The sequence below is a fragment of the Oricola nitratireducens genome (assembly GCF_014904745.1).
Taxonomy (GTDB): domain Bacteria; phylum Pseudomonadota; class Alphaproteobacteria; order Rhizobiales; family Rhizobiaceae; genus Oricola; species Oricola nitratireducens.
The window spans coordinates 1-41,750 of sequence record NZ_JACZCS010000046.1 but is presented as its reverse complement, the minus strand read 5'-3'; the positions used below and the strand labels follow the sequence as shown (position 1 = coordinate 41,750).

General features: G+C 64.5%; 38 protein-coding genes and 1 tRNA gene. 20 read left to right on the top strand and 19 right to left on the bottom strand.

What is annotated here, in order from left to right:
- Positions 1–16 precede the first annotated feature (16 nt).
- Together IG169_RS19870 and IG169_RS19865 are read left to right on the top strand one after the other, a co-directional pair.
- Entirely contained in the window at positions 17–145 is a 129-nt protein-coding gene (locus IG169_RS19870) for a thioredoxin family protein (protein ID WP_343225681.1), read from the top strand.
- Positions 142–1,062, top strand: a complete 921-nt coding sequence (locus IG169_RS19865; protein WP_193178007.1) for an MBL fold metallo-hydrolase — start codon at positions 142–144, stop codon at positions 1,060–1,062. Before IG169_RS19870 ends, IG169_RS19865 begins: the two co-directional genes overlap by 4 nt.
- 94 nt (positions 1,063–1,156) lie before the next feature.
- Here the strand turns inward: IG169_RS19865 and IG169_RS19860 are convergent.
- Positions 1,157–1,241, bottom strand: a tRNA-Leu gene (locus tag IG169_RS19860).
- A 169-nt stretch (positions 1,242–1,410) separates the two neighbouring features.
- Here IG169_RS19860 and IG169_RS19855 point away from each other — a divergent pair.
- Complete coding sequence (locus IG169_RS19855; protein ID WP_193178006.1) at positions 1,411–2,289, top strand: PfkB family carbohydrate kinase; 879 nt, start codon at positions 1,411–1,413, stop codon at positions 2,287–2,289.
- Here the strand turns inward: IG169_RS19855 and IG169_RS19850 are convergent.
- Complete coding sequence (locus IG169_RS19850; RefSeq protein WP_193178005.1) at positions 2,286–3,227, bottom strand: nucleoside hydrolase; 942 nt, start codon at positions 3,225–3,227, stop codon at positions 2,286–2,288. The genes IG169_RS19855 and IG169_RS19850 overlap by 4 nt on opposite strands.
- Positions 3,228–3,344: 117 nt before the next feature.
- Here IG169_RS19850 and IG169_RS19845 point away from each other — a divergent pair, with 117 nt between their 5' ends.
- The 7 genes from IG169_RS19845 to IG169_RS19815 all read left to right on the top strand — a co-directional run bounded on the left by IG169_RS19845 (position 3,345) and on the right by IG169_RS19815 (position 11,909).
- The gene (locus IG169_RS19845) at positions 3,345–3,767 is read left to right on the top strand and encodes an Hsp20 family protein (protein ID WP_193178004.1); all 423 of its coding nucleotides are present in this window, start codon (positions 3,345–3,347) and stop codon (positions 3,765–3,767) included.
- 111 nt (positions 3,768–3,878) lie between these two features.
- A complete protein-coding gene (locus tag IG169_RS19840) occupies positions 3,879–5,099 on the top strand; it encodes an ABC transporter substrate-binding protein (protein WP_193178003.1) in 1,221 nt (406 codons plus the stop codon).
- A 30-nt stretch (positions 5,100–5,129) separates the two neighbouring features.
- The gene (locus IG169_RS19835) at positions 5,130–6,809 is read left to right on the top strand and encodes an ABC transporter permease family protein (RefSeq protein ID WP_193178002.1); all 1,680 of its coding nucleotides are present in this window, start codon (positions 5,130–5,132) and stop codon (positions 6,807–6,809) included.
- A gap of 18 nt (positions 6,810–6,827) precedes the next feature.
- Positions 6,828–7,475 carry an ATP-binding cassette domain-containing protein gene (locus IG169_RS19830; protein WP_193178001.1) on the top strand — a complete coding sequence of 216 codons (648 nt, stop codon included), beginning with the start codon at positions 6,828–6,830 and terminating at the stop codon, positions 7,473–7,475.
- Positions 7,476–7,490: 15 nt separating this feature from the next.
- Positions 7,491–9,956 carry an ATP-dependent helicase HrpB gene (gene hrpB / locus IG169_RS19825; RefSeq protein ID WP_193178010.1) on the top strand — a complete coding sequence of 822 codons (2,466 nt, stop codon included), beginning with the start codon at positions 7,491–7,493 and terminating at the stop codon, positions 9,954–9,956.
- A gap of 57 nt (positions 9,957–10,013) precedes the next feature.
- Positions 10,014–11,315, top strand: coding sequence for an ActS/PrrB/RegB family redox-sensitive histidine kinase (locus IG169_RS19820; RefSeq protein WP_193178000.1), 1,302 nt, complete (start codon positions 10,014–10,016; stop codon positions 11,313–11,315).
- 45 nt (positions 11,316–11,360) lie between these two features.
- Positions 11,361–11,909 carry an ActR/PrrA/RegA family redox response regulator transcription factor gene (locus IG169_RS19815; protein WP_193177999.1) on the top strand — a complete coding sequence of 183 codons (549 nt, stop codon included), beginning with the start codon at positions 11,361–11,363 and terminating at the stop codon, positions 11,907–11,909.
- A gap of 6 nt (positions 11,910–11,915) precedes the next feature.
- Here the strand turns inward: IG169_RS19815 and IG169_RS19810 are convergent, their stop codons facing one another.
- On the bottom strand, positions 11,916–12,398 hold the full coding sequence (locus IG169_RS19810; RefSeq protein WP_193177998.1) for an MmcB family DNA repair protein: 483 nt from the start codon (positions 12,396–12,398) through the stop codon (positions 11,916–11,918).
- Between the two features lie 204 nt (positions 12,399–12,602).
- Here IG169_RS19810 and IG169_RS19805 point away from each other — a divergent pair, with 204 nt between their 5' ends.
- A complete protein-coding gene (locus tag IG169_RS19805; RefSeq protein WP_193177997.1) occupies positions 12,603–13,214 on the top strand; it encodes a L,D-transpeptidase in 612 nt (203 codons plus the stop codon).
- Between the two features lie 69 nt (positions 13,215–13,283).
- On the opposite strand, the gene IG169_RS19800 is transcribed toward IG169_RS19805, so the two are convergent.
- From IG169_RS19800 to mutS, 6 genes are all read right to left on the bottom strand, one after another.
- Positions 13,284–13,853: a NifU family protein gene (locus IG169_RS19800; RefSeq protein WP_193177996.1), complete on the bottom strand. Its 570-nt coding sequence runs from the start codon at positions 13,851–13,853 to the stop codon at positions 13,284–13,286.
- Positions 13,854–13,950: 97 nt separating this feature from the next.
- Positions 13,951–14,442 carry a universal stress protein gene (locus tag IG169_RS19795; RefSeq protein WP_193177995.1) on the bottom strand — a complete coding sequence of 164 codons (492 nt, stop codon included), beginning with the start codon at positions 14,440–14,442 and terminating at the stop codon, positions 13,951–13,953.
- A gap of 64 nt (positions 14,443–14,506) precedes the next feature.
- Positions 14,507–15,571: a tryptophan--tRNA ligase gene (gene trpS / locus IG169_RS19790; protein WP_193177994.1), complete on the bottom strand. Its 1,065-nt coding sequence runs from the start codon at positions 15,569–15,571 to the stop codon at positions 14,507–14,509.
- A gap of 110 nt (positions 15,572–15,681) precedes the next feature.
- Positions 15,682–17,262 carry a murein biosynthesis integral membrane protein MurJ gene (murJ, locus tag IG169_RS19785; protein WP_193177993.1) on the bottom strand — a complete coding sequence of 527 codons (1,581 nt, stop codon included), beginning with the start codon at positions 17,260–17,262 and terminating at the stop codon, positions 15,682–15,684.
- A gap of 3 nt (positions 17,263–17,265) precedes the next feature.
- Positions 17,266–20,094 (bottom strand): [protein-PII] uridylyltransferase, encoded by a 2,829-nt coding sequence (locus tag IG169_RS19780; protein ID WP_193177992.1) that lies wholly within the window; start codon positions 20,092–20,094, stop codon positions 17,266–17,268.
- Between the two features lie 74 nt (positions 20,095–20,168).
- Positions 20,169–22,862: a DNA mismatch repair protein MutS gene (mutS, locus tag IG169_RS19775; protein WP_193177991.1), complete on the bottom strand. Its 2,694-nt coding sequence runs from the start codon at positions 22,860–22,862 to the stop codon at positions 20,169–20,171.
- Positions 22,863–22,982: 120 nt separating this feature from the next.
- Between mutS and IG169_RS19770 the strand changes: the two genes are divergently transcribed.
- Complete coding sequence (locus IG169_RS19770) at positions 22,983–25,283, top strand: NADP-dependent malic enzyme (protein WP_193177990.1); 2,301 nt, start codon at positions 22,983–22,985, stop codon at positions 25,281–25,283.
- Between the two features lie 6 nt (positions 25,284–25,289).
- Here IG169_RS19770 and olsB read toward each other — a convergent pair whose 3' ends face one another.
- Positions 25,290–26,192, bottom strand: coding sequence for a l-ornithine N(alpha)-acyltransferase (olsB, locus tag IG169_RS19765; RefSeq protein ID WP_193177989.1), 903 nt, complete (start codon positions 26,190–26,192; stop codon positions 25,290–25,292).
- Positions 26,193–26,502: 310 nt separating this feature from the next.
- On the opposite strand from olsB, the gene IG169_RS19760 reads away from it, so the two are divergent.
- Complete coding sequence (locus IG169_RS19760; RefSeq protein ID WP_193177988.1) at positions 26,503–27,570, top strand: acyltransferase family protein; 1,068 nt, start codon at positions 26,503–26,505, stop codon at positions 27,568–27,570.
- A gap of 14 nt (positions 27,571–27,584) precedes the next feature.
- Here the strand turns inward: IG169_RS19760 and IG169_RS19755 are convergent, their stop codons facing one another.
- The 9 genes from IG169_RS19755 to sppA form a co-directional block, all read right to left on the bottom strand.
- Positions 27,585–29,267: an ATP-binding protein gene (locus tag IG169_RS19755; RefSeq protein ID WP_193177987.1), complete on the bottom strand. Its 1,683-nt coding sequence runs from the start codon at positions 29,265–29,267 to the stop codon at positions 27,585–27,587.
- An 89-nt stretch (positions 29,268–29,356) separates the two neighbouring features.
- The gene (acuI, locus tag IG169_RS19750) at positions 29,357–30,352 is read right to left on the bottom strand and encodes an acrylyl-CoA reductase (NADPH) (RefSeq protein WP_193177986.1); all 996 of its coding nucleotides are present in this window, start codon (positions 30,350–30,352) and stop codon (positions 29,357–29,359) included.
- Positions 30,353–30,390: 38 nt separating this feature from the next.
- Entirely contained in the window at positions 30,391–30,876 is a 486-nt protein-coding gene (lspA, locus tag IG169_RS19745) for a signal peptidase II (RefSeq protein WP_193177985.1), read from the bottom strand.
- Positions 30,873–31,721: a TrmH family RNA methyltransferase gene (locus IG169_RS19740; RefSeq protein WP_193177984.1), complete on the bottom strand. Its 849-nt coding sequence runs from the start codon at positions 31,719–31,721 to the stop codon at positions 30,873–30,875. The genes lspA and IG169_RS19740 overlap by 4 nt, the downstream gene beginning before the upstream one ends.
- Positions 31,718–32,809: an RsmD family RNA methyltransferase gene (locus tag IG169_RS19735; protein WP_193177983.1), complete on the bottom strand. Its 1,092-nt coding sequence runs from the start codon at positions 32,807–32,809 to the stop codon at positions 31,718–31,720. Before IG169_RS19735 ends, IG169_RS19740 begins: the two co-directional genes overlap by 4 nt.
- A gap of 228 nt (positions 32,810–33,037) precedes the next feature.
- Positions 33,038–33,991, bottom strand: a complete 954-nt coding sequence (gene lhpI / locus IG169_RS19730) for a bifunctional Delta(1)-pyrroline-2-carboxylate/Delta(1)-piperideine-2-carboxylate reductase (protein WP_193177982.1) — start codon at positions 33,989–33,991, stop codon at positions 33,038–33,040.
- 13 nt (positions 33,992–34,004) lie between these two features.
- Complete coding sequence (locus tag IG169_RS19725) at positions 34,005–34,349, bottom strand: lipopolysaccharide assembly protein LapA domain-containing protein (protein WP_193177981.1); 345 nt, start codon at positions 34,347–34,349, stop codon at positions 34,005–34,007.
- A gap of 53 nt (positions 34,350–34,402) precedes the next feature.
- Positions 34,403–34,681 (bottom strand): integration host factor subunit beta, encoded by a 279-nt coding sequence (locus IG169_RS19720; RefSeq protein WP_193177980.1) that lies wholly within the window; start codon positions 34,679–34,681, stop codon positions 34,403–34,405.
- A gap of 34 nt (positions 34,682–34,715) precedes the next feature.
- Complete coding sequence (gene sppA, locus IG169_RS19715) at positions 34,716–35,669, bottom strand: signal peptide peptidase SppA (RefSeq protein WP_193177979.1); 954 nt, start codon at positions 35,667–35,669, stop codon at positions 34,716–34,718.
- A 140-nt stretch (positions 35,670–35,809) separates the two neighbouring features.
- Here sppA and lptC point away from each other — a divergent pair, with 140 nt between their 5' ends.
- The 7 genes from lptC to IG169_RS19680 all read left to right on the top strand — a co-directional run bounded on the left by lptC (position 35,810) and on the right by IG169_RS19680 (position 41,734).
- The gene (gene lptC, locus IG169_RS19710; protein WP_193177978.1) at positions 35,810–36,517 is read left to right on the top strand and encodes an LPS export ABC transporter periplasmic protein LptC; all 708 of its coding nucleotides are present in this window, start codon (positions 35,810–35,812) and stop codon (positions 36,515–36,517) included.
- Between the two features lie 14 nt (positions 36,518–36,531).
- The gene (locus IG169_RS19705; RefSeq protein WP_193177977.1) at positions 36,532–37,098 is read left to right on the top strand and encodes an LptA/OstA family protein; all 567 of its coding nucleotides are present in this window, start codon (positions 36,532–36,534) and stop codon (positions 37,096–37,098) included.
- 85 nt (positions 37,099–37,183) lie between these two features.
- Positions 37,184–37,924, top strand: coding sequence for an LPS export ABC transporter ATP-binding protein (lptB, locus tag IG169_RS19700; RefSeq protein WP_246717471.1), 741 nt, complete (start codon positions 37,184–37,186; stop codon positions 37,922–37,924).
- A 136-nt stretch (positions 37,925–38,060) separates the two neighbouring features.
- Positions 38,061–39,605 carry an RNA polymerase factor sigma-54 gene (gene rpoN / locus IG169_RS19695; protein ID WP_193177976.1) on the top strand — a complete coding sequence of 515 codons (1,545 nt, stop codon included), beginning with the start codon at positions 38,061–38,063 and terminating at the stop codon, positions 39,603–39,605.
- A gap of 126 nt (positions 39,606–39,731) precedes the next feature.
- Complete coding sequence (gene hpf / locus IG169_RS19690; protein WP_193177975.1) at positions 39,732–40,313, top strand: ribosome hibernation-promoting factor, HPF/YfiA family; 582 nt, start codon at positions 39,732–39,734, stop codon at positions 40,311–40,313.
- Between the two features lie 66 nt (positions 40,314–40,379).
- Complete coding sequence (gene ptsN / locus IG169_RS19685) at positions 40,380–40,844, top strand: PTS IIA-like nitrogen regulatory protein PtsN (RefSeq protein ID WP_193177974.1); 465 nt, start codon at positions 40,380–40,382, stop codon at positions 40,842–40,844.
- 131 nt (positions 40,845–40,975) lie between these two features.
- The gene (locus tag IG169_RS19680; protein ID WP_193177973.1) at positions 40,976–41,734 is read left to right on the top strand and encodes an SDR family NAD(P)-dependent oxidoreductase; all 759 of its coding nucleotides are present in this window, start codon (positions 40,976–40,978) and stop codon (positions 41,732–41,734) included.
- Positions 41,735–41,750 lie beyond the last annotated feature (16 nt).

Sequence of the window (41,750 nt, the reverse complement as noted above, 5' to 3'; positions counted from 1 at the left end):
CGTCGACGTCGAGAAGGTGACGGATTACGCCGAAATCGCGATGGCCGGCGTCGTTTCGACGCCGGGCATCTCCATCGACGGCAAGCTCGTTCATGCCGGCGGACTGCCAGACGCCGCGGCGCTGGAAGGCTGGCTCGCGGCATGACCCTCCTTCGAACAGGAATAGCGGCTGCGGCGGTTCTCGCAACCAGCATGGCCGCATCGGCGGGCAGTCTCGAAATCCAGCCGGTCACCGACGGGGTCTATGCGCTCGTCGGCGACATGGAGCAGCGCTCGCCGCAGAACTTCGCCAACAACGCCACCTTCGGCGTCGTTGTCACCGGCGACGGTATTGTCCTGGTCGACCCCGGTGGCAGCTGGAAGGGCGCCGAGGAAATCGACGCGGCGATCCGCTCGATTTCGGACGAGCCGGTCAAATACGTCATCGATACGGGCGGCCAGGACCACCGCTGGCTCGGCAACGGCTACTGGAAGGCGAAAGGCGCGACCATCATCGCATCCGCCGATGCCGTCGCCGACCAGAGCGACCGCCAGTCGATGCAGTTCACCATGCTGGAGACACTCATCGGCGATGCGCTTGCCGGCACGGAGCCGGTCTATGCCGATACCGTTTTCGACGATGAATACGCTTTCTCGCTGGGCGGACTGGATTTCAAGGTCGTCCATCCGGGCGCCGCGCACACACCCGGAGACAGCTATGTCTGGGTCGCCGCGCGCGACACCGTGTTTGCTGGCGACATCGTTTTCGTCGAACGCATTCTCGGCGTCGGCCCGCAGTCGCTGTCCGGCCCGTGGCTGGAAGCCTTCGACAGCTTCGCCGCCCTGGAGCCGGAGCATGTCGTGCCCGGTCACGGCCACGCGACGACCCTCGCTCGCGCGAAGGCCGACACGTATGACTACCTCGCCAATCTGCGCGCCCGCATCGCCGAACACATCGATGCCGGCGGTGACATGATCGGTTCGGTCGAGGTCGACCAGTCGGCCTTTGCCCATCTGACGCAATTCGACGCGCTGTCGCGGCGCAACGCCCAGCAGGTCTTCTCCGAAATGGAATGGGAATAGGAGCTACTAGGTGTTTCGCCGCCGCTACCGGGAGGCAGGACGCCGGGTCCGGTGATTCCGCCAAGGACGGTCAGGGAATGCAGCGAAAAAGAAATGGTGCCCAGAAGAGGACTCGAACCTCCACGCCTTGCGGCACACGGACCTGAACCGTGCGCGTCTACCAATTCCGCCATCTGGGCACGGTTTGGCTAGGCGGCATCGTTTAAGGGGCTGCGCGGGCCAAGTCAACGGCATTGCAGCGCTTCGGCCAAGAATTTGCTGCGAAATTTCCGGTGCGGCGCGCGGTTGGCATCGGGGCCGGAAAACCACTAGCTTGACGGCCGCGAATCCGACCGGAGGAGAGTGCCCGTGATCGTCGTTCCGGGATCGATAAATCTCGACCTGATCGCCCGTGTCGAGCGCCTGCCGGCGCCGGGCGAAACCGTGCGCGGCCCGTCCTTTGTCACCGCGCCCGGCGGCAAGGGCGCCAACCAGGCGCTTGCCGCACGCCGCGCCGGCGCCGAGGTGGCGATGATCGGTGCGGTTGGCGCCGATGCCCAGGCGGACGGCGCGCTGGAACTGTTGCGCGGCGGCGGCGTCGATCTCTCCCGTGTGAAAACCGTCGCTGACATTTCCACCGGCGTCGCCCTGATCATGGTCGATCACCTGAAGGGCGAAAACGTCATTGCCGTCGTCGCCGGCGCGAACGGCCGTGTCGCGCCAGCCGACGTGACGGCCCGGAAACCGGAGACCGGCGACATCGTCCTCCTGCAAATGGAAATCCCCGCGGAAACCGTGTCGGCGGCGCTGCGCCACGCCGGCGCGACGTCCGTCCTCAACATCGCGCCCTATACGGACGATGTGCCGGCGCTGGCGCCGCTCGCCGACATCGTCGTCGCCAACGAGACCGAATTCGACCTGATGGCCGCGGCGATGCGGCTGCCCGGAGATGATCGCGCGGCGCGCATGCGGGCCTTCGTGGAAAAATCGGGCAACGCGCTCGTCGTCACGCTCGGGCCGGACGGCGCGGTCGCGCTGACGGGCGACGGCGAGTTCCGCGCCGCCGCCCCGGTGATCGAGACGGTCGATACGGTGGGTGCGGGCGACACCTTCTGTGGCTATCTTGCCGCGGGATTGGCGGAGGGCATGGCCTGGCCGGACGCGCTCGATCTTGCCGTGCGCGCCGGCGCGGCCACGTGTCTCAAGCCCGGCGCCCAGCCGGCGATTCCGTACCGAAGCGAACTCTAAAGCCGCGCGATCCGCTCGGTCAGAAGCCCAAAGAAGCCGTTGGCGTCGACATCGCGCAGTACATGTGCGTTCTTCGCCCGGCCGGTGACGCCCCACCAGTCGACCACGGTCATGCCCATGGTCAGTTCCGACCCGGTCTCGATTTCGACATTGCAATCGCGGCCGGAAAACAGGTCCGGCTTCAAGAGCCAGGCGATGACGCAGGGATCGTGCAGCGGTCCGCCGTCGGTGCCGTATTTATCCTCGTCGAACCGTTCGAAGAAATCGATCAGCTCGGCCGCGGCCGTCGTCACCTTCGTGCCCTGCGCCCGCATCGCGTCGATGCGCTCGTGCGTCGTCAGCGCCTTGTGGGTGCAGTCGAGCGGGATCATCGTGATGGGGACGCCCGACTTGAACACGGTCGCCGCGGCATGCGGATCGACATAGATGTTGAATTCGGCCGCCGGCGTCGTGTTGCCGCCCTCGAAGAATCCGCCGCCCATCATCACGATCTCGCGGATCTTTGGCGCGATGTCGGGCGCCTTGACCAGCGCCAGCGCGATATTGGTCAGCGGCCCGAGCGTGCACAGCGCCACCTCGCCGGAAGCGCGCTCGCGCAGCGTCTCGACGATGAAGTCGACGCCGTGTTGCGCTTGCAGCGGCATCGCCGGTTCCGGCAGGTCGGGGCCGTCGAGGCCGCTCTTGCCGTGCACATATTCCGCCGTCACGAGGTCGCGCACGAGTGGCCGCGAAGCACCGGCGAAGACCCTCGTCTCCGGCTTGCCGGCCAATTCGCAGATCTTGCGGGCGTTTTTCTCGGTCAGCGGCAGCGGCACGTTGCCCGCCACCGTAGTGATCCCGATGACCTCGAACTCCTCGCTCGCAAGCGCCAGCAGGATGGCGAGCGCGTCGTCCTGCCCGGGGTCGGTGTCGATGATGATGGCGCGTCTGTCGGACATGGCACTCCTGCCGGCTGGTTGCTTGCAATCGTTTGACCGACGGACCATATCAAGGGCGCCGGCGAATGCCACCAACGGGTTCGCCGCAAGTGTCGCTTTGCAAGGAAGGACATGGACATGTCGCGCGTCCCGACGTTTTCGAGCCCGTTGCTTGTCGGTTTCGAGACCATTGAGAAATCGCTCGAGCGCATCGCCAAGAGCGCCGACGGCTATCCCCCCTACAACATCGAACGGCTGGTCAAGGACGGCAACGAGGTCCTGCGCATCACGCTCGCCGTCGCGGGTTTTTCGATCGACGATCTCGATATATCCACCGAGGATTCGCAGCTCGTCATCCGTGGCCGGCAGACCGAGGACGAGGAACCGCGCGAGTTTCTTCACCGCGGCATCGCCGCGCGCCAGTTCCAGAAGGCTTTTGTGCTCGCCGATGGCATGCGCGTTCTGGGCGCCGAGCTGAAGAACGGCCTGCTCGCCGTCGATCTCGATCGCCCGCAGCCCGAAAAGCTGGTCAAGAAGATCGCCATCGCCCAGCGCGACTGACGCGCTCCTTTCACCGGAATGTGACAAAGCGTGTAGGGCGAGCGCGATTGACCTCGCCGCGCGCCCTTCTATGGTCTCCCGCATCCGCATGTGTCTTCGAGGGGACCCTTCATGAAAACCGTCCTGGCCGCGCTCGCCGCGTTCGCTCTGTCCACCACTCTTGCCACCGCCGCCGAGGTCAATCCGGCGGATTGGGACGCCGTGCTCAAGGACGCGAAGGGCGAAACCGTCTACTGGAATGCCTGGGGCGGCTCGCAGAACATCAACGCCTATATCGGCTGGGTCGGCGAGGAACTGCAGCAACGCTTCGGCGTCAAGCTGGTGCATGTGAAGCTCGACGACACGGCCAATGCGGTGGCCACCGTCGTCACCGAGAAAGCCGCCGGCAAGGATACGGGCGGTACCATCGACCTGATCTGGATCAACGGCGAAAATTTCGCCTCCATGAAGCGCCAGGGCCTGCTCTACGAACCGGGCTGGGCGACGCAATTGCCGAACTGGCGCTATGTCGATGCCGAAACGAAGCCGACGGTCACCACCGACTTCACCATTCCAACCGATGGCATGGAATCGCCCTGGGGCATGGCGAAGCTGGTTTTCTTCTACGACAGCGCCCGCACCGATGCCTCCGGCCTGCCGGATTCCGCCGACGAACTGCTCGCTTGGGCAAAACAACAGCCCGGTCGCTTCTCCTATCCGCAGCCGCCGGATTTCATCGGCTCGACCTTCCTGAAGCAGGTCCTGTCGGAAAAGATCGCCGATCCGGCGAAGTTGCTTGAGCCGGTCAAGCCTGACGAATTCGCCGGCCTGACGAAGCCGCTCTTCGATTATCTCGACCAATTGCATCCCTATCTGTGGCGCAGCGCCAAGGCCTTTCCGAAGGACTATCCCTCGATGAGCCAGTTGCTCGCAGACGGTGAACTCGACATCACCTTCGCCTTCAACCCGGCCGAGGCGTCGAGCGCGATTGCCAACGACCTGCTGCCGGACAAGGTGCGGTCCTTCACCTTCTCCGGTGGCACGCTCTCGAACACGCATTTCGTTGCCATCCCCTACAACGCCGCCGCCAAGGCCGGCGCGCTCGTGACCGCCAATTTCCTGCTCTCGCCGGAAGCCCAGGCGCGCAAGCAGGATCCGGGCATCTGGGGCGACCCGACCGTTCTGGCGATGGACCGGCTCTCCGATAAGGACCGTGCCCGCTTCGAGAAACTTGATCTCGGCATCGCGACGCTGAAGCCCGATGAACTCGGCCCGACGCTGCCCGAACCGCATCCCTCCTGGATGGCGATGATCGAGGAGGAATGGGCCGCGCGCTACGGCGTCGCCAACTAGGCGCCCGGCGGCGTACCGTCGGGCCCGTCCGTGCTCCGTTTCGCGCCCCTTCTGGCGATCGCCGTCCTTGCCCTGCCGGTGATCGCCGGTCTTGCCGGGACGCTGGCGCCGGCATTCGGCTACCTGCCGGCGCTCGGCGGCAGCGAAATCTCGCTTGAGCCGTTCCGCATCGTTCTTGGTCAGCCGGGCTTGCTGCGGTCCTGTCTGATTGCGCTGGCGAGCGGCGTCGTCACGGCCGCGATCTCCACCGCGCTGGTCGCGCTTTTCGTCGGCGGCTGGTCGGAGACGCGGACCTTCCGCCTCATCCAGTCGCTCGTTTCGCCGCTGCTCGCCGTCCCGCATGCGGCGGCCGCCTTCGGTCTTGCTTTCATGATCGCGCCATCCGGCTTTCTCGCCCGGCTTGTTTCGCCTTGGGCGACCGGCTGGACGCGCCCGCCCGACTGGCTGATCGTCAACGATTCGCTCGGCCTGTCCCTGATGGCCGGGCTGATCGTCAAGGAGGTGCCGTTTCTCCTCCTGATCACGCTTGCCGCCTTGCCGCAGGTGCCGCTTGCCGCCTCGAACCGGCTCGCCGGCTCGCTCGGCTACGGCCGAGTCGCCGGCTTCCTGTTCACCACGTGGCCGGCGATCTATCGCCAGATCCGGCTCGCCGTCTCTGCCGTGATTGCCTTTGCCAGTTCCGCCGTCGACGTCGCCGTCATCCTCGGCCCGACCACTCCGGCCTCCCTGCCGGTCCGCCTCGTCCAGTGGATGAACGATCCCGAGCTCACCGCGCGTTTCATGGCGTCGGCGGGCGCGGTCCTGCAGCTTGGCGTCACGCTCGCCGCGCTTCTGATCTGGTTCGGCCTCGAAAAACTCTGCGCCATGGCGACGATGCGCCTATGCGAACGTGGCCCGCGTTTTCGGGCCGATGCCGGCATCCGCATGGTCGCGCTTCTCGCCATGGCGACGACGGCGATCGCGATCTTCGGCGGGCTTGGCCTGCTGGCGCTCTGGTCGGTCTCGGGCCTCTGGCAATTCCCGCATGTGCTGCCCGCGTCCCTGTCGCTGCGCGGCTGGCAGCAGACCCTGCCGGGCATCGGCGATCCCCTGACGACGACGGTCACGGTCGGTCTTGCCGCAACCGTGCTCTCGGCGCTGATCGTCGTCGCCAGCCTCGCGCGCGAACAGGAAACCGGGCGCAGCGGCGGCAACCGCGCTCTGCTCTTCATCTACCTGCCGCTGCTCGTGCCGCAGGCGGGCTTCGTCTTCGGGCTGAAACTGTTCCTCGTTCACGGCGGCGTCGGCGCCAACTGGGCGGCGCTGGTCTTCGTCCATCTCGTCTTCGTCCTGCCCTATGTCTTCCTGTCGCTGTCGGCGCCCTGGCGTGCCTTCGACCGGCGTTACGAGGCGATCGCCGCCGGCCTCGGCAAGGGACGCGGAACGACCTTTCTCGCCATCCGCCTGCCGATGCTGTCGCGCGCCATTCTCGCGGCGATGGCCGTCGGCTTCGCGGTTTCCGTCGGCCAGTATCTGCCGACGGTGCTGATCGGCGCCGGACGGCTGGTGACGATCACCACCGAGGCCGTCGCGCTCGGAGCCGGCGGCAACCGGCGCATCATCGGCATCTATGCCTTCCTGCAGATGCTGCTGCCCTTCCTTGGCTTCGCTCTTGCGGCGCTCGTCCCGGCGTTGCTTTTCCGCAACCGCCGCGCCATGAAGATCGCCTGAATTGACCCGGAGCCCCGCTTGCCTGACGACACCACCGCCGGCCTTCGCCTTGACGCCGTCCGCATCCGTCTCGGCGGGCAGGAACTGCTGTCCGTCGATCGCCTCGTGCGTCCCGGCGAGACGCTGACGGTCATGGGCCCCTCCGGCTCCGGCAAGTCGACCCTGCTCGCCTATATCGGCGGCTTTCTCGATCCCGCCTTTTCCGGCGAGGGCAGGGTGATCTGCGGCGGCCGCGACATCGCCCACCTTCCGGCACAGGAGCGCCATGCCGGCATCCTGTTCCAGGATCCGCTGCTCTTTCCGCACATGTCGGTCGGCGGCAATCTGGTTTTTGCGATCCCGCGCGCCGTCGCGGGCAGCGCCGCGCGCCGCAAACGTGCCGAGGCGGCGCTTGCCGATGTCGGGCTGGAAGGATTCTTCGACCGCGATCCCGACACGCTGTCCGGTGGCCAGAAGGCGCGCGTCGCGTTGGCCCGCGTGCTTCTCGCCGAGCCGAACTTCCTGCTCCTCGACGAGCCGTTTTCGAAACTCGACATGCAGTTGCGCGACCAGATCCGCGGCCTCGTCTTCGAGCGCGCGAAACGGTCCCGCCTGCCGGTCATCCTCGTTACCCATGACGCGGCCGACGCAGCGGCGGCCGGCGGCGACGTGATCGAGGTCGGTTGAGGCTTGCCGATGGCGCTGACCACCATGCCCGACCTGCCGGTCACCGAGGTTCTCGACGATCTTCGCACCGCCCTCGCCAGGCGGCCGAACGCCGTTCTCGTCGCGCCACCCGGCGCCGGCAAGACGACGCTTGTTCCGCTGGCGCTGCTCGATGCGTCTTGGCTCTCAGGACAAAAGATCGTCGTCCTCGAACCGCGCCGCCTCGCCGCCCGCGCCGCCGCGCGCCGCATGGCGCAATTGCTGGGCGAGACCGTCGGCGAAACCGTCGGCTACCGCATGCGCCTCGATACGAAGGTCGGCCCGAGGACCCGCATCGAGGTCGTCACCGAGGGTGTGTTCCAGCGCATGATCACCGGCGATCCGGAACTGGCCGGTATTGGCGCGATCCTGTTCGACGAGTTCCACGAACGCAGCCTGGATGCCGATTTCGGCCTCGCGCTTGCGCTCGACGTGCAGGAAGGTCTGCGTGAGGACCTGCGCATCCTCATCATGTCGGCGACGCTCGACGGCGCGCGCGTCGCGTCCCTGCTTGGTGATGCGCTGGTGATCGAGAGCGAGGGCCGGGCCTTTCCGGTCGAGATCCGCTACGAGGACCGGCCCGGCACCGAAACCGCCGAGCAGGCGGTCGTCCGGGTCGTCCGCAGGGCGCTCGCCACCGAGACGGGCAGCTTGCTCGTCTTCCTGCCCGGGCAGGGCGAAATTCGCCGCGTCGCCGCCGCGCTCGCCGACCGTCTGCCGGCGGATGCCTTTCTCGCGCCGCTTTACGGCATGATGGATATCGCCGACCAGGATCGCGCCATCCAGCCGCCTGCGCCCGGCACCCGCAAGATCGTGCTGGCGACGGCGATTGCCGAGACCTCGATCACCATCGATGGCGTGCGCGTCGTCATCGATTCCGGCCTTGCCCGCCGCCCGGTCTTCGATCCGGGCTCCGGCCTGACCCGGCTGGAGACCGGCCGCGTCAGCCAGGCCGCCGCCACGCAGCGCGCCGGCCGCGCCGGCCGCACGGAGCCGGGCGTGGCGATCAGGCTGTGGCGCGAGGAGCAGACGCGCGCGCTCGCCGCCTTCGATCCGCCGGAAATCCTCAATGCCGACCTGACATCGCTGCTGCTCGATTGCCTCGCCTGGGGCGTCGCCGATCCGGCCAGCCTGCGTTTCCTCGATCCGCCGCCGGCACCGGCGCTGAACGAGGCGCGCGCGCTTCTGACGATGCTCGGAGCGATCGACGGGCGCGGCGGCCTGACGCCGAAGGGCGCCGCGATGCGCGACCTGGCTCTGCCGGCGCGCCTCGGCGCCATGGTCGTCGCCGCGAAGGATCGCAACGATGCCTTCCGGCGCATGCTGCTCGCCCTGCTGGTCACCGAGCGCGGCGCCGCCGGTCCGGGCGTCGATATCGGCTACCGGTTCGATACCGCCCTGCGCGGCAAGGGCCCGCAACTGGCGCGCCTGCGTGACATGGCCAAGCGCACGGTCGCATCCATGTCCCTGCCCGCGGGCGGCGAGGAAACGGCCGTCGGCGCGATGCTGCTCGATGCTTATCCCGACAGGGTCGCGAAATCGCGCGGCGGCGCGCGGCGCGGTTCCTTCGTCATGGCGAACGGCCGCGGCGCGGCGATGGACGAGACCGAGCCGCTGGCCGGCGAGACCCATGTCGTCGTCGCCGACGTCACCGGCGTCGCGCGCGAGGGCCGCATCACCTCGGCGGCCGCCGTCGGCGAAGCCGAAATCCGGGCCATCCTCGGCGATCGCATCGAGAAGGCCGAGCAGGTCGAATTCGACAGGGAAAAGGGCGGCCTGACCGCCCGCCGCGTCGAAAGGCTTGGCGCGGTGGTCCTGTCGCGCGTGCCGGTGAAGGTCGGGCCCGGCGAGGCGGCGACGGCGGCGCTTCTTGCGGCCGTTCGCGCAAACGGCCTTGGCCTCTTGCCGTGGTCGAAGGAGGTTTCCCAATTGCGCGCCCGTCTCGCCTGGCTGCATGTCCGTCTCGGCGATCCCTGGCCGGCGATGGACGATGCCGCCCTCATCGAAAGCCTGGAGAATTGGCTCGCGCCTTTCCTGCAAGGGGCGGTCAGCCTGTCGGGCCTGAATGCCGGCACGCTGCGCGACGCGCTGTTGCTGCTTGTGCCGCCCGACCTTCAGCGCCGGATCGAGGAAAACGCGCCGTCGCGTTTCACCGCGCCGACCGGCTCCTCGATCATGCTGGATTACCCCGACGACGGCTCCGCGCCGGTCGTCGCCATCCGCGTCCAGGAGCTGTTCGGCCTCACGGCCCATCCGTCGATCGCCGGCGGCACGGTGCCGCTGACGCTTGAACTCCTGTCGCCCGCCCACCGGCCGATCCAGCGCACGCAGGACCTGCCCGGCTTTTGGGCGGGGTCGTGGGCGGCGGTGCGCGCCGACCTGAGGGGACGGTATCCCAAACATCCCTGGCCGGAGGATCCGGCCGGCGCCGAAGCGACCCGGCGCGCCAAGCCGCGGCCGTGATAACGCTGATTCGCGGTTGTCGTTTCAAAAACGAAACACGCACCGTATATACGCCATATGGAATTTGAACTCGCCCACGAGACCGGTTTCGACAATCGCCGCCTGCGCCTCTCGACAATCACGAACACGCGCTGGCTGGCGACGCTCGGCCAGCTGTCTGCCGTTCTCCTGGTTGCGCTGGGACTGCGGTTCGAACTGCCCATCGCAGCCTGCATGATCCTGATCGCGATCGCGGCGCTTCTCAACATCGCGCTCACCTGGTTTTTTCCGGCCAACAAGCGCCTGAATCCGATCGGCGTCCTTGCCGTCCTGCTCTTCGACGTGGCGCAATTGGCCGGCCTGCTGGCGCTGACCGGCGGCCTGACCAATCCGTTCTGCATCTTGCTCATCGTGCCGGTGATCGTCTCCGCGACGACGCTGCCGCCGCGCTACACGGCGCTACTCGCCGCCGTGACCCTCGCCTTTGCTTCGGCGCTCGCTTTCGTTCATCTGCCGCTGCCGTGGTATCCTGGCGTCGGGCTGCAGATCCCGCTGGTCTTCGTCGCCGGCGTGTGGGTCGCCGTCGTCTCCACGATCGTCTTCACGGCCTTCTATGTCTATCGCGTCGCCGAGGAGGCGAGGCGGCTGTCCGACGCGCTTGCGGCGACCGAACTCGTCCTGCAGCGCGAGCAGCACCTGTCGGCGCTGGACGGGCTTGCCGCCGCCGCCGCACATGAACTCGGCACGCCGCTCGCCACCATCTCGCTCGTCGCCAAGGAGATGGGGCGCGAACCCTTCGAGCCCGAAAGCCTGCGCGAGGACATCGCGCTGGTGCGCACCCAGGCCGACCGCTGCCGCGAGATCCTCAAGCGGCTGAGCACGCTTGGAACCGGCGAGGAGGACCATCTTGCGCGCATGGCGCTGCGCACCATGATCGAGGAGGTCATCGCGCCGCATCGCGAATTCGGCATCCGTATCAGCTCGCGGATCGAGGAGAATGCCGGCAACGAACCGGTCTGCCGCCGCAATCCGGGCATCATCTACGGCCTCGGCAATCTGGTCGAGAACGCCGTCGATTTCGCCAGCGAGGCCGTCGAGATCAGCGTCGCCTGGACGCCGGACACGGTGCGCATCCGCATTGTCGATGACGGTCCGGGATTCCCGCCGGAGATGCTGGAACGCATCGGCGAACCCGATCTTCCGCGCATTCCGGAAAGGCAGCGCAACGGTGGCGGCGGTCTCGGTCTCGGCATCTTCATCGCCAAGACCCTTCTGGAGCGGTCGGGCGCCACCGTGCGCTTCTCGAACGCATTTTCTTCGGGAAAAGGCGCCGATGTTGTCGTGGAATGGCCGCGCGCGGCCATGCAACTGGCGGCATGACAGGGTACGAAGAGTGTAATAAAGAGATCAAAACAGGTGAATGGGATGGAAGACTCAAGCGAACTCGGCCCGGACAAAAGCCTGCTGATCGTCGATGACGATCGGTTGTTTCTGCAGCGTCTTGCCCGCGCCATGGAGAGCCGAGGCTTTGCCGTCGCCACCGCCGAAACGATTGCCGACGGTCTGGCCGAAGTCAAAAAGGCGCCGCCGGCCTATGCCGTCGTCGACATGCGCCTTGGCGACGGCAACGGTCTCGACGTCATCGAGGCCATCCGGGTGCGCCGACCGGACGCCCGCGCCATAGTGCTGACCGGCTACGGCAATATCGCGACCGCCGTCACCGCGGTGAAGCTCGGCGCGGTCGATTATCTTGCCAAGCCCGCCGATGCCGACGAAATCTATGCCGCGCTGACGACGATGCCGGGCGAAAAGACGCCGCCGCCGGAAAATCCGATGTCGGCCGACCGGGTGCGCTGGGAGCATATCCAGCGCGTCTTCGAGATGTGCGATCGCAATGTCTCGGAAACGGCGCGTCGCCTCAACATGCACCGTCGCACCCTGCAGCGCATCCTCGCCAAGCGCGCGCCGCGTTGAATTCGCCTATTCGGGCAGTTCGATCCCGGCGAGTTCCGCCGCATAGAGCCGCTGCGCCGCCGATTGCGCGATGCGCAGCGTGACCGCCTTGCGCCGCGCCGCCGCCAGCCGGTGTTCAGGCGCTTCCCCGAGCAGTGCCGCGCCATGCTCGTCGGCGCGGATGAACCCGCAATCCTCCGGGAAAATCGCTTGCGGCACGTCGCCCAGCGTGGCGAAGAACAGCCTGTCGCAATAATCGCGATAGTCCGGCCATTTGTTGTCGGCCTTCAGGTCCTCGACCGAGGACTTGATCTCGACGATCCAGATCGACCCGTCGCGGAACAGCGCAATGATATCGGCGCGCCGCCCGCTGGCCAGCGTCAGTTCCGGCACATGCGCTGCTCCCATTTCCGTCAGCAACAATTGCACCCCGCGCCGGATTCTGAGCGCACGGACCGATTGACGGCCGTCTTCGAGCGGGTTTTTCGCGTGCAGATCGATTATCGGCATCTATCCAGTTTGCCACGATTCGCCGCCCCCGGGGGCAGCAGCCTCATTTTCCGTTTGACCGGTGTGTGATGAATGTCACATTTTTATTTTCATGGTTAATCAATGAATGGGCTCTAGATGACAGTCTTGCAAGACTGTTTTACGTAGGGTCGTCGGCGTGATTCTGGGAAGGTCGTGGCCGGCTTTTTAAAACGGGAGAATTCCATGCGGGGGTCACGCATTCTTATAGCCGCTCTGGCGGCACTGGCACTGGCAGGCTGCAGTACGTCCGGGTCGAGCCTGGTGGTAAATGCCTACACGGCAAAGGCCGATGGCGCCTACAAGCTGCCGGCAATTCCGGTTACCAAGGTCGAACGGCAATATCGCCGCCAGGTCGTGAGTTACCAGACGAAGGAAAAGCCCGGCACGATCGTCGTCGATACTGGCGCCAAGTATCTTTACTTCGTGATGGAGAACGGCAGGGCGATGCGTTACGGCATCGGCGTCGGCCGCGAAGGCTTCGAATGGTCCGGCACCGCCCGGATCGCGATGAAGCGCGAATGGCCGGTCTGGACACCGCCGCCGGCAATGATCAATCGCCAGCCGGAACTCGCGAAATATCGTGGCGGCATGCAGCCGGGCCTCAACAATCCGCTCGGCGCGCGCGCGATGTATCTCTACAACAAGCGCGGCGACACCGGTTACCGCCTGCACGGCTCGCCGGAATGGTGGTCGATCGGTAAGGCGATGTCGTCGGGTTGCATCCGCCTGATGAACCAGGACATTGTCGATCTCTACAATCGTGCCGAGGTCGGGGCCAAGGTCATCGTCATGTAGAACCGCATGACGCGGAAACAAAAAAGCCGGGCTGAAAAGCCCGGCTTTTTCTTTGTCTTGTGGTGCGTATCAGACGGCTTCGACGCCCTGCACTTCGGGGATGAAGTGACGCAGCAGGTTCTGGATGCCGTGCTTGAGCGTCGCTGTGGATGACGGGCAGCCTGCGCAGGCGCCTTTCATGTGCAGGAAGACCGTGCCGCCGCGATAGCCCCGGAAGGTGATGTCACCGCCGTCTTGGGCGACGGCCGGGCGCACGCGCGTGTCGAGCAGTTCCTTGATCGTGGCGACGATGGTTTCGTCGCTTTCGTCATAGAACTCCTCGCCCGGCGCGATTTCGTTGCCGGCGCCCTGTTCGGCCATCACCGGGGCATCCGACATGAAATGCTCCATGATTCCGGCGAGGATCGCCGGTTTCAGATGCGGCCACTCGGATGCGTCGTCCTTGGTGATGGTGACGAAGTCGTATCCGAAGAACACGCCCGTCACGCCATCGATGGCAAACAGCTTGCCGGCGAGAGGCGATTGCGCGGCCGCTTCGTCGGCATCGCGGAAATCGGCGGTGCCGCTGTCGAGGACGACCTTGCCGGGCAGGAACTTCAGCGTGGCGGGATTCGGCGTTGCTTCGGTCTGGATGAACATCGTGTCGCTCCGGCAAACAGTTTGGAATAATTCTAAATAGGCCGGTCGCTCGCCCATATCAAGCGCGAGAGATGCGCCTTTTCGCGCGAATCGCGGATTACGACAGGCTCTCGATATCCTCGTCGCTGAGATTGTACGGCACGACGGTGACGGGAATCGGGAATGCCGCGCTGCGCCCGGCGACGGACGAGACCAGCGGTCCGGGCCCTTCCTTGGCCGCGCCGGCGGCGAGAACGAGGATCGCGACGTCCTGGTCTTCCTCGATCAGCGCGTGGATCTGTTCGACCGGCACGCCTTCGCGGATGACGGTTTCCGCCTCGATACCCGCCTTTTCACGCGCATAGGCGCCGTATTTCGCGAGAACCGCCTCGGCGTTTTCGGTCGCCTCGGCGCGCATCACCTGCTCGACGCCCAGCCAGTGCTGGAAATCGCCCGGTTCGATGACGAACAGCAGGATGAGGCCGCCATTCGTCTTGAGCGCGCGGCGCGCGGCGTAAAGCACGGCCCGTTCGCATTCGGGCGTGTCGTCGATCACCGCCAGAAATTTCCGTCGGTGGCCAGCTTCGTTGATCAGTCGCTTTGTAAACATGGCCGATACATGGCACGCTGCAGTGACGGCATCAAGCGCCCAGATTGGCGCAGGCTCACGGTCGTCAGGCGAGCAGCCCGACGATCCGCTTTACGTCCGCCAGGGTCTTCTCGGCCAGCACCGAGGCGCGTTCCGCGCCATTGGCCAGCACCGAGTCGATATGGGCAGTATCGGTCATCAGGCGACGCATTTCTTCGGCGATCGGGCTGAGTTTGGTGACCGCGAGATCGGCGAGCGCCGGCTTGAAGGCGGAGAACTGCTGGCCGCCGAATTCGTTCAGCACGGCTTCCTTGGTCGTGTCGGCGAGCGCCGCGTAGATGCCGACGAGATTGTTCGCCTCCGGCCGTTCAGCGAGCCCGGCGGTCTCCGACGGCAGCGCTTCGGGATCGGTCTTGGCCTTGCGGATCTTCTTTGCGATGTCGTCGGCCGTGTCGGTCAGATTGATGCGCGACAGGTCGGATGGGTCCGATTTCGACATCTTCTTCGTTCCGTCGCGCAGGCTCATGATCCGCGTCGCGGGCCCCTCGATCAGCGGTTCGGTCAGCGGGAAGAAACCGTTGACCGTCTCGTCGCCGACCTGGACAGGCACGCCGAGGCCGAGATCGCCGATGCGCTCCGAATAGTCGTTGTTGAATTTCTGTGCGATGTCGCGCGCCAGTTCCAGATGCTGCTTCTGGTCTTCGCCGACGGGCACATGCGTACCGCGATAGACCAGGATGTCGGCGGCCATCAGGTTCGGATAGGCAAACAGGCCGACCGACGCGTTCTCGCGGTCCTTGCCGGCTTTCTCCTTGAACTGGGTCATGCGGTTTAGCCAGCCCATGCGCGCGACGCAATTGAATATCCAGGCGAGTTCGGCATGCTGGTACACGCGGCTCTGGTTGAAGACGATGTGCTTGACCGGGTCGATGCCCGCCGCGAGGAACGCCGCGGCGATCGACCGCGTGCCGTCGATCAGTTCCTGCGGCTTCGGATTGACCGTCAGCGCGTGCAGGTCGACCACACAATAGATACAGTTGTGGCTTTCCTGCAGCGCGACGAATTTGCGGATCGCGCCGAGATAGTTGCCGAGCGTGAGATTGCCCGTCGGCTGCACGCCCGAAAAGACGAGGGGTTCGAAGCTGCTCATTTCAGTGTTCCCGAAGCTGGTGGAGGGCCCCGTCGCAGAGTCTGGCTCCGGATGCGAGGATCGGTTGCGCGCGGCTTATGACAGGCAGTCGCGAAACCTTCAAGTCCGCATCACGATTCGCCGCCTTTCGCCGTCCGCTGCCGCGTCATCGAGCGTTGCAGCATCGAGCGGTCGATCGCGCCGGTGGCGATCGCCAGGCCAAAATAGATCAGCATCGAGATCGCGATCAGGCCCATCGCGATGCCGGCGCGCACGAGAATGCCGGAGGCAAGAAACGTCTCGCGCGAATAGGACCACGCGCCATAGAGCGCCAGTCCCATGATCGCGCTGCAGACGAGGATCATCGCCGTGCGCCGGATCGTCTCCGGTGACGGGCGGAAATGGTGGCGGCGCCACAGCGTGACGCCGAGAAGGATCGCGTTGACCCAACCGGCGAGGCTTGTTGCCGCGGCAATACCGACATGGCCGATGAGCGGGAACATCGCCAGGCTGCCGCCGGCGTTGACGATCAGCGAGACGAGCGAGAACCACATCGGCGTGCGCATGTCCTCGCGCGCGAAAAAGCCCGGCTGCAAAACCTTGATCAGCACGAAGGACGGCAGGCCGATCGCGAAGGCGGCAAGCGCGCCGGCCGCCGCCTGCGTAGTGTCCGCCGAGAACGCGCCGCGCTCGTAGATGACGGCGATGAACGGAACCGGCGTCAGCGCCAGCGCGACGGCCGCCGGGACGGTCAGTCCGAGGCCGAATTCGAGGCTGCGGTTCTGCAGTGTCAGCGCCGTCTTCTGCTCGTTGGCGCCGAGCGCACGCGCCAGTTCCGGCAGCAGTACGACGCCGATGGCGATGCCGATCACGCCGAGCGGCAGCTGGTAGATGCGGTCGGCATAATTCAGAAGCGCGATCGCACCGTCCTGCTGCGAGGCGATGATCTGGCCGATCACCAGGTTGATCTGGACGATTCCGCCGGTCAGCGCCGCCGGCGCGGCCAACCCGAGCAGTCGCCTGACCTGCGGAGTCAGCCGCGGCCGCTGCGGCTTGAAACGGAAGCCGAGACGGATCAGCCCGTAGACGAGCAGCCCGAGTTGCAGCAGTCCGGCCAGGACGACACCGATGGCAAGGGCGACGCCGATGCCCCGCTGGTCCCAGCCGTAGCGGAGCGCCGCCAAAAGCACGCCGATCAGCACGATGTTGAGCAGCACCGGCGCAAGCGCGGCCAGGAAATATTTACGGAACGAGTTCAGCACGCCCGACAGCATTGCAACCAGCGACATCGCCGTCAGATAGGGAAACATGATCCGCGCCAGCAGCACGGTCAGGTCGAATTTCTCCGGCGTGTCCTGGAAGGCGGGCGCGATCACCGTCGCGGCGAGAAACGGCATGAAGGCGAGCGCCGCGGCCGAGAACACGACGAGGACGAGCGTCAGGACGGAGAAGACCTCGCCGGCGAACTGCGCCGCGCTGTCCTCGCCATTCGCCTCGACTTCCTTGGCGAAGATCGGCACGAAGGCCGAGTTGAACGCGCCTTCCGCGAACAGTCTTCGGAACAGGTTCGGAAAGCGCAGAGCGGCGTAGAAGGCGTCGGCCACCGGCCCGGCGCCGAGCGCCGCCGCGATCATCGCCTCGCGCACGAAACCGAGCACGCGGCTAGCCGATGTCGCGCCGCCGACACCCAGGAACTTGCCGAACAGGCTCATGCGTCAGCCAGCCTTCTGTGATTTGGCGAGCCCGGCGCTCACCTGCACCACCGGATTTTCGTCGCCGCGTCCCATCAGCACGTCCGCCAGCACCTTGCGGATGCGCTTCTGGCGCGCCGGATCGGTGATCTTGTGGCCGGTCAGGTCGGTGACATAGAATGTGTCGACCACCTTCTCGCCGAAGGTGGTGATATGCGCGGAATGGATATCGAGCCTGAGATCGGACAGCGCGCCGGTGATCTCCGACAGGATGCCCGGCCGGTCGAGCCCTTCGACCTCGATGACCGAGAAGCGGTTCGACAGCGTGTTCTTGACGGCGGCGGCCGGCTCGATCGTGAACGCCTTCAGTCCGCGCCGCGGCTTCATCTTGTTGGCCAGCATGTCGGGCACGTATTCGCGTCCCGACAGCACATCCTCGATGACCTTGCCGATCCGTTTGGCGCGGCGGAATTCGTCGCCGTCATCGTCGAATTCGCGGTTGATCAGGATCGTGTCGAGCGCCCAACCGTTGCTGGTCGTGAATACATGCGCGCCGTCGATCTTCGCGCCGGCGCTCGAGCAGGCCGCGGCGATGATCGAAAGCAAGCGCGGATGGTCGGGGGCGAGCACCGTGATCTCCGTGATCGCCTGGAACTGGTTCGTCTTGACGTCGGTCGCCAGCTTCTTGTCCTCGGCCCGCGCCGCGCGGACGAATTCCGCGTGCCGCACCTGGTCCTCGATATCGACGGTCAGAAGATAGTTGTCGTAGTGCTGCTTCACATAAGCCCGCCGCTCGTCTTCCGGCCACGCCGACAGTTCTTCGGTGAGCGCGTCGCGCGCATGGGAAGCCCGCTGCTTGCGGTTGATTTCCGAGAAGCCGCCGGTCATCGCCAGTTCGGCCTCCGAATAGAGCGTGCGCAGCAGCTGGCCTTTCCAGCCATTCCATACGCCGGGCCCGACGGCGCGAATGTCGCACACGGTCAGGACGACCAGAAGCTTCAGCCGCTGCACGGTCTGCACCGTGGCGACGAAATCCTCGATGGTCTTGCGGTCGGAAAGGTCGCGCGACTGAGCCACCGTGCTCATGACGAGGTGGTCGCGGATGAGCCAGGCGACGGTTTCCGTTTCGGCCGCGGAAAATCCGAGCCGCGGGCACAGCTTTTCCGCGACTTCCGCCCCGGCAATCGAATGATCCTTCGGCCGTCCCTTGGCGATGTCGTGCAGGAACAGCGCGATATAAAGCATGCGGCGCAGCTCCTGCATGTCGGGCAGGATCGAGGTGGCAAGCGGGTGTTCCTCGTCGAGGATACCGCGCTCGATCTTCGACAATACGTCAACGGTGCGGATCAGGTGCTCGTCCACCGTAAAGTGGTGATACATGTTGAACTGCATCATCGCCACGACCTTGCCGAAGTCGGGGATGAAACGCCCGAGCACGCCGGCCTCGTTCATGCGCCGGAGATTGAGCGCCGGATCCTTGCGCGATGTCAGGATGTCCATGAACAGCCGGTTGGCTTCCGGATCGTTGCGCAGCGACTTGCGGATCAGCTTCAGCGAGCGGCGCGTCAGTTGCAGCGCCTCGGGGTGGAAATCAAGCCCGTCGCGGTCGGCGAACCAGAACATCCGGATGATGTTGACCGGGTCCTTCTCGAAGACGTCCTCGCCGGTGATGTTGATGCGCTTGTTTTCAATGATGAAATCGTCGGTGCCACGGATCTTGCGACCGCGCCGCTTGAACGGTAGCGTCTGCAGGAGTCGGTTGAAGGCAGGCGCCTGCTTGACCTCTTCCTCTTCCAGCGCCGCGCAGATGATGCGCGTCAGGTCTCCGACATCCTTGGCGATCAGGAAGTAGTGCTTCATGAAGCGCTCGACGTCCTTGAGCCCCGGATGGCTCTTGTATCCGAGCCGGTCGGCGAGGCTGCGCTGGACCTCGAATCCGAGCCGCTCCTCCGCCTTTCCCGTCAGGAAATGCAGGTGGCAGCGCACCGCCCAGAGGAAGTCCTCGCACTTGACGAAGAGATTGTATTCGGCCCGTGACAGCACGCCTTTCCTGACCAGGTCGGAGCGGTCGGCGATCCGGTAGAAATACTTCGCGATCCAGAACAGCGTCTGCAGGTCGCGCAGGCCGCCCTTGCCGTCCTTGATGTTCGGTTCGACGAGATAGCGGGTCTCGCCCATGCGCTTGTGGCGGGCGTCGCGTTCGGCGAGCTTCGCCTGGATGAAGCCCGACGCCGTGTTCCGGACCACCTCTTCGTCGAACCGCTTCTGCAATTCCTTGAACAGCGCTTCCTCGCCATAGAGATAGCGCATGTCGAGGATTGCCGTGCAGATCGTCGTGTCGGCCTTCGACAGCCTTACGCATTCGTCGATCGAGCGGGTCGCGTGGCCAACGGTCAGGCCAAGGTCCCACAGCATGTAGAGGATGTATTCGGCGAGCTGCTCGCCGAGCGGCGTCTGCTTGTAGGGCAGCACGAAGAGCAGGTCGATGTCCGAACCGGGCGCCAGCGTGCCGCGTCCGTAGCCGCCGACGGCAACCAGCGCCAGGCGTTCGCCCTGCGACAGATTGTTGACCCGGAAGACGCGGCTCATCGCGAAATCGTATATCGCGCGGATCATCGCATCCATGGCGTCCGACAGCCGCTGCGCGCAGGCGATGCCGCCGCCGTCCTCGAACAATTGCTTTTCGGCCTGCTTGCGATCTTCCGCGAGCACGGTCTTCAGATGCGCCAGCACTTCGGCCCGAACTTCGTGACCGCTGCCGTCGCCGCCGTGGCGGTCGGCGATCGCGATCAGCTCGGATCGCAGCGCATCGTGATCGCTGGCGGGGTAATGCGGATTTATGGTGTCCTGCATGATGTGTCGGCAGAATTTGGTCCGGTGGCTCTAACGAGCCTCATATAGAAGCGCGATGGCGTTGTCACACGGCTTCACTTCGGTTTTGCCGCCAGGGTCTTCAGCCGGTAGAGCGCCTCCAGCGCGTCGCGCGGCGTCATGTCGTCCGGAGTCAGCGCGGCGACCGCCTCTTCCAGTTCGTTGTTCTTTTCCGGTTTCGGGGCTTCGCGTTTGACCTCGGCGGAGAACAGCGGCAGGTCGTCGACGAGCTTCGCCGCCTTGCTGTCACGGCCCTGCGCTTCCAGTTGGTCCAGCACGTCGCGGGCGCGCGTTACCACGCTTTCCGGCAGGCCGGCGAGCTTGGCGACCTGAACCCCGTAGGAGCGATCCGCCGCGCCGCGGCCGACCTCGTGCAGGAAGATCACCTCGCCTTCCCACTCCTTCACCTTCATCGTCACGTTGTGCAGGCTGGCGAGCGTCTCGGCGAGCGCGGTCAGTTCGTGGAAGTGTGTCGCAAACAGCGTCCGGCAGCGGTTTTTCTGGTGCAGGTACTCGACCGTCGCCCAGGCGATGGAGAGGCCGTCGAAGGTCGACGTGCCGCGCCCGATCTCGTCGAGGATGACCAGCGAGCGGTCGCCGGCCTGGTTCAGGATCGCCGCCGTCTCCACCATCTCGACCATGAATGTCGAGCGCCCGCGCGCCAGGTCGTCGGAAGCGCCGACCCGGCTGAACAGCCGGTCGACGACGCCGACATGCGCGCTGCCCGCCGGCACGAAGGAGCCGGTCTGGGCGAGAATCGCGATCAGCGCGTTCTGGCGCAGGAATGTCGACTTGCCGCCCATGTTCGGCCCGGTCAGAAGCCAGATTACGCCCTGGTCGCCGTCACCCTCGGGCGACAGGTCGCAATCATTGGCGACGAATGGGTTGGCCGCCTGTTTGCGCAGCGCCAGTTCGACGACCGGGTGCCGCCCGGCGACGACCGCGAAGGTGCGGCTGTCATCCACCTTCGGCCTGCAATAGCCTTCCGATTCCGCCAGCCGCGCCAGCGCGATGGAAACGTCGAGAACGGCCAGCGTATGCGCTGCGTCGCGGATCGCGTCCGCTGCCGCGATCGCCGCTGCCTGCAACTGGTCGAAGATTTCCAGTTCGATCGTCAGCGCCCTGTCGGCGGCATTGGCGATGCGGCTTTCGAGATCGGCGAGTTCCGTCGTCGTGAACCGCATGGCGTTCGCCAGCGTCTGGCGATGGATGAACCGCCCCTTGGCCTCGTCCGTGCCGGTCAGCGCGTCCGAGTTCATCTGCGTCACCTCGATGAAGTATCCGAGCACGTTGTTGTATTTGATCTTCAGCGATTTGACGCCGGTCTCGTCGATGTAGCGGGTCTGCAGGTTGGCGATCACCTTGCGCGATTCATCGCGCAGCGCCCGCATCTCGTCGAGTTCGCCGTGATGGCCCGAGCGCACGAAGCCGCCGTCGCGCTTCATCAGCGGCACGTCGTCGTCGAGCGCCGCTGAAAGGCTGTTCGCGACATCCTGCGGCGCTTGCGAAAGGGAGCCCGCCGCTTCCGCGAGTTCGTCCGGCAGGTCGATCGCTGCGATCAGGTCTAAAGTTTCGGCCGCCGCGTCCAGCCCCTCGCGGATGGCGGCGAGGTCGCGCGGTCCGCCGCGGTTGAGCGACAGCCGCGACAGCGCCCGCGGCATGTCGGGCGCCGATTTCAGGATGCCGCGCAATGCGTCGGTCAGCCGTTCGTTTCCGGCCATGAAGAAGGTGACGGAATCGAGCCGCCGGTTGATCGCATCGCAATCCGTCAGCGGTGAGCGCAGCCGTTCGGCGAGCAGCCGCGCGCCGCCGCCGGTCACCGTGCGGTCGATGGATTTCAACAGGCTGCCCTGGCGCGATCCGGAAAGCGTGCGTTCGATTTCGAGGTTCGCCCGCGTCGCCGGGTCGATGAACAGCGTCGAGCCGGCATCCTCGCGCTCCGGCCGCTGCAAGGCGGGGCGCTCGGAAATCTGTGTGCGTTCGACATAGGCGATCGCGCCGGCCGCAGCCGACAGTTCAGCGCGGGAAAATGCGCCGAAACCGTCCAGGGTTTGCACGCCGTAAAAGCGCGTCAGCCGGTCCTGCGCCGTCGCGCTGTCGAAGAAGCTCGCCGGCAGAGGCGTCACCGCCAAGCCGAGATGATCGAAAACCGGCCTGAGCTTCTCGTCCTCGAACACCGTCTCGGCGACGGTGATCTCGCGCGGGCCGATGCGCAGGATGTCGGACAGCAGCCGCTCCGGCGCCGTCGCGGCGATGCGGAACTGGCCGGTCGAGATGTCGATCCAGGCGAGCGCCATGTCGCCGCCGCCCGATTTCGTCCGCCCGATCGCCATGAACGAACTGCTCTCGGACGGATCGAGCAGCTTTTCCTCGGTTATCGTCCCCGGGGTCACGAGCCGCGTCACGTCGCGTCTGACGACCGACTTGGATCCGCGTTTCTTCGCTTCGGCCGGGTCTTCGAGCTGTTCGCAGACCGCGACCCGGAAACCCTGGCCGATCAGCTTTTGCAGGTAGTCGTCGGCGGCATGCACCGGCACGCCGCACATCGGGATATCCTCGTCGAGATGCTTGCCGCGTTTCGTCAGCGTGATCCCGAGGGCCCGCGAGGCGATTTCGGCGTCCTCGAAGAAAAGTTCGTAGAAATCGCCCATCCGGTAGAACAGGAGCGAATCCGGATTCGCGTCCTTGATCTCCAGATATTGCGCCATCATTGGCGTCGGCGCGGCGGCCTGTGCGGTCTTTGTCAGCATGAATCCTGCGTTGGCCCGGGATTTTCTCAGTCATAGTCGCGTTTACAGGCCGGGCAAATAGCCTTACGACAAGCTCCCCATCTTGTTTGGACAATCAATAATAAATCGACGGAAACGCCCATGCCGAAATCCCCGAAACCAGCCGCCAGTGCAAAGCCGGTCTCGGCGCCGCGGGTGATCGAGCAGGAGGCGCTGGATTTCCACTCGCGCGGACGGCCCGGCAAGCTCGAGATCAACCCGACCAAGCCGATGGCGACGCAACGCGATCTTTCGCTCGCCTATTCGCCGGGCGTCGCCGTGCCGGTCAAGGCGATCGCCGAGGATCCGTCCAAGGCCTTCGACTACACGGCACGCGGCAACATGGTCGCCGTCATCTCCAACGGTACCGCGATCCTTGGTCTTGGTGATCTCGGCGCACTGGCGTCGAAACCGGTGATGGAGGGCAAGGCGGTCCTCTTCAAGCGTTTCGCCGACGTCGATTCCATCGATCTCGAGGTCGATACCAGGGACATCGATGAATTCGTCAATTGCGTGCGCCTGCTCGGGCCTTCCTTCGGCGGCATCAATCTGGAGGACATCAAGGCACCCGACTGCTTCATCATCGAGCAGCGGCTGCGCGAGGCGATGGACATCCCCGTCTTCCACGACGACCAGCACGGCACCGCGATCATCGCCGCCGCCGGCCTGATCAACGCGCTGCACCTGACCGGCCGCGACCTGAAAACGGTGAAGATCGTCTGCAATGGTGCCGGCGCGGCGGCGATCGCCTGCATCGAACTCGTCAAGTCGATGGGCGTGCGCCACGAGAACGTCATCCTCTGTGACACCAAGGGTGTTATCTATCAGGGCCGCGCGACCGGCCTGAACCAGTGGAAATCCGCCCATGCGGTCAAAACCGACAGGCGTTCGCTCGCCGATGCGCTCGACGGCGCCGACGTCTTTCTCGGCCTCTCCGTCAAGGGCGCACTGACCGATGACATGGTTCGCTCCATGGCCGACAATCCGATCATCTTCGCCATGGCCAATCCGGACCCGGAAATCACGCCGGAGGAGGTCGCCGAGATCCGCACCGACGCCATCGTCGCGACCGGCCGCTCGGACTATCCGAACCAGGTCAACAACGTTCTCGGCTTTCCCTATATCTTCCGCGGCGCGCTCGATGTGCGCGCGACCGAGATCAACGAGGCGATGAAGGCCGCCGCCGCCCATGCGCTCGCGGCTCTTGCCCGCGAGGACGTGCCCGACGACGTCGCCGCGGCCTATGCCGGCAACCGGCCGAAATTCGGACCCGGCTACATCATCCCGGTACCGTTCGACCCGCGTCTGATTTCCGCCATTCCGGTTGCCGTCGCCAAGGCCGCGATGGAAACCGGCGTCGCACGCCGCGAGATCGCCGATTTCGACGAATATGCGCGGCAACTGTCGGCGCGGCGCGACCCGATCGCTTCCACCCTGCAGCGCATCTACGAGCGCGTCCGCCGTCATCCGAAGCGCATCGTCTTCACCGAGGGCGAGGAGGAACAGATGATCCGCGCCGCTGTGTCCTATGCGAACCAGCAACTCGGCACCGCCATCCTGCTCGGCCGCGAGGACCAGCTTCGCGAGACCGCTAGGGAAGCCGGCGCCGATATCGATCGCCCCGGCATCGAGATCATCAATGCGCGCCTGTCGCACAGGAATGGCGTCTATGCCGATTTCCTCTATGAGCGGCTGCAACGCAGCGGCTACCTCTTCCGTGACTGCCAGCGCCTGATCAACAACGACCGCAATCATTTCGCCGCGACCATGGTCGCGCTCGGCGACGCCGACGGCATGGTGACGGGCGTGACCCGCAACTATTCCACCGCGCTGGCTGATGTGCGCCGCGTCATTGACGCGCGGCCCGGCCACCGGGTGATCGGCCTGTCGCTGGCGCTTTGCCGTGGCCGCACCGTGCTCGTCGCCGACACCGCCGTCCACGATATGCCGACGGCGGTCGAACTGGCCGACATCGCGGAGGAGGCCGCCGGCATGGCGCGCCGCATGGGCTACGAGCCCCGCGTCGCCATGCTCGCCTATTCGACCTTTGGCCATCCGCCCGGCGAGCGCTCCAACGAGGTGCGCGACGCGGTGCGCATCCTCGACAAGCGTCGCGTCGATTTCGAGTATGACGGCGAGATGGCGGCCGATGTCGCGCTCAATGCCGAACTGATGCGCCAGTATCCGTTCTGCCGTCTGTCCGGCCCGGCCAACGTCCTGATCATGCCGGCTTTCCACTCGGCGTCCATCGCCACCAAGATGCTGCAGGAACTCGGCGGTTCGACCGTAATCGGCCCGCTTCTCGTCGGTCTCAACAAGCCGGTGCAGATCGTGTCGCTCGGCGCCAAGGACGCCGATATCGTCAACATGGCGGCCATCGCCGCCTACAATGCGAGCGCGTGAGCGGAGTTAGGCCGTCTTGGCGCCGGGAGCGAAGCGTCCGGCGTCGGCGCCGTAGTAGCGCACATAGCGCTCGCTGATCGTCGCGACCGGCAGGATGACCATAACGTCGGTCGATCCGAAGGCGCGGTCGGGCACCGCCGTGTCGGCGAATTTCGCGCCAAGGCGCAGATAACCCTTGATCAGCGGCGGCATGGCGGCGAGCGCCGTCTTCATGTCGATCGCCTCTTCCGGCATCATGTCCATCAGAACCGCATCGGCACAGGCGGCGTCGACGGCCCATTCGCCCGAGGCGCGGGCATGCTGGTAGAGGAATGACAGCGGCAGCGCATGCGATTGCGCGACCGCGCCCGGGAACGAGGCGCAGCCGACCATGACGTCGATCTCGTGGCGCAGGCAATAGGCCCAGATGCCTTGCCAGAGAAGTTCGATCGTCCGTTTGGAACGGTAGGCCGGCATCACGCAGGAGCGTCCGAGTTCCAGGAATCGTTTGCCGCGGTGGCGAGCGACGAGCGCGTCGATGCCGTATTCGCCGGCCGAATAGAAGCCGCCCGTCTGCGCCGCGACCTCGTCGCGCAACAGGCGATACGTGCCGACGATCTGGTCCGGCGCGCCGCCGGGAAGCGTCGTGTCGACAACGATCAGGTGGTCGCAGACGGCGTCGTAGCAATCCTCGTCGCGGTCGCTCGCGCCGCCGTCCTGCGAAAAACAGGAGCCCATTTCCTCACCGAAGACGCGGTAACGCAGGCGCTGCGACGCGTCGAGTTCGGCCGGATCGGTGATGAGCCGGGCCTGCAGCGCCCCGATTTCCCCGAGCAGCGCGCCATGGTCCGCCGGATGGTTATCCATCAGGGACGAAGGTGCCGTGCCCGCTTTAGTGCCCGCGAGGGCTGTCTGGTTGGCGATGTTCATCCCGCGACCCTTTTCGTGGCGAAGGGTGTGAAACCGGACCGGCCTGGTCGAATCGGCCACGCCGGCGAATTGCTCATTCGCTAGACTTCTAATGCGACAAACGCATGACGATCTCAAGGTCTGGCTTGGCGTTCATTTCCTCGCCGGCAAGGTCTCGAAACCCGAGAATCTTTTCGCCAAGATTATCTTTCCGGAACTTTCCTGCAGCAAAAGAGCATTTCTATTTTAAATTTACACGTTTCGTTCAATTGCGATGGGGCATGATAAATCCTCGCCTAAACCGCTACCATTTCCTGGATTGCTGCGATCATTGACCTCTATTAATTATTCCACGGTATCGTCCGATCTTCCCGCGACGAAACGAAGGGTCGAAAAGGCGCTTCCGATCGAAACGGTGCGTATCATCGCCACCATTTTGCTGGTGACCTATCATGTGATCGGCTCGTCGCCGTCCTACGGGCTTGAGGTCGATTACCCGCACCCGGCTCGCCTGTTTGCGGATTTTTTCGTCGATCTGAGGATGCCGCTTTTCGCCTTTATTTCGGGGCTCGTCTTCGCGATCAGGCCGATAAGGCCGCCGGAATTGCCCAGGTTCATGATCGGTAAGGTTCGCCGGCTAATCGTGCCGGGTACCGTAGCGATCTTCTTGAGCGTTATCGCCGTGAAACTGGTGGACACCCATTTCGAGATGGAACGGCCGCTATGGCAATTCGCTGTTTTTCCCTACCTGCACTACTGGTTCCTGATGTCGATTTTTCTGATCTTCGTGATCTACGCGCCACTGGACGCTTGGACGCGAGGCAAGTCGGCGTTGCCGGTATTTCTTTGTTCGCTGGTTTTGTATGAGAGTGGCTGGAAGCCTGAGCAGAATGTCTTTTCGATCTACGGCGCGATATACCTGCTTCCGTACTTTCTGTTGGGCGTGTTGTTCCACCGGAACGTGAACGAGATTTTCGCCAGGACGGGCCTGCTGATCCCTCTGGCGTTTCTGGCGGTCGCGGCCGCGAGCTATGTCAACGTATCGGAATATCTTGATACCGGTCGTTTCTCGGTCGACAACCGCGATCTGCAAAGTCTGGCGTTCGGATTCGGTGCGTGCATGCTCGCGATGATGACGCTGCCTCGAATTTCCATCCTGGCCCGATTTGGTCCCTATTCCTACACGATCTACCTGTATCACGTGTTCGCAACGTCCTTTGCGCGTCGCGGTTTGACGGCCGCAGGTATCGAGGATTCTGCGGTGTTTATCGCGGTCGGAGTTGTCTGCGGCCTCGCGTTGCCTGTCTTGTTGCATGTCGTCGCGAAGCGATTCCCCTTGACCAGGGTTGCTATGCTCGGTTTGCGCTGGAGACCGGATGCCAATCACAAAAGAATATAACCGCAACGTTTGAGCTACGCGGCTTTCTGGTTCAGCCGGGCGATCTGGGCGATAAAGTCGTCCGGTTCGAGCGGTTTCGTGAGGATGCCGTCGGCGCCCGCATTGATGACGTTGACATGCGTCTCGGGCAGCACGTCGGCCGTCAGCGCGAGGATCGGCACCGGCGAGAGTTCGACCTCGTCCTCGAAGCGGCGGACCGCCGAAATCGCGTCGACACCGTCGAGCACCGGCATGTGCAGGTCCATCAACACGATGTCGTAGGGTATGCCCGCCTGCAGATGCGAGGCGCGCACCGCGTCGACCGCCGCCTTGCCGTTTTCGACATGGTGGACGCGGTGGCCGAGTTTTTCCAGCATCCTGAGCGTCAGCAGCGCATTGACCGGATTGTCCTCGGCGACGAGTACGTTGAGACCCGTTTTGTGGCGGATTTCCGGGCGCATGGCGATGTTGTTCGTCATCGTGTCCGGTGCAAGCGACAGGGCGCTGGCGGTGTTCGAGACGATGCGGATCAGGGTGCTCGGGCGCACCGGCCGGGTCAGGAAGGCGTGCCCGGCCTCCTTGAAATGTGCGCCGGTCGAGCCGCGGTCCTCTGCCTCGATCAGGGCAATCAGCCTGGCGGAAAGATCGTGGTGATCGAGAAAGCTTTCCGCGCCGCCGCCGATCCGGTTGTCGATGATCAGGGTCGCGTTGTCCGGTTCGCGCCGGCAGGCCTCGATGGCGTTTTCGCGCGTCAGGTGGATGTTGGCCTCGGCACCCGCGTCTTTCAGTGCGCGTGCGAGCAGCCTGGCCTCGATCGGGTTCGGGCTCAGGATGGCGACCGTGCGTCCGGCGAGGTCCCTGTCGTGACGTTCCGCTTCCTTGACGCCGGTGACCGGGAAACGGATCAGGAAGCAGGATCCCTCGGCGATACGGCTCGTCAGTTCGATCGAACCGCCGGCCACTTCGACGATGCGCTTGGAGATTGCGAGACCGAGGCCGATTCCTTCATGCGGCCGGTTGATGCCGATGCTTGCCTGCTCGAATTCATCGAAAATTCGTTTCTGGTCGCGCATCGCGATGCCGGGCCCGGTGTCGCGGATCGAGAATTCCAGCATGTTGTCGCAGTAGCCGACCGTGACGGAGACGCCGCCTTCCTCGGTGAATTTCACAGCGTTTCCGATGATGTTCATCAGCGCCTGGCGCAGGCGGCCGGGATCGAAGGTCGCGGATTCCGGCACTTCCGGAGACAGGTAGTAGCCGAGATCGATGCCCTTCGCGAAAGCCCGCCCGCACAGCAATTCCGCCACGCCGCTGACCAGCGGCGCGATCGCGGTCTGTTGCGGATGGAATTCCAGGTCACCCGATTCGAAACGCGCGAACTCCATCAGGTCGTTGACCAGCGTCAGCAGCGCCTCGCTCGAGACGGTGATCGCATCGACATAATTTTGTTGTTCCGGCGTCAGTTCGGTGTCGGCGAGGAGCTTGCCCATGCCGATAATGCCGTTAAGCGGCGTGCGTATCTCGTGGCTCGTCATCGCCAGGAAGCGGGACTTCGCGCGGTTGGCCCGTTCGGCGTCGTCGCGGGCGCGCTGAACCGCGTGCAGATCGGGATATTCATTGCGCTGCAATTCGAATCCCGACGGCGCCACCGGTGCCATCCAGCGGACGACCGCGTTCCACGCGCGCTGTAGCTGATGAAAGTTCGCTCCCATATCCATGCGAACTTTCTATCGCATCGCGGTTAGAATCGCGTTTCGCCCGACGCTAAAACTTTAACCAAGCGTGCCGTTATGATTCGGGTGAGGGCTTACCCCTTCATGTCGACGACGACCCGTCCGCGCACCTTGCCGTCGAGGATTGCATGCGCGGTCTCGATAATCTCGTCGAAACCGATGGTTTTCGACAGGCTCGCCAGCTTCGACGCGTCGAGATCGGTCTTGATTCGGGCCCAGGCCTCTTCGCGCAGCGCCTTCGGTGCCATCACCGAATCGATGCCGAGAAGCGAGACGCCTCGCAGGATGAACGGCATCACGGTCGTCGGCAGATCGAAGCCTTGCGCCAGCCCGCAGGCGGCAACCGCGCCGCCATACTGCGTCTGCGCCAGAAGATTGGCGAGCGTGTGCGAGCCGACCGAATCGATAGCCGCCGCCCAGCGTTCCTTGCCGAGCGGCCGGCCGGGCTCGGACAGCTCGTTGCGGTCGATGATCTCGGCGGCGCCCAGCCCCTTCAGATAGTTCTCTTCCGAGGTGCGGCCCGTCGAGGCGATGACGTGATAGCCGAGCTTCGCGAGGATCGAGATGGCGACGGAGCCGACGCCGCCGGAAGATCCGGTGACAGCCACGGGGCCGCGTTCCGGCGTAATGCCGTGGCGTTCGAGCGCCAGCACGCACAGCATCGCCGTATAGCCGGCGGTGCCGACCGCCATCGCGTCATGCGCGCTCATGCCCTCCGGCAGCGCGATCAGCCAGTCGCCTTTGACGCGCGACTTGCCGGCATAGGCGCCGTAATGGGTTTCGCCCGTTCCCCAGCCGTTGAGGATCACCTTGTCGCCGGGCTTCCAGTCCGGATGATCGGAGCTTTCGACGGTTCCGGCGAAATCAACGCCCGGGATCATCGGCCAGTGCCGCACCACCGGAGACTTGCCGGTGATCGCCAGCCCGTCCTTGTAGTTGACGGTGGTCGCTTCCACCGAAACGACGACATCGCCCTCCATCAGGTCATCGACGGTCAGGGTTTCCACACCGACCGACTGCTTCTTGTCCTCGTCGCGTGAGACCATGATGGCCTTGAATGTATCTGGCATGTTGCTTCTCCCAGTTTGAACTTCTCAGAAAATATCGCTCAGTCCAGCTTTTCAACCGCCCGGTCGCGCCGCCAGGAAAGCAATTCGTCCAATATGATCAGGCCGGCGCCGACGGTGATCGCCGCATCGGCAAGATTGAACACGGCAAACGACCAGACCGGCGTGTGAAACAGGAAATAGTCGATCACATATCCGAAGGCCGCCCGGTCGATCAGGTTGCCGAGGGCGCCGCCGATGATCAGCGCGTAGCCGAAATGCGACAGCACGCGCGACGCCGGGCTACCGCGCCACAGCCACAGGACGAACGCTATGACGGCGAGGCTGATGGCGATCAGCGCCGCCGGACCGAGGCCCCACAGCATCGAAAAGGCGATGCCCTGGTTGTGTGTGCGGTAAAGCGCGAAAAACGGCAGCAGGTCGATCGGCTGCTGATAGGCCATCAAGCGCTCGACGGCCAGCTTGGCCACTTGGTCGACGGCGACAATTGCCGCGATCACGGAAAAGGCGGTCAACGGCCGTTTCATGCGTCGTCTCCGTCGAAATTGAGTGCGTGCCGGCGGACCTCGAACAGGCACACGCCGGTGGCGATGGCGAGATTGAGCGAATCGGCCCGGCCGGCCTGCGGAATCTTGATCAGCGTCGAACAGGCGTCCGCGAGGTCGTCGGTCATGCCGGCCTGCTCGTTGCCCATCAGCAGCAGCACCGGCTCTTTCGTGTAGTCGGGCTCGCGGTAATCGACGGCGCCCTTCAGATGGGTTCCGGCGACCATCCCCGGCCAGGCCTTGGCGAAGGAGATGAACTCCGCCTCGCTCATGCGGGTCAGCGGCACCGCGAAGACCGAACCCATCGTCGCGCGCACGGTTTCGGTGGCGAACGGGTCGGTCGTCTGTCCGACCAGGACCACGCCCTTGGCGCCCGCGGCGTCGGCGGTGCGGATGATCGTGCCGAGATTGCCCGGATCGCGCACCCGGTCGAGCGCCACCCAGACGTCGTTGCCGGCCGGTTTGATCGCCGCCGGCGCCGTCCAGCGCTGTTCGAACACGCCCATCACCATCTGCGGATTGTCGCGCCGCGCGATCGTGCCGAGGACCTTTTCCGAGACGATCAGCACGTCGGCGCCTTGCGCCAGGCAGCGCGCGGCGAGTTTTTCGACGTTTTCCTGTCCCCTGCCGGCTTTGGAATAGATCAGCGTACGGATCGTCCAGCCGTTCTCGATGGCGTCGATGACGAGCTTCATGCCCTCGGCGAGGAACAGCCCGGTCTCGTCGCGGTGCCGCTTCTTTTCCAGCAGCCTGATGTCCTTGATGATCGGATTGGTCAGGCTGGTGATTTCCCTTACCCGGCCCGGTGCGCTGATCGGTGTGCTCATGGCGTCTCCTCCGCGATCCAGCGGCTGTAGAGCGACGTCGACAGCGCCCGGTCGCTCGCCTCCTCGCGGATGATCAGCTCGCCCGACTGGATCAGGCCGTCATGCGAAAAGCCGGTGAACACGTCGCGCATCATCTCGTGCATGGCGAAGAAGGAGGCGCGAATCGCGTAGGCTGTCAGCGTCATCATCACCGGCCTGTCCGACAGGATGTCGCGGCATGTGTCGAGCATCTCGGCCAGGTTCTCGAACAATTGCCAGATCTCGCCGGCGGGCCCGCGCCCGTAAGCGGGCGGATCGAGCAGGATGATGTCGTAGGAATTGCCGCGCCGCGCCTCGCGCTGCACGAATTTCAGGGCGTCCTCGCAGATCCAGCGGATCGGCCGGTCGGAAAGTTTCGCCAGTTCCTGGTTCTCGCGCGCCCAGGTGATCGCCTTCTTCGAGGCGTCGACATGCGTTACATGCGCGCCGGCGTCCGCCGCGACCAGCGAGGCGACGCCCGTATAGCCGAACAGGTTGAGGACACGCAGTTGCCGGCCGGCCTTGCCGATGCGCGTTGCCATGTCGCGCCAATGGACCGCCTGTTCGGGAAAGACGCCGACATGGCGAAACGAGGTGAAGCGGCCGAAATAGGGAATGCCGTCGAACGCCATCTCCCAGGTTTCGTCGAGCGGCTTGCCCGGAAAGCGCCAGCGTCCGAGCCCTTCCTCGTCCGTGTCGCCGGTAAAGGCCGCGTCTGCCGCCGCCCATTCGTCCTGCGGCAGTTTCTTTGCCCAGATCGCCTGCGCTTCGGGCCGGATGATCCGGTAGGGGCCGTAGCGTTCCAGCTTCTCGCCGTCGCCGCTGTCGAGCAGGGCGTAATTGGCGTCGGCCGTCGTTTCGAGGATCAGCGGCGCTTCGCCCGGCGGTACGGCGCCTTTGCGCGGCTGGCGCGGCGCGCGCTGCTCGGCCGGCTCCGCCTTGACGGCGGGCTGAGCATGTTTCGGCCGCGGACGGAACCCGCCAGGACGCCCGTCGCCATCCTTGCGCGCGGGCGCCGACGAGGGGCGGTTCTTCGGCCGGTGTTTTCTCTTCGGGTCGCTCTTCGCCAAGGTCGGGGCCAATGAAATTGCGTCAGGCGGTGTCTATGGAACATTCGCTGGTGAAAACCAAGACGGGCCTTTGCCATCATCGACGCTACGGGCGGCCTGCTCCGATAATCCATCTCTGTTGGGAGAGAGGGGCCGATGCCGAAGCCTTGCCGCGAGAACGTGACGATCGTCTTTTTCCGGGGGCTTGCGCTCTGCGTTCTGCTTTTCGTGATCGGCGAACTGATCGGGTCAGTTTTCGGCTGAAAGCTCCGCGGCTAGGGTCGCCGCCGCGAGGTCTTCCAGCGCCGCCCCGGTCGATTTGAATAGCGTGATCTCGTCGTCGCCGGCCCGGCCGCCATGCGTGCCGGAAGAAAGCGCGTGCAGGTCCGCCTTGATGTCCTTTTCGCTCATCACGCCGGTCTTCAATGGCTGGACGATGTCGCCGCCTTCCTTCGTCGCGCCCTCGTAGGTGTCGACGAAGATCGAGGCGCGGCGGATGCAGTCGTCGTCGCTCTCGCGCATTTGCGGCGTGAACGCGCCGACGAGATCGATATGCGTGCCCTGTTTCACCAGCGCGCCCTTGATCAGCGGAACGCCGGAGAGTGTCGCCGCGGCGATCGTGTCGGCCTGCGGTACGGCTGCGTCGAGGTCGGTCGTGGCGCTGGCGTCGAACCCGTCCGCCTGCAGCGCCGCCGCCAGTTTCTCGGCGTTTCCGGCGGACCGGTTCCACACGACGATTCGCTTGTACGGCCGCACGCTGGCATGCGCGCGGGCAAGGAACGGCGCCAGTTCGCCCGCACCGACGACCAGCAGCGTGTTGGGATCTTTCGGCGCCAGATAGCGCGCAGCAAGCGCCGAGGCGCAGGATGTGCGCCACAGCGTCAACCGGGTTCCATCGATCAGCGTCTGCGGCGCGCCGGTCTTGCCGTCCATCAGGATGTAGGAGGCCATCACGGCGGGCAGGGAAATCTTGCCGTTGTCCGGCGTCACGGTCGCGATCTTGACGCCGATATGGCCGTCGGTGACGTCCTTGCTCCATGCGGGCATCAATAACAGCGTCTGGTCGGCGCCGCCGGTCCGCTCGATCGTGTGGTGGTGGCGCATCGGCGCGTTGACGCCGGTCGCGAAGGCTTGCCCCAGCGCATCGATCACTTTTTCGAAGGTGAAAAGGCGGTCGAGGTCTTCGGCGGAAATGAATTTCATGAAATGTCCCGGTTCAGCGCGACAGGACGAGCGACTTGCCGGCCTCTGTGTCGGTGCCCGCCTTGCGCTTGGTGTCCTCGACCTCGAAACGCAGGCTGTCGGCCTCCTTCCTGTAGCGGCGTTCGCGCTTGCGGTGCTTGCCCTGCGCGATCCAGGCGCCAACGCCGCCGGCGATGATGCCGATTGCCGCTGCGGCGAACAGCCAGATGAACATCGGCGCATTGACGGTCAGCGCCGGATTCTGCGGATTAAACACGTCGAAATGCAGCGGTGCCGAGCCGCGATTCGCCACCGCGAGCGCGATCAGCACGATCGCCAGGGGAATGAGGATGAAAATTGAAATCAGCCGCCGGATCATGGCGTATCAACTCCAGCAAGCCGCCGGGACTGTCAAGCCCGGCGCATACGCGGTTACTTGTTGAGCCGCTCGCGCAGTTCCTTGCCCGTCTTGAAGAAAGGCACCCATTTCTCCTCGACGGCCACCTTTTCGCCGGTACGCGGGTTTCTTCCCTCCCGTGCGGGCCGGTTCTTCACCGAGAATGCGCCAAATCCGCGCAGTTCCACCCGGTTGCCGTGTGACAGGCTGTCCGTGATTTCGTCGAACACCGCATTGACGATATTTTCAACGTCGCGCTGGAACAGGTGCGGATTCCTGTTGGCGATGATTTGAACCAGTTCGGATTTGATCAAGGCGGCCCCTCCGTCCGGTCGGACATGCCGGCATTCAGCGGCCAACGTGCCAAACCGAAATCAGACCGTCAAGGAGAAGACGTTGCGAAATCGCCTCGGCGGCGGATTTTTTCCCGAGGTCGAAACCGAACCAGTTCGCCATGGCGCGCGCCCAGAACAGTCCGCCCGCCGGCGCCGGTTTCTTCCATTCGACGACCTTGAGATCGGCATCGATGCCTTTCGAAACCAGCCAGTCCTTGGCGGCTTCCTCGCCGCCGAGCCCGTCGACCAGCTTGCGCTCGAGCGCCTGACGGCCGGTGAAGACCGAGCCGTCGGCGAGCGTGGAGATTTCCGCGTCGGTGAGCCCGCGCCGATCCTTCACCAGGTTCTTGAACCATGCGTAGCTGTCGAGAATCATCCGCCGGATCATCTCTTCGGCGCCGGGCGGCGGCTCGTCGAACATGCCCGGCTCGGCCTTGAGCGGGCTCGACTTGATCGTGCGCACGTCGACGCCGACATTGTCGAGCAGCTTGGTGAGGTTCGGATACTGCACCAGCACGCCGATCGAGCCGACGATCGAGGTCTGGCGCGCGATGATGTGGTCGGCCGCCGAAGCGATCATGTAGCCGGCGGACGCCGCCAGAGTGCCGACCTGGGCGACGACCGGCTTGTCAGCGGCGATCTTGCGTACCGCATCGAAAATGGCTTCGCCGCCGGCCGTTGTTCCGCCGGGCGAATCAACCGAGAGAATGACGCCTTTGACCGCCTCGCTCTTGCCGATTTCCTTCAACACGCCGAGAAGCGCCTCGTCCTCGAGGATCGTGCCCTCGATTTTAACCTTGGCGATATGCGGCCGCGATTTTTCGCCGAAATGTTCCTCGGTCATGGAGGCGTAGGCGATCGCGAAAAGGCAGACAAGCGTTACCACGACGGCCGCGACACGCCAGAAAGTCAGTTTGCGCCGCAGCCGTCTGCGGTCGATGATGTCGTCGGCGAAATGATCGGACATGGTGTTCCCGGAGCTGTTTTCCTGTTTCTTGAACGAATGCGGAGCCGGCGAAAACTTGCGTTTTGCCGACGCATTACCACTTCATGGCGATATTCGGGAATCACCATATTGGCGCATTGGCGGCTTGGCGAGATCATTTGATGCACGGAAATGACAAAATCGGCGGCAGCGGCGTGGCGCAAATGCGCGGCGGGGATCGCCAGCGCGCATACCGCAGTGCCCGCTCACATTCCGGCCGGGTCCGCTTCGCCAAGCTCGCGCTGCCGGTGATCGCGGTCGCGATCATTTTCGTCGCGGGCGGCTACATGTGGCTGCAACGTATCGCCCCTGGCGTTTCCCTCGACCTGTCCGGCGGAACCATCCGCGATGGCAAGCTGGTCATGGCCAATCCCAAGGTCGACGGCTTCACCACAGACGACAAACCCTATTCGGTGCGCGCTGCGCGCGCAATTCAGGACCTGACGGGAACCGGCATCATCAACCTCGAACACATCCAGGCCACTTTGCCGATGGAAAACGGCGTCAGCGCCCAGGTCACGGCGCCCGGCGGTGTCTTGAACTCCGAAGCCAACACGCTCGACTTCAAGGAATCGCTCGCTGTCAAAACCACCGACGGCATGCGCGCAAATTTCGGCTCGGCGGCGATCGATCTCGCTGCCGGTTCGCTCACGACCTCCGATCCGGTGCGCATTTCCATGCCCGGTGTCGTTATCGAAGCCGATCGCTTGCAGATCGATGACAATGGCGCACGATTGCTCTTTGAAAGTCGCGTCAGACTTGTGGTACAGCCGGCCATATTCAAATCAACGGTTTCCGATGCGGGACCCGATGCCGGTTCGGGCGGATGAACGAAGGAACGACCATGCGCAGACAGCTCTCTTCCCGCATGCCGGCCTTTTTGGCCGTGCTGCTGCTGATTGCCCCGGTGCTCGCCCCCGGCGTCGCGCACGCGCAGACGACGCGCAATACCGGGCTTCAGCTGACCGGCGACAAGCCGGTTCAGATCGAGGGCGATAAACTCGAGGTCCTCGAGGACAAGAGCGTGGCGATCTTTACCGGCAATGTCAGCGTCGTCCAGGGGCCGACCATTCTGCGCACCGGCAAGTTGACGATCCACTACCTCAAGGACGGTACCGGCGCCACAATGACTTCCAGCTCGTCGCAGATCGAGCGGCTGGAAGCGACCGGCGGCGTCAACATTCAGTCAGGTACGCAGGTCGCCACCGGCGACACCGGCGTCTTCAACATGCAGTCCCAGGTGTTGGTTCTTTCCGGCAAGCGCGTGACGCTGTCCCAGGACGGCAATGTCGCGACCGGCTGCAAGCTGACCGTTGCGATGCAAACCGGCCGCGCCACGCTTCACGGCTGCGGTGACGCCGGTTCGCGTCCGACCATCCTGCTGCAGCCGCGCTCCGCGCGCGGCAATTGAGGGCCGCCCGACGGTGTCCAGCCTGAATTTCTTCCGCCGCGGCGCCGGCAAGCCGGACCCCGCCGAGCCAGCGGATACGCCCGGCCTGCGCGGCCGCAACCTGCAGGGCACGCTGATCGCGCGCGGGCTGACCAAGAGCTATCGCGGCCGCAAGGTCGTCGACGGTGCCACCATGGGCGTGCGCGCCGGCGAGGCCGTCGGACTGCTCGGGCCCAACGGTGCCGGCAAGACCACCTGTTTCTACATGGTCACCGGCCTCGTGCCCGTCGACGAGGGCCATATCCTGATCGATGGCAATGACGTCACGGCCATGCCGATGTATCAGCGCGCCCGCCTCGGTATCGGCTATCTGCCGCAGGAAGCCTCGATCTTCCGGGGGTTGTCAGTCGAAAAGAACATCATGGCGGTGCTCGAAGTCGTCGAGAAAAGCGCCGGGGAGCGCCAGAAGAAGCTCGATGCGCTGCTCGAGGAATTTTCCATCGGCCATCTGCGCAAGGCGCCCTCCATCGCGCTGTCCGGCGGCGAGCGCCGGCGTTGCGAGATCGCCCGCGCGCTTGCCTCCGATCCCGCTTTCATGCTGCTCGACGAGCCCTTTGCCGGCGTCGATCCGATCGCCGTGTCCGATATCCAGCAACTCGTCCGCCATCTGACCCAGCGCGGCATCGGCGTGCTGATCACCGACCACAATGTGCGCGAGACGCTCGGCCTGATCGACCGCGCCTACATCATTCATGCCGGCAAGGTGCTGACCCAGGGCAAGCCCGACGAGATCATCGCCAACCCCGATGTCCGCCGCCTCTATCTGGGCGAACAGTTCTCCCTCTAAGACCGGATAGTGGCCTGTCCCGCCGCCTGGAGCGCTTGCCGTATTGGCCGGTTCGGCTTAACCGTTTGACAGCCGGTCCGTGATAAGCAATTTTCGGGCCAGTTTGGTAACGGGTAGGAGGTTCGGACAGACGGGGATGGCATTATCGGCCAAACTCAATTTGCGTCAAAGTCAGTCGATGGTGATGACGCCGCAGCTTCTGCAGTCGATCAGGCTGTTGCAGTTCACGCAGCTTGAGCTCGATCGCTTCGTGCAGGAGCAGATCGAGAACAATCCGCTGCTGGAATCGACAGGCGCCGAGGACTATTCGTCCGACGCGGACAATCCGTCACCGGCCCAGGATGACATCGGCGACAGCGAATTGGCGTCCGACTGGTCGTCGATGGAAGAACTCGAAGTCAGCGCAACGACGATCGCCGACCGTCTCGACACCTCGCTCGACAATGTCTTTCCGGATGATCCGGGCCACGCCGATCCCGGGGCTGGCGCGGCTTCGGCCATGCACAGAGGCGCGACGACCGGCACCGATTTCAGCGCCAATCCGGATTCGGATTTCGACTTCCAGGAGATCGTCGCGGCCACGACGTCGCTGCGCGATCACCTGATCGAGCAGATCGCGCTGACGCTGCGCACTGTCTCCGATCGCGCCATCGCCCATGAACTCGTCGATTCGCTCGATCCGAGTGGTTACATCGAAGTCGATTTCGACGAGCTGGCCGAGCGGCTCGGCTGCGAGGTCGAGGACATCGACGCCGTCCTCGGCGTGTTGCAGCAGATGGATCCGCCCGGCGTCTTCGCCCGCAATCTCGCCGAGTGCCTCGCGTTGCAGCTGCGTCGCAAGGACAGGTTCGATCCCGCCATGGCGGCGCTGATCGAAAATCTGCCGCTGCTTGCGAAGCGCGATTTTCGAACCTTGTCGCGCATTTGCGGAGTCGGCGAGGGCGATCTTGTCGACATGCTGGCCGAAATCCGCACGCTCGATCCGCGGCCGGGTCTTGCCTATGAACATTCCGCCTCCGAGGCGATCATCTACGACGTCGAGGTGCGCGAGGCGGCCGACCGGACCTGGCGTGTCGAGCTCAATCCCGACGCCCTGCCGCGCATCCTTGTCAATCGCGACTACTACACACAGATCTCGCGGTCCGGCCTGAATCCCGACGAGAAGACCTTCATGAGCGAATGCCTGCAGAACGCGACCTGGCTGGAGCGCAGTCTCGACCAGCGCGCGACCACGATTCTCAAGGTGGCGACCGAGATCGTGCGCCAGCAGGACGCGTTTCTCGTCCAGGGCGTCAGCGCACTGAAGCCGATGACGATGAAGATGGTCGCCGACGCGATCGGAATGCACGAATCGACGATCAGCCGCGTCAGCGCGAACAAATACATGCTCACCCCGCGCGGCATGTTCGAGTTCCGCTATTTCTTCACCGTCGCCATCGGAGCCAGCGACGGCACCGACGAGAGCCACTCCTCGGAAGCCGTGCGCCAGCGCATCCGCGCCCTGATCGACAAGGAAACGCCCGACGCGGTGCTTTCCGACGATTCGCTTGTCACGATGCTGCGCAAGGAAGGGATCGACATCGCCCGGCGCACCGTGGCGAAATATCGCGAGGGCATGAACATCGCCTCCTCGGTCCAGCGCCGCCGGGAAAAGCGCGCCCTTGCCGTCGCCAATGGCTGAGGCGGACGCGACGTATCGCGATTGCCCGTCTTTTTTCTGCCTGCCTGTCTTCACAGCCTTGCTTCTTTCGCCCAATCTGTGCTTTGGGCGCTCGCCGCCTCAAGACAAAAACAATGGGAGTTGCAAATGGGTTTGCGCGTTTCGGGAAAACACATGGATATTGGCGACGCCTTTCGTATCCGGATCGAGGACCGAATCGACGAGGCGCTTTCCAAATATTTCGACCGCGGTGCAAACGGTCACGTGACTGTGGAAAAGGCCGGGTCGCGGTTCACGACCGACTGCATGCTGCATCTCGACTCGGGCATCGTCTTGCAGGCGACGGGTGAGGCTCTGGATCCGCAAGCCAGTTTCGATGCCGCCGCCGAGCGGATCGAAAAACGCCTTCGCCGCTACAAGCGCCGGCTGAAGTCCCACAACAGCGAGGAAGCCGCTCAGCGCAACGAGGAATACGCCTACCGGGTCCTCGAGGCTCTGCCCGAAAGCGACGACGAAGCCATTCCCGACGACTACGCGCCCGTCGTGGTCGCCGAGCGGTCGATGCAACTGGCTACGATGCCCGTGGCTTCCGCGGTTTTGCAACTGGACCTGCAGGACAACCCGGTATATGTGTTCCGCAATGCAGGCAGCGGGGACGTGAATCTCGTATACCGCCGCGCCGACGGAAACATTGGCTGGATAGATCCGGGCTCGATCAAGCAATCTTAGTTGTAATCGTTCGAAACGCGTTACACTGCGCGTGCCTTGGCTTGGACTATCCGCAAGGACAGACGAATGGATCTCGGTGATATTGTCACTCAGGAAGCGATCATCCCGGATTTGAGGGTGAGCTCCAAGAAACAGCTTCTCCAGGCAGTCGCGGAAAAGGCATCGGAATTGACGGGCATCTCCGCCCGGGCGATTTTCGACACGATCTTGCAGCGTGAGCGTCTCGGCTCGACCGGCGTCGGCAAGGGAATCGCCATTCCGCACGGCAAATTCGCCAATTTCGACCGCATCGCGGGCGTCTTCGCGCGCCTGCATGCCCCGGTCGATTTCGAGGCGCTGGACGATCAGCCTGTCGACATCGTGTTCCTGCTGCTGGCGCCGGAAAGCGCCGGCGCGGATCACCTCAAGGCGCTGTCGCGCATCGCCCGCGTGCTGCGCGATCCGAACCGCATCGGCAAACTGCGCGCCACCTCCGATGCCGACGCGCTTTATGCCTTCCTGACCGAAGAACAGGCCTCCAACGCCGCCTGATTTACGCTTCGGCGCATTTCCGCACCGCCCGTCTGTCCGCCGTTCCGGTCGTGGTATATGGTCCGGCCCGCGAAAGTACCCGCTTGCCGATCGCAGTGGGTTTGCGCGGGAAAAGACAGCGGGAGGTGGCAATGCCGATCTATGAAGACCTGAAAGATGCGTCCGTCCTGATCACCGGCGGCGGATCGGGGATCGGCGCCGCGCTGACGGAGGGTTTCGCCGCCCAGGGCGCAAAGGTCGCATTCATCGACGTCGCGAAGCAGGCGAGCGAGGCGCTGGTCGCGCGGCTCTCTCCCGATGTGGCCCATGCGCCGCTTTTCCTCGAAGCCGATCTGCGCGACATCGACGCGCTGCGCGCCGCGGTCGACGGGGCCGCGAAGGCGCACGGACCCGTCACGGTGCTCGTCAACAACGCCGCTCGGGACGACCGCCACGAGATCGAGCAGGTCGACGAGGCCTATTGGGAAAACAACCTCGCCATCAACCTGCGTCCGCATTTCTTCACCATCCAGGCGGTCGCGCCCGGCATGCGCGCGGCCGGTGGCGGCGCGATCGTCAATTTCACCTCGACCTCCTACATGCTCAACATCGGGGACATGCCCGCCTACACGGCATCAAAGGCCGGCATCGTCGGCCTGACCAAGGGCATGGCCGGAAAGCTCGGTCCCGACAATATCCGGGTCAACGCGATCGCGCCCGGCTGGGTCATGACTCAGCGTCAGAAGGACCTCTGGGTCACCGAGGAGGGATTGGCAGCGATGATAGGGCGCCAGTGCATCAGGGAGCCGATCCAGCCCGAAGACATGGTCGGTCCGTGCCTGTTTCTGGCATCCACGGCGTCGCGCATGGTTAGCGCACAGATCCTGATCGCGGATGGAGGCATGATGTGATCCCGCAATCCGCTCA

Bases quoted from the DNA above. Each gene is read 5' to 3' on its own strand.
- IG169_RS19810 (WP_193177998.1), bottom strand. From the start codon at position 12,398: ATGCCGATAATCGATCTGCACGCGAAAAACCCGCTCGAAGACGGCCGT.
- mutS (WP_193177991.1), bottom strand. From the start codon at position 22,862: ATGCTGACAAAGACCGCACAGGCCGCCGCGCCGACGCCAATGATGGCG.
- IG169_RS19780 (WP_193177992.1), bottom strand. From the start codon at position 20,094: ATGCAGGACACCATAAATCCGCATTACCCCGCCAGCGATCACGATGCG.
- lptC (WP_193177978.1), top strand. From the start codon at position 35,810: ATGCACGGAAATGACAAAATCGGCGGCAGCGGCGTGGCGCAAATGCGC.
- IG169_RS19770 (WP_193177990.1), top strand. From the start codon at position 22,983: ATGCCGAAATCCCCGAAACCAGCCGCCAGTGCAAAGCCGGTCTCGGCG.
- IG169_RS19820 (WP_193178000.1), top strand. From the start codon at position 10,014: ATGGAATTTGAACTCGCCCACGAGACCGGTTTCGACAATCGCCGCCTG.
- IG169_RS19815 (WP_193177999.1), top strand. From the start codon at position 11,361: ATGGAAGACTCAAGCGAACTCGGCCCGGACAAAAGCCTGCTGATCGTC.
- rpoN (WP_193177976.1), top strand. From the start codon at position 38,061: ATGGCATTATCGGCCAAACTCAATTTGCGTCAAAGTCAGTCGATGGTG.
- hpf (WP_193177975.1), top strand. From the start codon at position 39,732: ATGGGTTTGCGCGTTTCGGGAAAACACATGGATATTGGCGACGCCTTT.
- IG169_RS19800 (WP_193177996.1), bottom strand. From the start codon at position 13,853: ATGTTCATCCAGACCGAAGCAACGCCGAATCCCGCCACGCTGAAGTTC.
- IG169_RS19805 (WP_193177997.1), top strand. From the start codon at position 12,603: ATGCGGGGGTCACGCATTCTTATAGCCGCTCTGGCGGCACTGGCACTG.
- olsB (WP_193177989.1), bottom strand. From the start codon at position 26,192: ATGAACATCGCCAACCAGACAGCCCTCGCGGGCACTAAAGCGGGCACG.
- IG169_RS19680 (WP_193177973.1), top strand. From the start codon at position 40,976: ATGCCGATCTATGAAGACCTGAAAGATGCGTCCGTCCTGATCACCGGC.
- IG169_RS19795 (WP_193177995.1), bottom strand. From the start codon at position 14,442: ATGTTTACAAAGCGACTGATCAACGAAGCTGGCCACCGACGGAAATTT.
- IG169_RS19845 (WP_193178004.1), top strand. From the start codon at position 3,345: ATGTCGCGCGTCCCGACGTTTTCGAGCCCGTTGCTTGTCGGTTTCGAG.
- IG169_RS19850 (WP_193178005.1), bottom strand. From the start codon at position 3,227: ATGTCCGACAGACGCGCCATCATCATCGACACCGACCCCGGGCAGGAC.
- lhpI (WP_193177982.1), bottom strand. From the start codon at position 33,991: ATGAAATTCATTTCCGCCGAAGACCTCGACCGCCTTTTCACCTTCGAA.
- trpS (WP_193177994.1), bottom strand. From the start codon at position 15,571: ATGAGCAGCTTCGAACCCCTCGTCTTTTCGGGCGTGCAGCCGACGGGC.
- IG169_RS19725 (WP_193177981.1), bottom strand. From the start codon at position 34,349: ATGATCCGGCGGCTGATTTCAATTTTCATCCTCATTCCCCTGGCGATC.
- IG169_RS19740 (WP_193177984.1), bottom strand. From the start codon at position 31,721: ATGAGCACACCGATCAGCGCACCGGGCCGGGTAAGGGAAATCACCAGC.
- IG169_RS19865 (WP_193178007.1), top strand. From the start codon at position 142: ATGACCCTCCTTCGAACAGGAATAGCGGCTGCGGCGGTTCTCGCAACC.
- acuI (WP_193177986.1), bottom strand. From the start codon at position 30,352: ATGCCAGATACATTCAAGGCCATCATGGTCTCACGCGACGAGGACAAG.
- IG169_RS19755 (WP_193177987.1), bottom strand. From the start codon at position 29,267: ATGGATATGGGAGCGAACTTTCATCAGCTACAGCGCGCGTGGAACGCG.
- ptsN (WP_193177974.1), top strand. From the start codon at position 40,380: ATGGATCTCGGTGATATTGTCACTCAGGAAGCGATCATCCCGGATTTG.
- lspA (WP_193177985.1), bottom strand. From the start codon at position 30,876: ATGAAACGGCCGTTGACCGCCTTTTCCGTGATCGCGGCAATTGTCGCC.
- IG169_RS19840 (WP_193178003.1), top strand. From the start codon at position 3,879: ATGAAAACCGTCCTGGCCGCGCTCGCCGCGTTCGCTCTGTCCACCACT.
- murJ (WP_193177993.1), bottom strand. From the start codon at position 17,262: ATGAGCCTGTTCGGCAAGTTCCTGGGTGTCGGCGGCGCGACATCGGCT.
- sppA (WP_193177979.1), bottom strand. From the start codon at position 35,669: ATGTCCGATCATTTCGCCGACGACATCATCGACCGCAGACGGCTGCGG.
- IG169_RS19705 (WP_193177977.1), top strand. From the start codon at position 36,532: ATGCGCAGACAGCTCTCTTCCCGCATGCCGGCCTTTTTGGCCGTGCTG.